At 63.1% G+C, this 44,071-nt stretch carries 37 protein-coding genes and 2 pseudogenes; 22 read left to right on the top strand and 17 right to left on the bottom strand.

Features of this window, described 5'->3' with window-relative positions; translation table 11 throughout:
* Positions 1–184: 184 nt before the first annotated feature.
* On the bottom strand, positions 185–937 hold the full coding sequence (locus tag ABIC78_RS20620) for a FadR/GntR family transcriptional regulator (RefSeq protein ID WP_022676253.1): 753 nt from the start codon (positions 935–937) through the stop codon (positions 185–187).
* Between the two features lie 428 nt (positions 938–1,365).
* On the opposite strand from ABIC78_RS20620, the gene ABIC78_RS20615 reads away from it, so the two are divergent.
* From ABIC78_RS20615 to ABIC78_RS20600, 4 genes are all read left to right on the top strand, one after another.
* Complete coding sequence (locus ABIC78_RS20615; protein WP_082209109.1) at positions 1,366–1,968, top strand: DUF3237 family protein; 603 nt, start codon at positions 1,366–1,368, stop codon at positions 1,966–1,968.
* A gap of 202 nt (positions 1,969–2,170) precedes the next feature.
* The gene (gene nov2 / locus ABIC78_RS20610; RefSeq protein ID WP_354491772.1) at positions 2,171–3,697 is read left to right on the top strand and encodes a lignostilbene-alpha,beta-dioxygenase NOV2; all 1,527 of its coding nucleotides are present in this window, start codon (positions 2,171–2,173) and stop codon (positions 3,695–3,697) included.
* A gap of 95 nt (positions 3,698–3,792) precedes the next feature.
* Positions 3,793–6,315, top strand: coding sequence for a TonB-dependent receptor (locus ABIC78_RS20605; protein WP_354491770.1), 2,523 nt, complete (start codon positions 3,793–3,795; stop codon positions 6,313–6,315).
* A 77-nt stretch (positions 6,316–6,392) separates the two neighbouring features.
* Positions 6,393–6,935 (top strand): nuclear transport factor 2 family protein, encoded by a 543-nt coding sequence (locus ABIC78_RS20600; RefSeq protein WP_354491768.1) that lies wholly within the window; start codon positions 6,393–6,395, stop codon positions 6,933–6,935.
* Between the two features lie 54 nt (positions 6,936–6,989).
* On the opposite strand, the gene ABIC78_RS20595 is transcribed toward ABIC78_RS20600, so the two are convergent.
* The 3 genes from ABIC78_RS20595 to ABIC78_RS20585 all read right to left on the bottom strand — a co-directional run bounded on the left by ABIC78_RS20595 (position 6,990) and on the right by ABIC78_RS20585 (position 10,624).
* The gene (locus tag ABIC78_RS20595; RefSeq protein WP_253941689.1) at positions 6,990–7,913 is read right to left on the bottom strand and encodes an alpha/beta hydrolase; all 924 of its coding nucleotides are present in this window, start codon (positions 7,911–7,913) and stop codon (positions 6,990–6,992) included.
* Positions 7,914–8,020: 107 nt separating this feature from the next.
* The gene (locus ABIC78_RS20590) at positions 8,021–9,625 is read right to left on the bottom strand and encodes a carboxylesterase/lipase family protein (RefSeq protein WP_354491766.1); all 1,605 of its coding nucleotides are present in this window, start codon (positions 9,623–9,625) and stop codon (positions 8,021–8,023) included.
* Positions 9,626–9,688: 63 nt separating this feature from the next.
* Positions 9,689–10,624, bottom strand: a complete 936-nt coding sequence (locus tag ABIC78_RS20585) for a poly(ethylene terephthalate) hydrolase family protein (protein WP_157088990.1) — start codon at positions 10,622–10,624, stop codon at positions 9,689–9,691.
* Between the two features lie 278 nt (positions 10,625–10,902).
* Between ABIC78_RS20585 and ABIC78_RS20580 the strand changes: the two genes are divergently transcribed.
* Complete coding sequence (locus ABIC78_RS20580; RefSeq protein ID WP_354491764.1) at positions 10,903–11,757, top strand: alpha/beta hydrolase; 855 nt, start codon at positions 10,903–10,905, stop codon at positions 11,755–11,757.
* A gap of 28 nt (positions 11,758–11,785) precedes the next feature.
* A complete protein-coding gene (locus tag ABIC78_RS20575) occupies positions 11,786–12,874 on the top strand; it encodes an alpha/beta hydrolase (protein ID WP_171798664.1) in 1,089 nt (362 codons plus the stop codon).
* A gap of 255 nt (positions 12,875–13,129) precedes the next feature.
* Here ABIC78_RS20575 and ABIC78_RS20570 read toward each other — a convergent pair whose 3' ends face one another.
* The 4 genes from ABIC78_RS20570 to ABIC78_RS20555 are packed head-to-tail and all read right to left on the bottom strand — an operon-like array spanning position 13,130 to position 18,727.
* On the bottom strand, positions 13,130–14,173 hold the full coding sequence (locus tag ABIC78_RS20570; RefSeq protein ID WP_107717674.1) for a Rieske 2Fe-2S domain-containing protein: 1,044 nt from the start codon (positions 14,171–14,173) through the stop codon (positions 13,130–13,132).
* Between the two features lie 17 nt (positions 14,174–14,190).
* Entirely contained in the window at positions 14,191–15,144 is a 954-nt protein-coding gene (locus ABIC78_RS20565) for a PDR/VanB family oxidoreductase (RefSeq protein WP_354491762.1), read from the bottom strand.
* Complete coding sequence (locus ABIC78_RS20560) at positions 15,141–16,214, bottom strand: Rieske 2Fe-2S domain-containing protein (RefSeq protein ID WP_022676241.1); 1,074 nt, start codon at positions 16,212–16,214, stop codon at positions 15,141–15,143. Before ABIC78_RS20560 ends, ABIC78_RS20565 begins: the two co-directional genes overlap by 4 nt.
* A 2-nt stretch (positions 16,215–16,216) precedes the next feature.
* The gene (locus ABIC78_RS20555; RefSeq protein ID WP_354491760.1) at positions 16,217–18,727 is read right to left on the bottom strand and encodes a TonB-dependent receptor; all 2,511 of its coding nucleotides are present in this window, start codon (positions 18,725–18,727) and stop codon (positions 16,217–16,219) included.
* A gap of 198 nt (positions 18,728–18,925) precedes the next feature.
* Between ABIC78_RS20555 and ABIC78_RS20550 the strand changes: the two genes are divergently transcribed.
* The gene (locus tag ABIC78_RS20550) at positions 18,926–20,728 is read left to right on the top strand and encodes a sigma 54-interacting transcriptional regulator (protein WP_354491758.1); all 1,803 of its coding nucleotides are present in this window, start codon (positions 18,926–18,928) and stop codon (positions 20,726–20,728) included.
* On the opposite strand, the gene ABIC78_RS20545 is transcribed toward ABIC78_RS20550, so the two are convergent.
* Positions 20,714–21,631, bottom strand: coding sequence for a LysR family transcriptional regulator (locus ABIC78_RS20545; protein WP_168352325.1), 918 nt, complete (start codon positions 21,629–21,631; stop codon positions 20,714–20,716). The two genes, ABIC78_RS20550 and ABIC78_RS20545, sit on opposite strands and share 15 nt — an antisense overlap.
* Before the next feature lie 109 nt (positions 21,632–21,740).
* On the opposite strand from ABIC78_RS20545, the gene ABIC78_RS20540 reads away from it, so the two are divergent.
* The 8 genes from ABIC78_RS20540 to ABIC78_RS20505 all read left to right on the top strand — a co-directional run bounded on the left by ABIC78_RS20540 (position 21,741) and on the right by ABIC78_RS20505 (position 28,254).
* Positions 21,741–22,898, top strand: coding sequence for a muconate/chloromuconate family cycloisomerase (locus ABIC78_RS20540; protein WP_354491756.1), 1,158 nt, complete (start codon positions 21,741–21,743; stop codon positions 22,896–22,898).
* A 5-nt stretch (positions 22,899–22,903) separates the two neighbouring features.
* A complete protein-coding gene (catC, locus tag ABIC78_RS20535; protein WP_169048538.1) occupies positions 22,904–23,194 on the top strand; it encodes a muconolactone Delta-isomerase in 291 nt (96 codons plus the stop codon).
* A 47-nt stretch (positions 23,195–23,241) separates the two neighbouring features.
* Entirely contained in the window at positions 23,242–24,153 is a 912-nt protein-coding gene (locus ABIC78_RS20530) for a dioxygenase family protein (RefSeq protein ID WP_309804942.1), read from the top strand.
* A gap of 53 nt (positions 24,154–24,206) precedes the next feature.
* Positions 24,207–24,914, top strand: a complete 708-nt coding sequence (locus tag ABIC78_RS20525) for a CoA transferase subunit A (RefSeq protein ID WP_354491754.1) — start codon at positions 24,207–24,209, stop codon at positions 24,912–24,914.
* Complete coding sequence (locus tag ABIC78_RS20520) at positions 24,914–25,606, top strand: 3-oxoacid CoA-transferase subunit B (protein ID WP_354491779.1); 693 nt, start codon at positions 24,914–24,916, stop codon at positions 25,604–25,606. The genes ABIC78_RS20525 and ABIC78_RS20520 overlap by 1 nt, the downstream gene beginning before the upstream one ends.
* Positions 25,594–26,364, top strand: coding sequence for an alpha/beta fold hydrolase (locus ABIC78_RS20515; protein WP_354491752.1), 771 nt, complete (start codon positions 25,594–25,596; stop codon positions 26,362–26,364). Before ABIC78_RS20520 ends, ABIC78_RS20515 begins: the two co-directional genes overlap by 13 nt.
* A gap of 6 nt (positions 26,365–26,370) precedes the next feature.
* Positions 26,371–27,573, top strand: a complete 1,203-nt coding sequence (gene pcaF, locus ABIC78_RS20510) for a 3-oxoadipyl-CoA thiolase (protein ID WP_354491750.1) — start codon at positions 26,371–26,373, stop codon at positions 27,571–27,573.
* A 417-nt stretch (positions 27,574–27,990) separates the two neighbouring features.
* Positions 27,991–28,254: a hypothetical protein gene (locus ABIC78_RS20505; protein ID WP_022676231.1), complete on the top strand. Its 264-nt coding sequence runs from the start codon at positions 27,991–27,993 to the stop codon at positions 28,252–28,254.
* A 183-nt stretch (positions 28,255–28,437) separates the two neighbouring features.
* Here the strand turns inward: ABIC78_RS20505 and ABIC78_RS20500 are convergent, their stop codons facing one another.
* The 6 genes from ABIC78_RS20500 to ABIC78_RS20475 form a co-directional block, all read right to left on the bottom strand.
* Positions 28,438–28,914, bottom strand: coding sequence for a MarR family winged helix-turn-helix transcriptional regulator (locus ABIC78_RS20500; protein WP_022676230.1), 477 nt, complete (start codon positions 28,912–28,914; stop codon positions 28,438–28,440).
* 150 nt (positions 28,915–29,064) lie between these two features.
* Entirely contained in the window at positions 29,065–30,390 is a 1,326-nt protein-coding gene (locus tag ABIC78_RS20495; RefSeq protein ID WP_354491747.1) for an MFS transporter, read from the bottom strand.
* The gene (locus ABIC78_RS20490; protein ID WP_022676228.1) at positions 30,390–32,093 is read right to left on the bottom strand and encodes a thiamine pyrophosphate-requiring protein; all 1,704 of its coding nucleotides are present in this window, start codon (positions 32,091–32,093) and stop codon (positions 30,390–30,392) included. The genes ABIC78_RS20495 and ABIC78_RS20490 overlap by 1 nt, the downstream gene beginning before the upstream one ends.
* Positions 32,093–32,995, bottom strand: coding sequence for a ketopantoate reductase family protein (locus tag ABIC78_RS20485; RefSeq protein ID WP_354491777.1), 903 nt, complete (start codon positions 32,993–32,995; stop codon positions 32,093–32,095). The genes ABIC78_RS20490 and ABIC78_RS20485 overlap by 1 nt, the downstream gene beginning before the upstream one ends.
* A gap of 34 nt (positions 32,996–33,029) precedes the next feature.
* Positions 33,030–33,947: a DUF8021 domain-containing protein gene (locus ABIC78_RS20480; protein WP_354491745.1), complete on the bottom strand. Its 918-nt coding sequence runs from the start codon at positions 33,945–33,947 to the stop codon at positions 33,030–33,032.
* Between the two features lie 57 nt (positions 33,948–34,004).
* A complete protein-coding gene (locus ABIC78_RS20475; RefSeq protein WP_354491775.1) occupies positions 34,005–36,806 on the bottom strand; it encodes a TonB-dependent receptor plug domain-containing protein in 2,802 nt (933 codons plus the stop codon).
* Between the two features lie 170 nt (positions 36,807–36,976).
* On the opposite strand from ABIC78_RS20475, the gene ABIC78_RS20470 reads away from it, so the two are divergent.
* The 3 genes from ABIC78_RS20470 (at position 36,977) to ABIC78_RS20460 (ending at position 40,814) form a co-directional block, all read left to right on the top strand.
* A complete protein-coding gene (locus ABIC78_RS20470) occupies positions 36,977–38,377 on the top strand; it encodes an aldehyde dehydrogenase (protein WP_354491743.1) in 1,401 nt (466 codons plus the stop codon).
* Between the two features lie 185 nt (positions 38,378–38,562).
* Entirely contained in the window at positions 38,563–39,483 is a 921-nt protein-coding gene (locus tag ABIC78_RS20465; RefSeq protein ID WP_022676223.1) for a LysR family transcriptional regulator, read from the top strand.
* Positions 39,484–39,623: 140 nt separating this feature from the next.
* Entirely contained in the window at positions 39,624–40,814 is a 1,191-nt protein-coding gene (locus ABIC78_RS20460) for an acyl-CoA dehydrogenase family protein (protein WP_354491740.1), read from the top strand.
* An 8-nt stretch (positions 40,815–40,822) separates the two neighbouring features.
* Here the strand turns inward: ABIC78_RS20460 and ABIC78_RS20455 are convergent, their stop codons facing one another.
* Entirely contained in the window at positions 40,823–41,074 is a 252-nt protein-coding gene (locus ABIC78_RS20455; protein WP_354491738.1) for a TolC family protein, read from the bottom strand.
* Positions 41,075–41,095: 21 nt separating this feature from the next.
* On the opposite strand from ABIC78_RS20455, the pseudogene ABIC78_RS21515 reads away from it, so the two are divergent.
* The 4 genes and pseudogenes from ABIC78_RS21515 to ABIC78_RS20430 form a co-directional block, all read left to right on the top strand.
* Positions 41,096–41,497 (top strand): annotated as a pseudogene (locus ABIC78_RS21515) (IS66 family transposase); the annotation flags it as partial.
* Positions 41,498–41,551: 54 nt separating this feature from the next.
* Positions 41,552–42,088 carry a UPF0149 family protein gene (locus tag ABIC78_RS20440; protein WP_354491736.1) on the top strand — a complete coding sequence of 179 codons (537 nt, stop codon included), beginning with the start codon at positions 41,552–41,554 and terminating at the stop codon, positions 42,086–42,088.
* A gap of 5 nt (positions 42,089–42,093) precedes the next feature.
* A complete protein-coding gene (locus ABIC78_RS20435; RefSeq protein WP_216642982.1) occupies positions 42,094–42,228 on the top strand; it encodes an SEC-C metal-binding domain-containing protein in 135 nt (44 codons plus the stop codon).
* Positions 42,229–42,859: 631 nt separating this feature from the next.
* Positions 42,860–43,000, top strand: a pseudogene (locus tag ABIC78_RS20430) (transposase); the annotation flags it as partial.
* Positions 43,001–43,625: 625 nt separating this feature from the next.
* Here the strand turns inward: ABIC78_RS20430 and ABIC78_RS20420 are convergent.
* On the bottom strand, positions 43,626–44,071 hold a 446-nt coding region (locus ABIC78_RS20420), incomplete at its 5' end, for an integrase core domain-containing protein (RefSeq protein WP_354491734.1).

Below are 44,071 nucleotides of genomic sequence, written 5' to 3'. Positions count from 1 at the left end.
AGCGACAACCTAAACAGGCACTGATCGACGCGCCGCGACAATCACATTCTCATCCTGATTGACGCGCAATCATCATCCAGTTTGTCGCGCTACAGAAATGCCAAATTCGAAAGGAATGTGAGCCAGGTCTACCTTTGAACGCCTAGGGACAACCTTGATTGTTACCGATTGGCTACCTTGAGGATTACATTGCGATATTCTGCCGCTCTGGAAAGTCTGCCTGGTTGGCGCGGATGAGCTTTTCCATCGCGATGCCGGCCTCGTCGACCATGCCCGCTGCAACGGCATCGAACAGTTCCCAATGCTCGGCAATCGTATCCCGTGGCTTAGAGCCGCTGTTGCCCTGGAATTCGGTGTACCACAGCACAAAAGTACCGAGGCTGTTGCCGAGGTTGACCAGCGGCGGATTACCCGTCGCCTGCACGATGATGCTGTAGAACCGGCGGTTTGCCGCCTGGCCTTCGTCGGTGGCGAGCGTATGGCGTTCCATCGTCTGGAGCGATTTGCGCATATCGGCGATATGGTCGAGCGTGCGGCGCATCGCGGCCAGGCGCGCCATCGCCGGCTCGATGATCAGGCGCATTTCGAACAGCCCATCCAGCACCGATTCGGAGGCGCCGCCTTCAAACATCCAGGCCATCACGTCGGGATCGAGCATGGCCCAACGCGTGATCGGCAAGACGATCGTTCCCGTGCGTTGGCGGGATTCCACCAAACCCTTGGCGGTGAGAATACGGATCGCCTCGCGATAAGCGCTGCGCGAGACGCTCAACTGCTCGCTCGATTCGATTTCAGTGCTGAGGATATCGCCGGGCTGGTGCCGGCCGGTGACGATCGCGACTCCCAAATCATGGGCTATGCTTTTGTGAAGGCTTGATTTTTTCTTTCGGCCGCCACCTTTCGCCGAAGGACTCGCAGGATGGGCTGCAGCAGTCATATCTTGTTCTTCCAATTTGCAGGGCAGATCATGGAGCCCGACAGCATCGCAATATCAGCAGGCGCGGGTTAGCGGAACCTCATCACGGACTGTCATTACCCTGACAATTCATGCTGCCCTCAACCGTGCAATGCATAGTCACCAAAAGTGCCCCGATGGCAAGCCGTTGAGCGGGCAATTCGATGATTTATAATGCACTGAATCAGAAGGAATTGCACGTTTAGCCTTGGCAGATATCAGGCGATGGCGTGCACCAATGTTCCTTGCAATCGATGTCATTTTATCGCTCGATTGGCTGATATCCGGGAAAAGCTAAATCGAATCGGCTTGAAAAAGCAGACATTATATGGTTAGTCCGCTGCAGCAGGCGCACGAATGCGTCACAATTGGAGCTGGAAATCGCCAGCCCAGGCCGGGAGAGACATCTGATGACCGCTGAAGTATCGCGCCGGAGCATGATTGCAGGCACAGTGGGCGTCGCGGGAATGCTGCCAACCCTGGCTAACGCCGCCACCGAAGTTGTCAAAACCCAGACGAGCGCGAACGGCTTCGTGATCCCGCCCGATGCGCGGCCGCCAAGTTTTGAATTTGCCTTTCAGATCCGGATCGAACTGGGCGAGCGGCTGCGCTATGGGCCGACGTACTGGGGCTTTGATCGTGGCTACGTCGGCGTTCTTGGGGGCACGGTGACGGGGCCGCGTTTTTCCGGAAAAGTCATTCCGCACAGCGGTGGCGATTGGCCGACCATCCGGCCCGACAACAGCGTGCGTTTTGATGCGCGCTACCTGCTCCAGGCAGATGACGGCACTATCGTTGCGCTTCACAACACCGGAATCCGCCACGCCGACAAGGCTGTGCTGGATCGCATGCAGCGGTACGAACACGTCGATCCGTCGGAGTATTACATGGGGCTGACGCCTCGCTTCGAAGCGCCCGAGGGGCCCCATGAATGGCTCAGCCAGACTATCTTCGTGGGCAAGGCGGATCGCGACAAATCGCACTCCATCTTCACCTATTGGGCACTGGTGTGACAGGGCATCGCGTTGGTGCCCGCTCGATGAGCCGTTCGGAAGCCTGACGCCCATTGGGTTGCTGTAAATTCAATTGTCCGGTTTTTTATAGATGTTCGGCGATTTGCCGATATCCAAATCTCAGAAAGACCGGGCAGGGCCGCCATTCTCGATATTTTCAAGCAACGGATGGCGGGCCGCAAGCCCGATCTAGGAGAGACACGTGCACGACGAACGCACCCTGCCGGTCAGCGAAAAGCCTTGGGTGGCCAGCGATCGCGACGCCTATCCCGATACTGTCCATTTTCGCGGCCTTAACACCCCGGTTGGCATCGAGGCCTCGGTGCCCGGCCTTACTGTGGAAGGGACGCTACCGTCCGGTTTGGAAGGATCGTTTTTCCGGGCCGTGCCAGACCCGGCCCATCCACCGATGTTTGCCGACGACAACATCCTGTCGGGCGATGGCATGATTTCCCGCTTTCGCTTCAGCAAAGGTGCGGTGGATTTCGACATCCGCTACGTCCAGACCGCGCGCTATCTGGCTGAGCAACACGCTGGCCAGGCCTTGTTTGGCGGCTATCGCAATCCGTTCACCGATCATCCCTCGGTGGCCGAAACCGATCGCACCGTCGCGAATACGACGCCGCTGTGGCACGCCGGGCACCTGTTCATGACCAAGGAGGATGGTCTCCCCTATGAGATCGATCCGGACACATTGGCCACCAAGGGGGCATGTGATTTCGACGGAGCCTTGCGTTCGCAAACCGTAACGGCGCACTCTCGCGTCGATCCCGAGACCGGCGAATTGTTCCTGTTCGGCTATGAAGCCGATGGCGCCTGCTCGCGCGACGTTTCCTATGCGGTGCTTGACCCGCGCGGGCACCTGATGCGCGAGCAGTGGTTCCAGCAGCCTTATCACGGCATGATCCATGATTTTGCCATCACGCGCAGCCGCGCGATCTTCCCGTTCTTCCCCACCACGACCGATCTCGACCGCTTGCGGGCAGGTGGGCCGAAATGGGCGCACGACCAGAACCTGGAATGCTGCGTGGGGATCATGGGCCGAGACGGCGACGTGGCGGGAATGCGGTGGTTCAAGGGTGCCAAGGGCGCTTCGGCCTTTCACATCATGAATGCCTTTGACGAGGGCGATGTGGTGCACCTGGATCTGTTCGTTTCGGAAACCAATGCGTTTGGCTTTATGCGCGAGGCGGGTGGTATCCATATCGATCAACGCGCCATTCGCGGGGGATTTGAACGCTGGACGTTCGACCTGGCTGGCGAGGGCGAACATTTCACGGTGACGCCGCTCGGGCCGCCCGGAGACATGCCGCGGATTCGCGATGCGGATTGCGGCCGCGACTACAAGACCGGCTGGTATCTCTCGATGAACCCGCAGGGTGGGCCGCCGCTGCCGGGTGGGCCAGTGGGCGCTGCCTTCAATTGCCTGATCCGCATCACGCTGCCGCATGGCGAGATCGACATGCTGGCGCTGCCGCCGGGCCATGCTGTCAGCGAGCCCGTTCACGTTCCGGCGACAGAGCCCAACGGCAGTGACTGGCTGCTGTGCATTGTCGACAAGGCCAATGGCGACGCGGGTTTTCAATCCGAACTGTGGGTGCTCGATGCCGATCGGCCCAGCCGCGGCCCGATCGCCAGGGTGCATGTGCCGCTTCCGTTGCGGGCGCAAGTTCATGGGTGCTGGGTTCCTGCCACTGTCCAAAGCCAAGCCAGTCAAATGACGCGATAACGACCATCGCGTTTTTGTGTCCAAAGATTCAATCGATTGCACGTTAACGGCAAACAAGGCGGCCAGAACCCGCCATTATTAGGAGGGGAGTTATCATGACCGATAGAATTAACGCTTCGACGTTGCGCAAGACCTGGCTGCTGAAGTCTGCGGCGCTTACCACATTTGCCACTGTGCTTGCTTTCCCGGGCAGCACTTGGGCCCAAACCGCGCAGAGCCCGGCTGAAGAACCGCAAGGCGCTGCGCAAAACACCGCCACCACCGAAGGGGCGATCGGCGAAATCGTCGTTACCGCGCAGTTCCGCGCGCAAAGCGTCCAGCGCACGCCGCTGGCGATCACGGCCCTTTCGGCCGAGACGATGTCGGCACAGGGCCTGACGAACGTGAGCGACATTGCGGCGCAGGCGCCCAACGTTGTCTTGCAGCCGGCGCAAGCGGGTGCTGGCCCGTCGGTGCAATCGTTTATCCGCGGCGTAGGCCAGGTCGATTCCAACCCGGCGGTGTCGCCCGGCGTGGGCACCTATATCGACGACGTCTATTACGGTTCGATCGCCGGGGCGAACTTCGATCTTGTCGACCTTGACCGCGTCGAGGTGTTGCGCGGGCCTCAGGGGACGCTGGCGGGGCAGAACTCCATCGGTGGTTCGGTCAAACTCTATTCCAAGAAGCCGACCGGTGATGGCAGCGGCTATGTTGCGCTGTCCTATGGCCGGTTCAACAATGTCCGGGTCAATGCTGCGGCGGATATCCCGCTGGTCCGCGATCGTCTGTTCATGCGCATCACCGGGGTTTCCGACAGCAAGGATGGCTATGTCACGCGCTATGACTTTGCCTGCACCCATCCCGGCACGGCGGTCCCCTCGTTCGGCTCTTCGGGCGATTGCAAGCTGGGCACGCTGGGCGGCAAGTCGGTAACGGCGGGCCGCGTACAGTTGCGTTGGGTTCCCAGCGACACGCTCGAGGTCAATCTGGCCGGCGACTACATCAACGACAATTCGGAAGGCACGCCGCAAACGCTGCTCTATGCGCAGAACCCGGGGCAAACGCCCAAAACGAGCATCAACGGCGTAAGCCTTGGCACCGCCAGCGGCGCATCACAGTTCATCAGCTATTCGCCCTATGGTGCCTATGCCACCGATCCGTACAGCAAGAGCGCCTATGTAAGCTATGCGACGTATTGCGATCCGTCGCCCAGCGACAAGACCGCGGCCTATTGCGTCCAGCCGCGTTCGGCCACGCATGGCGGTGGTGGTTCGCTCACCATCGACTACAAGATCGGCGATCATGTCTCGCTCAAGTCGATCACGGCCTATCGCCGTCAGCGCATGGACTATGTCGATGACAGCGACACCACCCCGATCGGCGGCGCGTTGCTGACCAATGCCTTGACCTATCGCGAATTTACCCAGGAACTCCGCCTCAATGCCGGCTTGTTCGACAACCGCGTCAACCTGACGCTGGGCGGGTTCTACATGAACGAGAAGACCAAGCTGGATTCGCGCATCGATATTCCGCCCTTCGATTTCCTGGGACGTGATCGCGTGCCCGCCACCACTTATGCTGCGTTCGGCAACATCGACTGGAAAGCGACCGACAAGCTGCAGCTGATCGGTGGCCTGCGCTATTCCAAGCAGGAAAAGACCTTCAACTTCGGGCGCCTCGGCGTGCCTGGGTCGGTCGCTGGCTTCCATCCCGATGGCCCGCCCTATTTCCCGTGCCCGCAGGCAGGCGGAACCGTGGTCAACGTTGCAGTCTGCCCGGTGAACGGCCTGTCGGGCACGTTCAAGGGAGACAACGTCGATTATCGCGTGGCCGCACAGTATCAGTGGACGCCGACGTTCATGACTTATGCTTCGGTCGCAACCGGCTTCAAGGGTGGCGGGGTCAATCCCCGGCCGTACAACCTCTATCAGGTTATCCCGTTCGATCCCGAACGGCTGACCTCGTATGAAATTGGCTTCAAGAGCGACCTGTTCGATCGCCGCCTGCGCGTCAACGCCAGCCTGTTCTACGGCAACTATACCAACCTGCAGCTGCCGGTCAGTTCTTGCCCGGCCAATCCGGCCTATCCGAACGTTCCGTTGGCCAGCTATGCCCAGCCATGCAGCGCCCTGCTCAACGCCGGCAAGGCCCGGACCCAGGGTGGTGAACTGGAAGTGACCGCCCGCCCGATCGACAAGCTCACGCTGCAAGGAACCCTCGGCTATCTCGACATCGGGTTCAAGTCGCTGCAGGCTGCGGCCATCAGCGCGGGGACGACGCTCAATTCGCAGTTCCCGCTGGCATCGAAATGGAAGGCTAGCGCAAGCGCCCAATATCGGATCGACACGGAATCTGCCGGAGCGATCACGCCGCGCCTCGACATGACGTACCAGTCGAGTTTCTATACCTCGATCCCCAACACCACCTTCAACAAGGTGCCGGGCTACACCCTGCTCAACGCCTCGCTCGCGTGGGAAGCGCCCGACGGCAAGTGGATGGTGATCGGTAACCTGATGAACCTTACCAACAAGCTGTACTACTATGCGCTGCTCGATGCGCGTGCCGTCAATGGCCTGGTGACCGGCTTCCCGGCCGCGCCGCGCCAATGGCGCATCACGGTCAAGCGCTCGTTCTGATCGATCGGATTGGGAGCTTCTCCATCTGGTAAAAGCTCCCGATCTCCTTTCCTGCATCTTCCTGTTTGGATACTCCGATGGCCCTGTCTTCCCTGCTCTTCCTGGCTGCGGCCGCCAGCGCGCCTGCCGCAGTGCCGCCTGGCGTTACGGTCACCCCGCCCGCCGCACCTGTGGTGGTCCTCGCGGCCAGGGATCAGCGGGCTCTGCTCGCCAGTGCCGATCGCAAGCTGGCGGCGAACAAACGCCTGGTGTTTGATATGTATCGGATCGTGCTGCAGGCCGGAGACACCGACCGTGCGCATGAATTCATCGCCACGGACTACATCCAGCATAATCCGAATGCCGCGCAGGGGCTCGCCGGGCTCATCGCCTATGTCAAGGCGACCCGGCCAGTGCGGCCGGTGCTCGATCATCTCGAAATCCCGATGATTCATATCATGGCAGAGGGCGATTATGTGACGATCGCATTCGCACGGCCAGAAACCGACGCGGCCGGGCAGCGCTATGTCACCACTTGGTTCGATCTGTTCCGCATTGCGCATGGCCGGATCGCCGAACACTGGGACCCGATGCTCCGCAGCGATCGCAAGATCGATCCCAACAAGCAGAAGCTGCCCTGAGCAGCGCATGCGGCATCGGGCGGAGCCAACCGCCCGATGCCGCCCACTTGGCGCTTAAAAGCCCTTGCGCTGCACAGTCCACGCCGGATCGACGCAGAGGCGGCACATCGGGCCCGTGAACGTTCGCCCAGCCGCTGCATTGCCATCGAGTTGCCAATCCAGCCAGTCGAGTGCCACCTGCGCAACGCGCCCGCCATATGGCTCGTCCATGCTGCCGCGATGGCCGAGCTGGATATTGACCATAGCCACCGGCACACGGCTGATCCGGCGGAAATCGTCCATCCCGTTATCGTAGGCAATGTCGCCCGGGCCGCCCATGATATAGAGGACCGGGGTATGCAGGCGCTCCAGCGCTTGCTTGGGTGTCGTCAGCCCGGGAATGAACGGCGTCCCATCCGGAAAAATGCCGCTGTTGTGGATGATGACGGCATGGACGCGCGGATCGGACGCGGCATCCAGCGCTTGTACGCCGCCACAACTGTGCCCGGAAACTGCAACGCGGCGCGGATCGATCCTTCCATAGAAATCACTTCCCGGCCGGGCGTTTTCGGCAAGAATCCAATCGAGGCCCTTGAGGATATCCGCCGGCATCGTCGCCACCGGACGCAGCGCGTGATCAGGCATGATCCCGCGAAGCGCAGCGGGTGCGTCTGGCCCGGTCAACGCGGTGCCGGGCGCAATGGCGACATAACCATGCGATGCAATTTCAAGCAGGTGGAGCCGCGCGCTGGCCGCATCGGCCGAGCATCCGCTGTTGCCCCACAGCAGGACGCCCAGCTTGCCACCATCCTTCGGAAGCGAGGCCGGGCGATAGACAAGGTGGTTGGGGAGCGTGGCGCGGTTTTCGACGATAGCGGGCATCGGGCCGGTACCCGGCAGGTCTGGCAACGCGAAATAGCCCGCATAGCGCGCCAGTTCGATCGGCGAGGGACCGCCGGCTGGCGCTGGTGGCGTCTGGGCACTGCTGGAGAGCGGCATGGCAGCCACGGCGCCGGCAATCAGTGCACGGGACCAACACCGGGATCGCTTTGTTTCGGTCATCGCTGTTGTCCTGCCTGATTGCCTTGCTGGCATTGATGCATTGCTCATGGGCGGATCCAGGGCCCGGGGGGCCTTGGCTCGAAGCGATCGAGTTGCTGCGAACCGAACGGCAGCATGGTTTCGCGATCGGCACGATACGGATCGGACAAGACGCGGATGGTCTTGCCGATCACCATTGTCGATCGCGTCGCAACGTCAAAACGCGGCCATGACGGCAGTTGCGGCCCATGGGGCACACCCGTGTGGGCAAAGCCTGCCCAGGTGCCCGACATCGTGTCGACCAGCCGCAGCGCCTCTGCCGATGGCGTGACATAGCGCCAGGCCGGCAGCGTGCCGAAGATGAACGGAACTTCGGCCACATGCGGGGTCACGTCATGAAATGCGCCGACAGTCATGGGATAGTCGAACGCGTAGAGGTAGGCGGGCGCTCCACCTTGCGCTGCCTTGTGCTCGGCAAGCAGAATCGCATCGAGCAGATAGCTGCGATCGGTGGTCAGCCGCGCGAACAAGCGGCCATTGTCGAGCGCGGGATAGCGCGCTCGATAGGTTTGAATAACCGCCTCGGCATGGCTGGACGGCAGAAATGGTTCCAGCTGCCGCCGCAACTCCGCTTCGCCAAGCGTGGCATAGGCAGGGTCGGCGCCAAGGAACAGCGCGGTTTCATCGCGCGCCGTTCCGACGATGAGTGGCACATGGGCACTGGGGGCCAGGCCGCCAGGATCGACGGGCTGCCGGGGCAGGACCACGCCATCCACATTGGGCCGGAACTGCCCCATGGCGTTGCGCACGGTGATGCCCGCTGCAGTGACCGTCGCCACGGGAATATCGGCAAGTTTGCTCACTTCACCGGCATTCAGCCCAAGCGTGTGCAACAGGCGATCGGCCCGCTCGAACGAAAGGTCGGCATCATCCATGCGCAGCGCTGGCCCGCTTTCCGATGCACAGCGATGGAACAGACCCGCCGCGCCCGGCACCGCCAGCATCACGCTGGCCTTGCGCCCTCCGCCCGATTGGCCGAAAATCATCACGCGGTCAGGATCGCCACCGAATGCCTCGGCATTGTGTCGCACCCATTGCAGGGCGAGGACGATGTCGAGCAGCCCGGCATTCCCCGAAGCGGCGTATTTCTCGCCCCCGGCGTGGGCGAGATTGAGATAGCCAAAGACATTCAGGCGATGGTTGATAGTCACGACGACAACGTCCTGCGTGCGGGCGAGGAACGCCCCATCGGTGAGCGGATCGAAGCCCATGCCGGCTTCCCATCCGCCGCCGTGCAGCCATACCATGACCGGCTTGCGCCCCTTGAGCGCGCCGGTCCACACGTTGAGCGACAGGCAGTCTTCCGAAGCCTCTGGGGTTGAGCCGTCATGGCCCTTTTGTGGGCAACGCGGGCCGATCTCAATGGCCGGGCGGATGCCGCTCCACGGTCGACGCAGGCGGGCAGGGAGGAACCGGGCCGCTCCTCCGGTTGGCTCGCCATAGGGAACGCCGAGGAAACGGTGCACCCCGTCAGCCAGCACGCCCGCAACCCGGCCAGCGGTCGTCCGCGCCACCGATGTTGCCGCCGCACCATGCGCAGGGCGATCAAACGCCATGAGCGCGGCACAGCCAAGCGTCGCGCCCATCGCGCTGCGGCGGTCAAACAGCATGGCGTATTTCCTTTCGCTTCGCCGGCTTGCCAGCTGGCGTATCGGCCGGGTCGCGCCCGATCATCATTTCAGGTTCTTGCGGGCGATATGCCAGCGGGTGTCGCGGCACAGCCCGCAATCCGGCCCCGAAAACAGCGATGCAGCGGCGCGATCACCCTTGAGGCGCCATTGCAGCCAGTTGACAACCACGCTGCCAAACGTGCCGCCGCCCGGCTCAAAGTAGGTTCCGCCATGGCCGACCCCGTCCGGATAGGCCCAGACCGCTGGAATGGAGGTGATGCGCTCGAAATCGTCACGGCTGTTTTCGTGCGCGCCATCTGACGCGTCACCGCCGATATAGAGCACCGAGCCGTGCAGCTTGGCCAGGCTCGCCTTGGTCACCGGCGCGCCGGGCAAGCCACCCGTGCCCTTGTTCCAGACCCCACTGTTCATGACCAGCGTGGTCTTGATCCGTGGATCGGCGGCGGCCGCGATAGCCTGGAGTCCTCCGCACGAGTGACCCATCACGGCCACGGCAGCGGTATTCACCTTGGCGAACAGCGCGCTTTTGCGATCGCGGTTCTGCGCTGTCGCCCAATCGAGCGCGTCGGTCAGCTGGGTATAGTTCGACAGGGCCGGGGCGGTCATGCTCACTGGCGGCGGGGGCATGCCCTCTTCCGAGCCACCCTCGATCGTGGCGGGCCCAATCCCACCGATCGAGATCACCAGATACCCGTGCGAGGCGATCTCGGTCAGAAACGTCCGGTAGCGGTTGCCATAGGCCATGCATCCGCCGTTGGCCCACAGCACGACCGGCAGCTTCGATTGAGTGGCGAGATGGGCCGGTGCGAATACCGTGTAGCCGGGAAACGATGCCGCCTGCTCCATCACGGCTGGAAAGCGGCCGCTACCGGCCGGCGCGCGCGCATCCACCCGCGCCAGGTCGGGCTGGGCCGGCGCTGCCGCCATGGACAGCACGGCGCAGATCGCCGCTATGCCAGTTGAATATTTCTGCATCATCAGGGATCCTCTCGTGGCCTCGTCAGCCTTGCCGAAACCATAGCGAGAATCTTGCTGCAATCAATTGCATTTTCTACCATTTGATATAAATGGACTGAGAATAAGCGAGAGAGGATGCAGCGATGGACGGAGGCAACCGGCGGGCAGCAGGGTGGACGCGCCGCGCAATACTGCCAGCGCTTGGCCTAGCCGCAGGGGCCTGTGCAACCGGCCCGGCGCTGGGGCAGGTACTGCCCAGGGGATTGCAACTGCCACCGCTCCCGGCGTCATGGAACAGCGTGGAACGCGTGCCGCTGTGGCCAGGGGCAGTGCCGGGCACGGGGTTCCAGGCGCAGCCTTTGCCCGCTGGCTTTCCCGACATCCTGATCCGCAATGTCGCGCGCCCCGAAATCCGGGTCTTTCCGCCACCAGCAGGCGTGCCATCCAACGGCCTTAGCCTGCTTCTCCTTCCCGGCGGGGCCTACAGCTGGGTGTCGATCCTCAACGAGGGCATCGAGGTTGCCGCGCGGTTCGGCGCGATGGGCTATACCACGTTTGTGCTGGTCTATCGCTTGCCGGGCGAGGGGTGGGAGCAGCGCGCAGACGTTCCGCTCGCCGATGCGCGCCGCGCCGTCCAAGTCATCCGCCTTGACGCAGCGCGCCGCCAGCTCAGGCCTGACGGCATCATGGCAGTGGGATTTTCGGCCGGTGGGCATCTCGCGGCATCACTCGCCACCGGCTATGGCAATCGGGTTTTTCCAGCGGTGGACGCGCTGGATGATTCCGATGCACGGCCTGCTGCCGTGGCGGCGATCTATCCGGTCATCAGCCTTTCCCCAGACCTCGGCCACCATGATTCGACCGCCAATCTGCTCGGCGCCAATCCGACGGCGGAGCAGATCGCGCGCCACTCCCCAGCCTTGCACGTGACCGCCGATACGCCGCCGATGTTCCTGGCGCATGCCCTGGATGACCCTGCGGTCAAACCGGAAAACACGCTGGTGATGATGCGTGCGATGACGGCAGCGCAGCGGCCTGTCGAGGTTCATATGTTCGAAAAGGGCGGCCACGCCTTTGGCGCGGGTCGGGCCAATCAACCCAATAAAGCCTGGCCGGATCTGTTCCATGCCTGGGCGCAGACGCAGCTTTCCTGAAAACCCGTTACACGATTGGAAATCGATCATGGCACTCGAGATCACGCGCCGGAATCTTGCGCAATGGGCCGGCAGTTTGGCCGTCAGTCAGTTGGTGCCTCCCATCGCCCGCGCTGCGGCCGGATCCGCAGCTGGCGGCGCGCTCACCCCGGGCGATGCGCTGCGCTATGTAAATCCAGCCTTGCGCCCGTCGGCTGAAATGGTTGCCCGCATGAGTGCCGAACACGGCACGCCCAACGACAGCACCCTGGCTGAACTGCGCCGTCCGCACCCTGAATTCATGCCCAAGCGACTGCCCGATGTTGCGGTGGAAGAGCGCCTGATCCCCGTTCCAGGTGGCGCGCCAGCGGTAAAGGTGTTTGTCATCAACGCCCGCGCCGGCAGCAAGCGACCCGCCATCGTGCACATGCATGGCGGCGGGTATATCGCCGGCACAGCCGCCTTCGAGGTGGGCAAGCACCAAGCAGTGGCCAAGGAACTCGATTGTGTCATTGTTACGGTGGATTATCGCCTTGCCCCCGAAACCCGTTTCACCGGTTCGGTCGAGGACAACTACGCGGCGCTGAAATGGGTGCATGACAATGCAGCCGCGCTCGGTGTCGATCCTAACCGCATCGCCATCATGGGTGAAAGTGCCGGCGGCGGCCATGCCGCGCGTCTGGCGATCACCGCGCGCGATCGCGGGGAGGTGCCCGTACTGTTGCAGGTGCTGATCTATCCGATGCTGGACGATCGCACCGGCAGCACTGTTATTCCGCCGTTCCCGCTCGGTTCGATTGGCTGGGATGCGCCCAGCAATCGCTATGGCTGGTCCTCGTTCTTGGGCATGCGGCCAGGCGGTGCAAACGTGCCGGCGGCAGGCGTTCCTGCTCGTGTCAAGGACCTGGGCGGACTGGCGCCGGCGTTCATTGGCGTTGGTGGCATCGACTTGTTCGTGTCTGAAGACGTTGCCTATGCGCGTCGGCTGATCGAGGCGAAGGTGCCATGCGAATTGCTGGTGATCCCTGGTGCCTATCACGGCTTTGATGTTGTCGCTGCCGATACGGCACCGGCACGCCAGTTCACCAAGGCCAAATTCGATGCCCTTCGCCGCGCGTTCGGCAATTCGGATGTTTAACGTGACGGGGGGTGGCGCTGTTCTCGCCGGCTCAATTGAGGTGGTGCCGGAAATCTGGACAGGGTGCCGGCCTAGTGGCGCAATCGCGCTTTTCTGCATGCTGGCCGATTATCTTGTGCCGCGAGCACGTGCACCAGATGAAAAGGCGGGCAGCCTGGCGCAAACCACGCTGCCCGCAGGACGTGAGGTTATCGCGCCGGCGCCCTGTTCGGCTTGAGGCTCCGGTGCGGCGTCCCCCAGGGTGTTCGCGTGGCGCTATGCCTCGGCGCGTTCGGCACGGATCATGCGATCGAGCATCTTGCGCACTTTCACCGGCGCGACGTCGTTGGACATCAGCACGGGGTTGAGCGAGAAGAACTCGGCATCGCCCATTTCCTGCTGCACTGCTTTAACCAGCGGGCCATCCTCGTCTTCAAAGGCGGCATGCATGCCAGCGATCTTGGCTGCGTTGTAATCTGCATCCTCCACCACGTGATTGCGCCGCGTGGCGAAGAAGTAGTGGGTGGAGAAGGCATCGGCGGGCGTGCAACTGTGCAGGTCATATTGGTCGAGCGCGTCGTCGAAGTGGTCGCTGTCCTGCACCGCGGCAACGGTAAGCTGAATGTTGGCCGGCGCGCTCCAGGTGATGTCGAAAAACTGCCTGGCCTCGTCTTCGGGACGCGGCAGGAACGGAGCGAAGATCATCATCGCCGGCTGTTGCGACCATTCCCAGCGCGCGCTCACGTTCTTTTCGGTTTCGCGCAGTTGCGGCACGATCGGCGACAGCTTGCCGCGCGTGGTGATGATCTCGCCATGGACGTGGTCGATGTGGCTAAGATCCATGACATTGTCGATGATCAGCTCGTAATTCACGGGCAGATGCATGTAGGTGTAGGCCACGGCATTTTCGTGCCCGATGTCGAGCGGGGAATAATCGGGCAGCAGGGTGAGATCGGGTTCGGATGCGTCCATCCAGATCCACAGGAAGCCGTGGCGTTCGACCAGGGCAAAGGTATCGACCTGCGCTGCCTTGGGAATATGGCCAGTGCCATGGGGATTGTGGGTGCATTGCCCCTGCGCGTTGAAGCGCAGCGCGTGGTAGGGGCAGGCCACCTCGTCGCCATGGCGCGTACCCATGCTGAGCGGGGCAAAGCGGTGCGGGCAGCGATCGTGCAGCGCCACTGCGGTGCCATCGGCCTGGCGATAGATCAGCACCGATTTGCCCAGCAGCTTGCGATGGAACAGTTGCGCGCCGTCCACCTCGGTGGACAGGGCGGCGATGTACCAGGCCTTCATGAGGAAATGATCACGGGTTTTCATGGCAAGACCTCTCCAATCTAGATTTCGATGACAAGGCGCGGCGTGCGCGCGCGCGAACAGCAGGGCGTGAAGCAGTCGTTGGCAGCCTGTTCGGCCGCGGACAGGTACATGTCGCGATGGTCAGGTACCCCGGCGAGCACAGTGGTGAGGCAGGTGCCGCAGATGCCCTGTTCGCAGGACAGCGGCACTTCGATCCCTGCCTCGGCCAGCGCGGTTGCCGCGCTTTGGCCAGAAGCAACGGGCACGATTTGCCCGGTTCCGGCGATCTCTATCTCGAAGGCATCGCCCGGATCCTGCACTTCCGGCGCGGAGAAATGCTCCACGTGCAGGCGCGCTTCGGGCCAACCGGCCGCCCGCGCCGCGCCGATCACAAAATCCATGAAGCCGGCCGGGCCGCAGGCATAAAGGTGGGCCTGCGGATCGGTCTCTGCCAGCACGCGCGCCATGTCCAACCGCGTCTGCGGCACGTCGTCGAAATGGTAATGCACGTGGTGGGGCGCGTGCGAGTGCGCGATGCGTTCGCGAAACGCGATGCGCGCGTGCGTTCTGGCGCAATAGTGCAGGGCATAGGGCGTGCCGCTGCGCGCCAGATGATCGGCCATGGCGATGATCGGGGTGATCCCGATGCCGCCGGCAAACAGCAGCGCGGGCTCTCCTGGCACCAGGGCAAAGAGATTGCGCGGTGCGCTGATATCCAGGACGTCGCCCACCTTGACCTCTTCGTGCACATGGCGCGAGCCGCCGCGCCCGGCGGTCTCGAGCAGGATGCCCAGTTCATAGACCGTTGTGTCGCCCACCTGGCCGCACAGCGAATATTGGCGGATCATGCCATTGGGCATTTTCAGGTCGATGTGCGCGCCCGGTTCGTATGGCGGCAGGCTGGCGCCGGGCAGCGGCGCGAGGACGAGGCCGACAATCCCCTCGGCTTCCTCGCGCCGCTCGGCGACCCGAACGGAAATCCATCCGTTCATGCAACGGTCTCCGCCACGTGGTCCGATGCTTCCTGCTCCAGCAGCTTGTCGAGCACCCACAGCATGCGGCCGGGGCCGGCATCGTGGACGATGTCGATTTGCGGGGCGTCGGGATATTGCAGTTGCCGCTCGCGCTGACCTTCCAGAATGCGCTTGTCTTCGAGAAAGGCATCGAGGTTGGTGGCATGCATCAGTTCGACAATGCCGGGAAACCAGGTGGCCTTGCTGGTGCCCCACGAGAAGTAATAGTCGATCGATCCATCGTCGCGCGGCGTGACCGCCTGGCTGGTAAACGTATCGAGCAGCAAGTCCCCGTTGCTCTCTCCCGACGTGGCATCGCCGGCAGACTTGATGCGGAAGCTCATGATGAAATTGCACGGCACGGTAAGCGTGACATGCACATCGATATCGAACCGTGCTGCCGGATCGAACAGGTGCTTGGCAAAGTTGGGCGCCGGTACGCCGCGCACGGTGTAGCGCGTCTCGATCCCGCGCGGCAGGTTCTTGTGCCGGGGGCGGATCAGGCTCCAGTCGTCAGACCCGCCAAAGGTTTCGCCATGCACCCAGGATACGTGGCTGAGATCGGCCAGGTTGGCGATTTCCTGCCGGTAATTGGTCTCGATGCGGATCGCGTTGGTCTTGAGCACCCAGTCGGGATCGGTCGGCCCCACCGCCTCGCAGATCAGCGCGGGGTCGGCCTTGGCGGGATCACCCAGCCAGACCCAAATCCAGCCGTCCTTTTCCACCGCCGCGAGCGTCGGCACATCAGCGCCAGGCGGGATCTTGTCCATGCCGGGCACCTGGCGGCAGCGGCCATCGGGGCCGAACAGCATGCCGTGGTACATGCAGCGCACGGCATCGCCTTCCTTGCGGCCAAGCGAGAGGGGGGCGGAACGGTGTGGACAGCGATCCTCCATCGCCACCAGCGCACCTTGCGGCGTGCGATAGAGCAGGATCGAGCGGCCCGCGATCTTGCGCACGACAAGATCGCGGCTGCCGAGCCCGACATCGGTGCCCCAGCCGGCGCAATACCAGCAGTTTTGCAGGAATGTTTCAGTCTTGGTTGGCATGGTCAGAACTCCACGCCCAGCCGGGCATACCACTCGGTGGGACGGTTGTAGGTGCCGAAGATGAGGCCGGCGGCCTGGAGATTGCCGCTGACGATGTAGCGATCGTTGGTCAGGTTGGTGCCGCCCACCGTGGCGCTCCAGCGCTTGTCCGGGGCCCGATAGGTGAGGCTGGCGCTGAGCGAGTCCACGCCCGGGCGCTGGAGCAGGAGCGTGCGCTCGGTATCGTTCCACAGGCTGCTGGTGCGGGTATAGTCGAGCAGCGCGACAACCGAGCCGCCGTTGCCCAGGCGATATTCATAGCGCGGGCTGATGTTGAACTTCCAGTTCGGGGCCTTGGGCAGCGGGGCGCCGACAAAGACGCCGGCCTGGAGCGTGTTGGGGGCCACCACGGCGCCGGGCAGCACGCTGGTATACTTGGCCTGGGTGTAGCCGATCGAGCTGTTGATAGTGAGGCCCGCGACCGGGGCGAGCACTGCCTCCACCTCGAAACCCTTGATGCGGGCATCGCCGGCGTTCTGGATGGTGGGCGAAATGCCAAGCTGGAAATTGAGCTGGATATCGGAATACCGTGTGGTGAACACGGCAGCGTTGATCTGCAGGTGGCGATCGAGCAGTTCGGACTTGATCCCGGCCTCGAACGTCTCGGCCTTTTCCGGGTTGAACGTGGGCGCGTAGTTGAGCGGCGCGGAAAGTCGCGTGGTCCAACCCCCGGTCTTGTAGCCCTTGGACCACGAACCGTAGACCATCACATCGCGTGATGGGTGCAACTGGATGCCCAGCTTGGGCGAGAAGTTGTTGAATTTCTGATGCTGGTCTTGCGAAACAAAGAAGCGCAGCGGCTGGTTGGGATCGGGGAACCCGAGCAGCGAGGAACAGGGATTGCCATAGGTCGTGCAGCCGCTGACCTTGTAGAAAAATCCGTTGAGGTCGCTCTGGCCGCCGTTGAAGGTCTTCTTCTCGTTGGTATAGCGCCCGCCGACGGTGACCGAGACAAGCGGTGAGATTTCATAATCGGCCTGCCCGAAGAAAGCATAGTTCTTGGTGTCGAGATAATTCGGGCCATCGATCTGGATCAGGCCTTGGTCGAACGTCACATAGTCGTTCATGTGGCTGCGTTCTTTGAAGTAATAGCCTCCCAGAACGAACTTGAGCTTGTTGTCGAGGGTCTGGCCAACCAGCTGCAACTCCTGGCTGAATTGCCAGTTCTTGAGGCCGAAAGAGAATTCCAGGATGTTGAGCGGCGAGCCATCGGCATCGAGGCCGGTTGCCCAGTCGAGATCACGATAACCCGTGATCGATTTCAGCGAGAGGCCATCGGCCAGTTCGTAATCGACGGTGGCGGAAAGCCCCCAGGCCTTCATCTTGGAAAAGTTGATGCCGGTGGCATAGCTGGTATCGATGCTGTTGGTAACGAAGCGGTCGTCATACGGTAGGCGGTTGTTGTTCGGATCGGCATCGACATTCACGCCGCCGATCCCGCCGAGCATCTGCCCCGGATTGAGCGGTGTGCCGCGCGAACCGCACAGCGCGCTCAGCCCTGCTGCGGCCAGCCCCGCCTGCGGGGTGTTGATGCAGGTGTTGTAGAGAAAGGCCAGCGTCGAAGGCATGCTGGATGTCGTCTTGATCAGCTTGTTGGCCGTGCCCTGCTGGTTCTGCCGCATGTAATCGCCCGAGACGCGGATGGTCAGGCGGTCTGTCGGACGCCACACCATCTTGCCGCGCAGCGACCATTCGCTTTGCCCGCCTTCCTGGGCGGAGCGATCGGTACCGTTGGCGCGGAAAGCGGATTCCGGATCGGTGGCGTAGGTCGCCGCGCCAGGATAGGGAATGCGGTTGAGATACCCATCGCGGTGGCGCGAGGCGCCGGTTATCGCGAAAGCCAGCGTGTCGGACACGGGCAAGTCGACACTCGCATTCATGTCGAGCCGATTGTAGCGGCCGGTGGTGATATCGCCGCGAAACGACGTGGTGTTGCCCGGATCGCGCGTGACGATCGAGATCGCGCCGCCGATCGTGTTGCGGCCAAATAGCGTACCCTGCGGCCCCTTGAGCACTTCGATGCGCTGCACATCGGGCAAATCGAGGTTGGCGCCCACGGTGCGGGCAAGATAGACGCCATCGAGATAGACGCCGACGCCTGGATCGAAGTTGGCGGCAAAGTCGCTTTGGCCGATGCCACGGACATAGGCTGACAAGACAGAGGACGAACCCGAGAAAGGCGAGCCGGCATCGAGCGTCACGTTGGGCGAGATGTTCGAAAGGCTCGACACATCAGCCACGGCGCGCTCTTTCAGCGCATTGCCGGCAAAGGCTGAAATGGCGATGGGCACGTCCTGCACGTTCTGCGCACGCTTCTGCGCGGTGACGACGATTTCAGCGATGCCGGTATCGGCGGCAGGAGCATTCTGCGCGGTGGCAGCCGGTTCGGTGCCGGCTGTGGTTTGGCCCATGGCGGGAGTTGCCAACGCCGCAGACAGCATGGCGGTCCCGGTGAGCAAGGCTGCTTTGATCATTTCTACCCCTCCGTAATGGCCCCCGTTGTTTCGGAGTGCCGTTGCGCAGAGTGTAAGAGCAGGGAATGTGCCAGTTTAAATAAGGGCATGAAATAATTGGGATGATGCGCGAGATCGTTCGTGTGGCATGAGAACTGTTGCGCAAAATTGGCCATTCATTATGCTGGAGTTGTATAAAAACAAACACAGGGGAGAGTGATGCCCAGCGAGCATCCTTCGCATCCGGCCTGGGCCGGAGAACGCGATGCCGCGCGCGATCTGGCGCGCAAACTGGTCGTGGCCGGTGAGCCATCGTTCGACGATCTGTGGAAGTCCTTCCACTACGATCCCGATCGGGCCGAGATCACGCTGAACGGCCAGCGCATGGTGCTGACCGACAACAATGCCCTGGGGATCATGCGGCGCGAGCTGGTGTCCTCTTTGGGTTACGACAAAGCGCGCGGGTTGGTGACGCGGATCGGCTACGGCATCGGTTCGGCCGATGCGCAACTGGCACTGGATCTGCGCAAGGAAGATGACATTTTCGCCGGCTTCGCGGTCGGGCCGCAGCTTCATGCGCTCAAGGGATCGGTCAAGGTCGAACCGCTGGTGTTCGAAGCGGATCGCAAGACCGGCCATTTCTACAGCGAATATCATTGGCACAATTCTGCCGAATGCCTGTCGCACCGGCAGGAGCTGGGCATCACGCCCTATCCCGGTGGCTGGCAGCAGGTGGGCTATGCTTCGGGCTATGCTTCGGCGTTTTTCGGGCGGGCGATGATCTTTCGAGAAGTGCAATGCGTCGCCATGGGGCACGATCGCTGCTTCCTCGTCGGCAAGGCGGCCGAGCAGTGGGAAAACGCCGACGAGGAAATGCGCTGGTTCCGCGCGGAAAACTACGCCCAGCGACAGGGCGAGGTGGCGGCGGGAAAGCTGCTACCCGATGAAGACCTGCGCATCGGTCAACGTTCCATCGTCGGCGCCTCCTCGGCGTTCAACCTGGCGCTTCACCTCGTGAACAAGGTGGCGAGAACCGATGCGCCGGTACTGTTCACCGGCGAAAGCGGCGTGGGCAAGGAGGTGTTCGCGCGCGAATTGCACAAGCGCAGCAACCGTGCCGATGGTCCGCTGGTGTCGGTCAACTGCGCCGCCATTCCCGAAACCCTGATCGAGGCGGAATTGTTCGGCGTGGACAAGGGGGCGTTCACCGGTGCTACGGCATCGCGCCCTGGTCGCTTCGAGCGGGCCGAAGGCGGAACCCTGTTTCTGGACGAAATCGGCACCTTGTCGTTCGCGGCTCAGGCCAAATTGCTGCGCGTGCTGCAAGAAGGCGAATACGATCGCGTGGGTGGCAGCCGGCCGCTGCGCACCAACGCCCGGCTTGTCGCTGCAACCAATGCGGATCTGCACCGGGATGTGGCAAACGGCACGTTCCGGTCAGACCTGCTGCACCGGATTTCCACCTTTCCGATCACGATCCAGCCGCTGCGCCGGCGCCGCGCCGATATCCCGCTGCTGGCCAACTATTTCCTGCGCAAGATGTGCGCCAAGCACGGGCGCACCCAGGTGGCGTTCGACGATGCGATCATTCGCCATTTCCTGGAATACGATTGGCCGGGCAACATTCGCGAGATGGAAAACCTGATCGAGCGGGCGGTGATCCTGGCCGACGATAACGAGCTGATCGGCATCCACCACCTCACGATGACGGCGCAATCGTTCGACGGCGGACACAGCGATGGCGGCGATGGCGACGGGCGAGCCGGTGAGCCATTTTCCGCCTATGTGATGGATCGCATTCGCCGCGGGGCGTCTGGCCTGCCCGAAGCGCCCGATGGGATCGATGCCCTGCTGCTCGATGCGCGCCTCACGCGGGACGAGGTGGTAGACCGCCTGATCGGCGCAACGCTCGTGGCCACCAGCAACAACGTCACCGAAACGGCGCGGCGCCTTGGCATGACGCGCTCGCAGGTCAACTATTGGTTGCGCGGGCAACGCGGGGCATCGTCACAGTTGGCCTGACAAAGGCGCATCATGGCCCCAATCGCGGTATTTGCGGCGCACAACCTCGGTCATGCTGGCAATATCGGGCGAAAGATCGCCCACGCGGTGGCTCATGATGATCGGCGATGTCGCAGGCTCGGCCAGTTCGCGAAAGGCAACGTCGTGGCTGCGCGCGCGGCGCACCGACTCCGGGACGATGGCCATGCCTTCCTCCGCCGCGACAAGGCCAATGGCGATCTGGAGTTCGCGCGCCTCGTGGACGATGCGTGGTTCGATCGCCTGGTCGCGGAACAGCGACAGAACTTGGTCGGCATAGCTTGGGCGCGGAGAGCGCGGATAGAGAATCTGCGGCTCGTTCGCCAGGTCGTGCAGCGAGATCGGCCCTTCACCGCGCGCCAGGGGATGGTCGACCGGGAAGGCGGCGATCAACCGCTCGTTGTGCAGAACGATGCGGCGGACGGCCGGATCGTCAAAGCGGATGCGACCAAAGCCTACGTCGATGCGCCCGTCCTTCAGCTGTGCGATCTGTTCGAGCGTCGTGCTTTCGACCATCACGATCTCGACATCTGGCGCGACCTTGCGGAACTCGCGGATCATTTCGGGCAGCCGGGCATAGATCGTGGAGGCGACAAACCCGATGACGAACCGCCGTCGGCGGCTGGTGGCGGCGGTCTTCACCATCGTGTCGACATCCTCCATCCGCGCCAGCAATTGCACAGCCTGAGCATGGAGCAGGCGACCAACCTCGGTAAGGCGCAGCGGCCGCATCGTGCGATCCAGCAAGGGCGCGCCGACATGGGCTTCGAGCTGTTGGATCGCGCGCGACAATGGCGGCTGGGCAATATGCAGCCGCTCGGCCGCGCGGCTGAAATTGCCTTCGTCGGCAACGATCACGAAATAGCGCAAGAGGCGCAGGTCCAGCATGGTTCATACCTATCAGGTATAGCGATTAGACCCAATAGATGTTGGATTGCCTCCGGCGCAAGGCTTATCGATCATTGAAATTATGCTGTTTGGGGCAATTTCTGCAATGGCAACGCTGAGTCGGGCTGATACCTTCATTGTCGATGTGCCGACGATCCGCCCGCATGTCCTGGCCATGGCGACAATGCATGCGCAATCGATGGTAATCGTGCGCCTGACCGACGCCGACGGCATCGAAGGCGTGGGTGAGGGCACGACGATCGGTGGTCTCAGCTATTGCCCGGAAAGCCCCGAAAGCATCAAGTCGGCGATAGACACCTATATCCTGCCCGTGCTGAAAACCTGCGATATCGCGCAGGTCGGCGCGACCATGGCCAAGGTTTCCGCCAGTGTGCGCGGCAACCATTTTGCCAAATGCGCAGTGGAATCCGCCTTGCTCGACATCGCAGGCAAACGCCTTGGCGTGCCGGTCTCGGCGCTGATTTCCGGGGGAGCGCGGCGCGATCGGCTGCCCGTGGCCTGGACCCTGGCGAGCGGCGATACCGGGCGCGACATTGCCGAGGGTGAGGAAATGCTCGATCGGCGCCGGCACCGCATCTTCAAGCTCAAGATCGGCAAGCGTGCGGTGCGCGATGACGTTGCCCACGTCGGTGCGATCTGCAAGGCGCTGGGCGATCGCGGCAGCATTCGCGTCGATGTGAACCAGAACTGGTCGGCAACGCAGGCCAGCCTGGGCATGGCGATGCTGCACGATGTGGGCTGCGATCTGGTCGAGCAACCGACTGCAGGCGATGACATCGCGGCGATGGCCCGCCTGACCGCGCAGCAGACGATCCCGCTGATGGCCGACGAAGCCTTGCACGGGCCGCGCAGCGCACTGCGCATCGCCTCGGCCGGCGCGGCCGATGTGCTTGCGCTCAAGATCGCCCAATCCGGGGGGCTGTTCGCTGCGGCCGAAGTTGCGGCAATCGCCGCGGCCGCAGGCATCGGTCTCTATGGCGGGACGATGCTCGAAGGCAGTATCGGTACGGCCGCCTCGGCCCATGTCTTTGCCACCATCCCGCATCTGGCCTGGGGAACCGAGTTGTTCGGCCCGCTGCTGCAGACCGAAGAGATTCTGCGCGAGCCGCTCGACTATCGCGACTTCTCGTTGGGCGTGCCCGACGGGCCAGGGCTTGGCATCGCTTTTGACGAGGGCAAGCTCGCCTTCTTCCGGCGCGACCGCGACGGGCCGCGTCTTCATCCCGTCAGTGCAGGAGCCTGAAACCCATGCTGTTCATGGTGGAAATGGACGTCAACATTCCGCTGGGCTTCGATGTTGATGAAGCGACGCGGATCAAGGCTGAGGAAAAAGCCTATTTCCAGCAGCTTCAGGCGGCAGGGACCTGGCGCCATATCTGGCGCAAGGTGGGGCTCTATTCGAACGTCTCGATCTTCGATGTGGAGAGCAATGCCGCGCTTCATGACACGCTGATGGCGCTGCCACTCTTTCCGTTCATGACCATCAAAGTGACCCCGCTGTGCCGGCATCCCTCGTCGCTCCACGACGACGATCGCTGAGCGCAGCGTACGAAAACCGGGCATAAAAGACATCCAGGAGAGTGAACATGGACACCAGCTTCGTCAAATCGCCAGAAGTCCAGAAGCTGCTCGATCGTGCGGCGGGCATCGAGGAAAGCGGTGGCAACCCGCGTCTCAAGGCTATCATGCGCGACCTTATCGAAAGCGCCATGACCGTGATCGTCAAGCATGACGTGTCGGAGAGCGAATTCTGGCTGGCGGTGAAGTATCTTGCCGAAGGTTCCGGCGAACTCGGGCTGATCGTACCGGGCATCGGGCTTGAGCATTTCATCGACCTGTTCCTGGATGCCAAGGACGCGCAAGCCGGGCGGGTTGGCGGCACACCGCGCACGATCGAAGGGCCGCTCTATGTGGCCGGTGCGCCGCTGGTGGAAGGCGATGCCGCGCTGACGGTCGATCCCGACGAAGGCGCCCACACTCTCTACATGAGCGGCGCGGTGACCGGCCCCGATGGCGAGCCGGTGGAGAATGCGATCGTGCATGTCTGGCACGCAAACAGCCAGGGGTGGTATTCGCACTTCGATCCAACCGGCGAACAGACCCCGTTCAACAACCGCCGGCGCATCAAGCTGGGCAAGGACGGGCGCTATGCGTTTCATTCCAAGCAGCCGAGCGGCTATTCGGTGCCGCCCGGTGGCGCAACGGACCAACTGATGCAGGCCTTGGGCCGGCATGGCAATCGCCCGGCGCACGTGCACTTCTTTATCGAGGCACCGGGCTATCGCACCTTGACCACCCAGATCAATTTCGGCGACGACCCCTTTGCAGCCGACGATTTTGCCTTTGGCACGCGCGAAGGCCTGCTGCCTGTGCCCAATCGCCAGGGTGATGCGGCGTATATCGCTTTCGATTTCCAGTTGCAGCGGGCGAGCGATGCCGAGGACGAAGGCTTTTCTGCCCGCGCGCGCGCTGCGGCCGAACCGGTGGACGCAGCATAAGGCACGGCCAGGGCGGATAAGGCGCATACTTCGGCTAAAGGTTTCGACACGACATGGACAAGATCTACGCCAATCCTGCCGCTGCGCTTGATGGCCTTCTGTTTGATGGCATGACAATCATGTCGGGCGGGTTTGGGCTTTCGGGCAACCCCGAGAGTCTGATCCCCGAAATCCGCCGAAGCGGGGTCAAGGGCCTGACGATCATTTCCAACAATGCCGGTGCCGATGGCTTTGGCCTGTGGATGCTGCTGGAAAGCCGGCAAGTGAAGAAAATGATCTCGTCCTATGTCGGCGAAAACAAGTTGTTCGAGAGCCAGTACCTGTCTGGCGAACTGGAACTGGAACTGAACCCGCAAGGGACGCTGGCCGAGCGGATCCGCGCCGGCGGCGCGGGCATTCCGGCCTTTTACACGAAAACCGGGGTCGGCACTGTCGTGGCCGAGGGGAAGCCGGTGGACGTGTTTGAAGGCGCCGAATATGTGCGAGAGACCTGGCTGCGGGCGGACCTCTCGATCATCAAAGCCTGGCGGGCGGACCACGCGGGCAATCTCATGTATCGCAAGACGGCGCGCAATTTTAACCCCAACATGGCGACGGCCGGCAAAGTGACCGTGGTGGAAGTGGAGGAAATCGTGCCTGAAGGGACGTTCGACCCCGATGGCATCCACACACCGGGCATCTACGTCGACAGGATCGTCCTCGCCACGATCAATGAGAAGCGCATCGAGAAGCTGACCACGCGTCAGCGGGAGAGTGCATGATGGCCTGGACCCGCGACGAGATGGCCGCCCGCGCCGCGCGCGAACTGCGCGACGGATATTACGTGAACCTGGGCATCGGCATTCCCACTCTGGTGGCCAATCATGTGCCGCCCGGTGTGAACGTAACGCTGCAGTCTGAAAACGGCATGCTGGGCATCGGACCTTTTCCCTATGACGGGGAAGCAGACCCTGACTTGATCAATGCCGGCAAGCAGACCGTTACCGCGCTCCCGACCAGCAGTTTCTTCTCTTCGGCAGACAGCTTTGCCATGATCCGGGGCGGCCACATCGACATGGCCGTGCTTGGCGCGATGGAGGTATCGGCCCAGGGCGATCTCGCCAACTGGACGATCCCAGGCAAGATGGTGAAAGGCATGGGCGGCGCGATGGACCTGGTTGCGGGGGTCAAGCGTGTGGTCGTGGTCATGGATCACGTTGCCAAGGACGGCAGCCCCAAGATCCTGCCTGCCTGCACATTGCCGCTCACCGGCAAGGCGGTGGTGGACCTCATCATCACCGATCTTGCTGTCCTGGCGGTCGATCGCGGCAAGGGCGGGCTTAACCTGATCGAATGCGCGCCCGGTGTAACCGAGGCGGAGGTGCTGGCCAAGACGGCAGCGCCCTTGGCGCTTTCCCTGACCGCGTCAGAGTACGCACCGATCGCATCAAAGGAAATGGCATGGCGTTCCTAGCGCGCCCTGGCGCCCGGCTATACATCAAGCACGACGGGCGCGACGAGGCGCCCGGACTCGTTCTGCTCAACAGCATCGGCACCGACATGGACCTGTGGGACGCCGTCCTGCCGCATTTGCGCGATCGCTTCGCGCTGCTGCGGATCGATACGCGCGGCCATGGCGCTTCGCTGGCCGATCCGGGGGACTACAGCCTGGCGCAATTGGCAGACGATGTGCTGGCCGCAGCCGACGCCGTTGGATTTGCGCGCTTTGCCGTGGCGGGTGTTTCGCTCGGCGGGATGGTCGCCATGGAACTGGTGCTGCGCGCGCCGGGCAGGGTAAGGGCCTTGCTGCCGATCTGCACTTCGGCAACGATGGACCGCGTCGCGTGGGACAACCGCGTTGCCACCGTGCGCGAGCAAGGCATGGCCGGAATCGTCGACCTGGCGATGGGGCGTTTCCTGTCCGATGCTGCCGATCCGGCCATCTATCAAGCGGTGCGGCGTCAACTGCTTGCCATGGACGCGCAAGGCTATGCCGGCTGTGCCTGTGCCATTCGCGACATGGCCCTGGCCGACCGGCTCCACGCCATCGCCTGTCCGACGCTGGTAGTGACCGGCACGCGCGACACCTCGACGCCGTTCGAGGGCCATGGCGAACACCTGGTTGCGCGCATTCCCGGCGCGCGCCATGTTGCGCTGGCAGCGGCGCACCTGGCTCCGCTAGAGGCGGCAGAGCCGCTGGCCGCGACCATCGCCGCCTTTCTGGAAAGCTGATACCGCATGCCCGATGCTTTCATCTGCGACGCCATCCGTACCCCGATCGGCAAGCTCAACGGATCGCTCGCCACCATCCGCGCCGACGACCTGGCGGCTGTGCCGCTCAAGGCGCTGATGGCGCGCAACCCGGGGGCAGACTGGGCGGCACTGGACGATGTGCTGCTTGGCTGTGCCAACCAGGCGGGCGAGGACAATCGCAACGTGGCCCGCATGGCCGTGCTGCTGGCGGGCATGCCTGAAACGGTGCCGGGGGTTACCGTAAACCGGCTGTGCAGTTCCGGTCTCAACGCGCTGGGCATGGCAGCCCAGGCGATCCGTGCAGGGGACGCGGATTTCCTTATCGCGGGTGGCGTCGAGAGTATGACTCGCTCGCCCTACGTCATGGGCAAGGCGCATAGCGCATTCGCGCGCGACCAGAAGATCGAGGACACCACGCTGGGCTGGCGCTTCATCAACCCCGCGATGAAGGCGGCCTATGGCGTGGATACCATGCCGCAGACGGCCGAGAACGTCGCCGAGCAATGGCAGATCAGCCGCGAGGACCAGGACCGCTTTGCCCTGGCCAGCCAGGAAAAGGCCCATCGCGCCACGGCCAGCGGGCGCTTTGCCGCCGAAATCGTGTCCGTGACGATCCCGCAGCGCAAAGGCGAGCCGATCCTGTTCGATGCAGACGAGCATCCGCGCGCCACGACGCTGGAAGCGCTCGCCGCTCTCAAGCCCGTTGTGAAGCCTGGCGGGACGGTGACGGCGGGCAATGCATCGGGCCTCAACGATGGCGCCGCAGCCATGCTCGTTGCGACAGAGGCAGCGGCTGCGGCGCATGGCCTGACACCGCGCGCCCGCGTCATCGGCATGGCCGCCGCCGGCATCGCGCCGCGCATCATGGGCGTCGGCCCGATCGAGGCGGCGCGCAAGGTGCTGGCCCGCCACGCGCTGCGGATCGACCAACTCGACGTGATCGAACTGAACGAAGCCTTTGCCAGCCAGGCGATCGCTACCTTGCGCGATCTTGGCATCGATCCGCTCGATCCACGCGTCAATCCCAACGGCGGGGCGATCGCGCTGGGTCACCCACTGGGCATGTCTGGTGCACGGATCGCGATGACCGCAGTGGAGGAACTGCACCGCAAGCAGGGCCGCTATGCCCTAGCGTTCCTGTGCATCGGCGTGGGGCAGGGGCTGGCGGTTCTGCTAGAGCGTGTCTGAGCGGAATACCGGCAAGCGCTGAAAAGTGCTAATGTGAAAAGAAAATCCACCCGCTTGATAAGCCGGTATATCCGCTTCTTGCCGATGCTCACGCATCGCTTCACCTCGGCGATCCGCAGAAGCCGGACATATTCCTCCGACGATCGCGTCATTTTGAACTCTTGCGATCGCGGCTTCGCGGGCGCGGACGAAGCCGCGATCGCTGTCCAGAAAGGCGGATATGGGTCTGTGGCGAGAACGGTCTGCGGTCGATCCTGCCCGGATCGAGCAGGGCCTTGTTACGGTCCTGGCCCATCACAAGGCTACCGAGGCAAGCTTCGCCAAAGGCTGGCCAGGCTTCTCCCCCGCCTTCTGCGAGCCGGGTCAGAAGCCAGACCACGTAAGGTCAGGACCTGGGGCAGGGGCTTCTGGAGCGCCATGAAGCTGGCGCCGGATTACTGGTCGGTGATCGCCGAGGACGAACGAACCGCCACGCTCGTTGCCCTGTTCACCGGCTTCATGGACATCGGCGAGCCGTGCGATGAACGCGACGACGCCAACACAATCCGCGATGAGCACGCAGCCCTCATACCCTGCGCCCTAGTTGGAATGCGCAAGCTCGCGCTCATGCGCGAGGACAAGAAACCCGCTCTCCGCGCCATGCAGACTGGCAAGACAGGTCGAAACGCGGCTGGGGCATGAAGTACAAGCGCTGCTGCGCGGCAGCCCGACGCCGCGTCAACGCCGCCTTCCGTTGGCGCTTACTATGAAACACCAGAAACATGCACTGCCCCGCCAAGTGAGAGCAAGCATTGCCAGGGCCGTTTGGCCCAATGCGGTGGTGCATAGCGTGCAACTCCGATCGACCCACGCAGCGCGATCTGGTCAGAGCCGGGCTGACAGTTCCTTGAGAAGCGCCAGGAACAGATCGCGATGCTCTGGCCCGATGATGCTGTCGATCCTGGCGTTGTGGGCCGCTGCCTTGAGTTCCAGCTCGGCGAGTTGGGCCTCGCCAGCCGCGCTCAGTTTGAGGCGGAAATTGCGGCGGTCGATCTCGTCGCGCTCGCGCTCGACCAGCCCTGCCTTGCCGAGTTCACGCAAGGACGCGGTCAGGGTGGATTTGTCGCGCCCGCTGGCCGCGCTCAGTTCGGTCTGGTTGATGCCGGGGTTGTCGTAAATGATCCGCAGCAGGGCATACCAGCCCGGCCAGATGCGGATTTCGCCAATGCTGCGGGAATAGGCGGCAAACGATGCCTCCTGCGCGCGGCGCAGATGATAGGCGATGACGTCGTCGAGCCCGCGCGTCCATTGCCTGTCTTCGGTAGCTACGGCCGCTTCACCGCGCCGCTTCTTACCGGCCATGGACCACCGCTGGCGTGACCCGCACAACGAGCGCCGAATCAACATGACAGCAACTACATCGCGGCATCAATGGTCCCAAATCCGGCAGACGGTCCGGATCGGTCGCACGGCTGGCACGGCGGAGTCAAGCTTGGCGGAAATGCCGAGCAATCACCGGGATGGCACATGGCGCACGATCAGGGCAATCGCTGCCAACACCACCACCATCACCCCTGCGATCGTCCAGTGAAAGCCGGCCATGCCGAGCGCGCCAACCACCACTGCCCCCAGCAACGCGCTGGAAATCGCGCCAAGCCGGCCAATCCCGGTTGCCATGCCCACGCCACGCGCGCGGGTTGGCGCCGGATAGATGTTCGACGCCAAGGCATAGAGGCTGGTCTGGACCCCGTTCACGCAGCCGCCCTCGATCGCGATGAGCGCGAATGTCGCGGCAAGCGGCAGGTGTACATTGGCCAGCAAGGCCAGGGTCGCAGCCGCGCCAACCGCCACCAGCGCCATCGCCGCCATCACCCAGCGCGAGCCGAAGCGGGCCATCAACGCGCCCCCCAGCAGGGCTGTGACAACCCCGCCCATGTTGAACGCCGCCAGACCTTCAGCGGCCTGCGCCACACTCAGACCGCTCTCTGCCAGCAGCGTGGGCAGCCAGTTGAACGCGGCATAGACGGACACGAGGGAAAAGAAGAACGCCGCCCACAACAGCATGCTGTCGGCGCGCAACGCCGGGGCCCAGACGGCCGACAGCGGCGCGGCAGCACCATGCGATCGGGCTGCGGCGCGTTCGGGCAAAACCGCATCGCCCAGGCCCATCCGGCGCAGGCTGCGCAAGACAACCGCGGGGCTCGCGTCGTTCGAGAGCAGGAACGTCACCGATTCCGGCACCGCCAGTATTAGCAGAAGTGCCAGCACCAAGGTGCAGGCGCCGGCCAGCACAAACAGCGCCGGCCAGCCCATCACGGGCAGGATCGCCGATGCCGCCATGCCGCCAACCACGCCGCCCAGCGGCACGCAGACGATCGAGAGGATGACCGCCAGGCTGCGATGGCGCGCCGGCGTAAATTCTGCGGCCAGCGCGGCAACAGTGGGGAAAGCCGCCCCCAGCCCGAGGCCGGCGGCAAATCGCAAGCCTGCCAGTTGCAGCGGCGTGTGGACAAAGCCGATCAGCAAGGTGCCCGCACCAAACAAGGTCGTGCTGGCCACCAGGGCAGCCTTGCGACCGAACCTGTCGCCCACAACGCCGCCGCTGATCGCCCCGATCAACATGCCAACCTGCGCAGCCGCCAGCGCGCTGCCCAGCGCCGCCTTGGGCAGGCCCCAATCCCTCATCAGGCTGGGCAAGGCAAAGCCCAAGGACTGGTTGTCAAACCCATCCAGCAGGATGGTGAGCGACACCAGCGCCAGCAGCAGCTTTTGCCGCCAGCCCCAGGGTCGGTCATCAATTACCCCCGCAACGGACGAAGGCGCCTCTCCCAACGCCATCAGCCCAGCCTCGCCTCGACGACCACCGCGCGGCGCTCGTTCTTCAACACGGCGAAAGCGTCGCCCAGCACGGTGGCAAGGTCGCTCTCGCGGTCCACGACGAAACTGGCCGCACCGCCCGATGCCGCTGCAATCGCGCCGTAATCAGGCGCTGGCGTAAAACTCAAATCAAGGTCGGCGGCCTTGCTGGCATGCCCATCGGGATGAACCGCAAGCGCTGAATGGCGCGGCGCATTCCAGCCGTCATTGTTCAGCACCACTTGCAGGAAAGGCGTGGCATAGCGGCGCGCAATCCAGTGCACGCTGGACGGCACGGTAAACATATAACAGCCATCGCCCGACACGGCGATCACCGTCGCTTCGGGATTGGCCAGCTTTGCCCCGATTGCCGCGCCGCCGTTCCAGCCCAGCGATCCGCCGCCGCTGGCAAACATGCTGCCGGCACGCACGGGGGCCAGATGATCGAACACCGGCTGATAATTGGTGATGCCCTCGTTCATCACGATGGTCTGGCCATCGAACTGCTCGCGCAGGGCCGCCATCAGGCGGGCGATCGTCAGCCCCTCGCCCGCGAACACTTCCTGCGCGACGCGGGCGCGACGCGCAGCACTGCGCGCGGCATAGTGCCCGGTCTTTTCGGCCAAGGCAGCAGCATCCGTGTCCAGTGCCGCTGCTGCATCGCCGATGGCCTGCAAGGCTTGCGCGGCATCAGCGCGGAAACTGCGGTGCGGCTCGATATACCATAGCGGCATCTGCTCCTTCAGCGGATCGATGTCGATGTGATAGATTTCGGCCGCTTCGGACGGGGTGTTCTTGATCGGAATCCACGGCACGTCGCAGTCTACCACCAGCACCAGATCGGCAGCGGCGAGATCGGGGTTCTGCTCGGGATTGTTCCAGTAGTTGCCAAGATAGAACGGGTTGTTGTGCGGCAGGTTGACGTAGCTGGGCACCGATTCCACCACGCCCGCACCCACCTGGGCACACAACGCCGCCAACACGTCAACCGCTGCCGGATTACGGCCGAGATAGGACGTGACGATCAACGGGCGCTTCGCCTTGACCAGCCGCTCGGCCAGAAAGCGCGCATCCTGCGCTGCCAGCGCGCAGGGCGTCACCGGCTGCCAGCGTGCCATGTCCACGCTTACCGGCTCGCACGGCGCCTCCAGCACTTCGCGTGGGGCCATCAGATAGACGGGGCCCTTGGGGTCAGACCTGGCAAATTGCATCGCGCGATGAACCAGTTGCTTGACGTTTGCGCCGGTGCGGATTTCGTTGTCATAGCGCATGTAGCCGCGCACCAGCCCGCGCTGGTCGTGGACATCCTGAATCCACTGGATGAACTCGTTGCGGCTGCCGAGCATTTCCCCGTCCTGGGTAAAGGGCGAAGAACCGGCGAAGATCAGCACCGGAATGCGCGCCTTGGCGGCATTGTGCACCGCGCCAGCCAGGGCCTGCGTCCCGCATTCGACGTGGATGATGACGGCCTGCGGCTGACCACTAATCTGGGTATGGCCATGGGCAATGGTCAAGGCCACCATCTCGTTCGGGCAGGTCACGATGGTCGGAACGGCCCGCCCGTTTGCGCGCGCTTCGGCGATCGCCTCTACCAGCCCCGGATGATCACTACCCAGATTGACGAACGCGTGCGTGATGCCTTGCTCGACAAGGGCTTCCAGAAAGGCAGTGGCGGTGGTGTACATCACGAACTCCGAACGATGTGGTCGATGCTGCGCAACAGCGCGGTGCAATGGGCAAGTGCGTGCGTCGTCACGCCGTGACGGTGGGCTGCGGCCAGCAAACCACCCTGAATGGCATCGACTTCGGTGGGGCGGCCGGCCTCCACATCCTGCAGCATGGACGGCTTGTGGGCGCGGTGATGGGTCATGGCAAAGGCAACGGCTTGGCGCACTCTCTCACCGTCGACCGCCACGTCGTTGGCCAGCGCGATGGTGATTCCTTCCGCCACCACCTGCAACGCGAGATCACGAGCGGGCGCGAAGTCACCGACCTCGCCCACTGTCATCCGCGTCAGGGCGCAGATACCATTGAGCGCGGCGTTGAAAATCACCTTTTCCCAAATCGCGACCTTGACCGAAGGCTCGGCGCTCGCGCCAAGGTCCGCCTCGGCCAATGCGGCGGCAACCTGGTGAATGGCGGGGGTATCCGCGCCTGTCAGGCTCCAGAACTTGACCATGCCATGGCCCGCCACGTGGATGCGCCCATGGCCGAGCAAATCGGCCGGCCAATTGGTAATACCCACCAGCACTCGATCAGCGCCGACAACGCCTGCAATCGCGACACCGTTGCCCAGGCCGTTCTGCAGCGTGAGCACCATGCCATCGGGGCGCAACGCGCCAGCGTTCTGTACCATGGCAGCGGCGGTATGCTGGGCCTTGGTGAACAGGATCAGCAGATCAGTCTCACCCTGCGCCACGCCGGGCAACGCCGCCGCGCAACGGGCGGGGATGTCGTTTTCCCAGACGCCATTGGCGGCAATGGCCGCGACCCGCGCGGGGTCTGTATCGACGAACACCACCTGATGGCCGGCCCGGGCCAAGCGCCCGCCAAACAGGGTGCCCATGGCGCCTGCCCCCACAACCATGATCTTCATGCCGGCGTCTTTCGGATAAGGGCCATCACCACCCGCTGCCCCACTGATAGGGCATGTCCTGGCGGATCACGTTGATCTCTTGGATCTTGCCGTCGGCGATCTTGAAAACCTCCTGGATCAGCGTGTCGTGCGGGCGGCTGAACAGCGGCACAACGGACTGCGGGCCGCCGGGAACGGCCCCGGTGATCGCGGCGCTGGCCTTGGGCTTTGACACCTCGATCACCATGGCGCCGACCACGATGCCGCGTTCCACATCGACGATGGGGAAGCGGCGCTCCTTGATCTTGTCCATGTAGGTGTAGTCGCTCATTACGTTGCAGGCCCAGGTGTTGCCCAGCGGGTTGAGCGAGGTCTGGTTGCCGTTTTCATAGCGCCGGCACCCCAGGGCAGACTGCACCCCAGCCCCATCGTGGCGCTGCAAACCCTCGAAATAGCTGTCGGCAATGGCGATCAGTTGCGCGCGGGTGGAACGGCTCTGTTCCGGCAGAATCTGATCGAAATAGGGGTTGGGCGCGGCAAGGCCCGGCACACCGCCAGCAGGCCGGTCGCCGATCACCTGCTCGATCTCGGTGATCTGGCGATTTTTCACCGCCAACCGCAGCCAATAGGCGCCGCGGCCGCCCGCCTCGGTCGCAACACCCAGCATGGCGACCTGCCCGGTGGAAGGATCGGCCAGGATCTGGCGATAGGTGATACCGTCCACCAGCTTCCAGAAATAGTCCGATTGGGCGGGCGATACCCGGCCGTTGACGGTTTCCCTGGCGCCGGCCGCGATGGGCTGGCCAGCGCGATCGTGCGTGGGAATGGCGTCGATATAGCTTTCCATCATCGCGATCAGGCAGGCCCGGTCACACGATGCGGCAGGCGCGGCCTGCAGGGGGGCCACTGTGGTCAGCGCCATCGCGCCGGCCAGCGCGAGACTGGCGATTGAAATCTTGGTCATGGTCGAATCTCCCCATGCGAAAAAGGCTGGCGCCACAAAGGGCGCCAGCCAACAGGGTCAAAACTTGAAGCGAATGCCGGCGGTCATATAGAGCCCGATGACATCATAGAACTGCGACAGGGTGGAAGACGGGGCAATGCCAAAGGTGGTGGCACCCAGCGGCGGGGCCTTGTCAAACAGGTTGTTGGCCGAGGCAAACACATCGACCCCCTCCAGCTTGCCGCCCAGGTGATAGGTGACATTGAGGTCGGTATACCACACCGCGCCGATGTGGTTGTTGGCCACGAACGAAGGCGTATAGGTGCTGTCGATCGCATGGCTGCCGATCAGCCGTTCTTGCACCAGCACATTCAGCCGGCCAAGGTCGATATCGGCACTGGCCGTGCCCTGAAAGGGCGTTTGGCTGGCGCGATCGATCGGCGCGGAACCCGGCGTCGTGGTTTGTAGCTTGGTGACGTAGGACGCCAGCGCCCGCAGCGAAACCCGGCTCGGCTGGCCGAACACCGTGCCGATGCCAAAGCCATAGTTCATTTCGACATCGAAGCCGCGCGTCTTCAACGTGGCAAGGTTGAGATTGGGCGTGGAGATCACCGAGATGGCGCCGCCATTGCGTGTGATCAGCGCACACAGGGCCGCATTGCCCGCGGCGCACTCATCCACCGTCTGCTGGTTACTGAGGCGGGTGATCGCGCCATTGATGCTGATGTCGTAATAATCGACCGATGCGCTGAAACCGCGCCAGAAGCTGGGGGTGAGCACCGCACCGATCGTGATGGTGTTCGATTTTTCCGGCTTCAGGTTGGGGTTCCCGGGCAACTGGATCGTCGCCGTCGCCGAGGCATTGGCATTCTGGCGATCGATTACCGTGGCAATCGTCTGCGCCTGAGACAGGTAAAGTTCGCCGAGGTTGGGCGCGCGAATATCGTGCGAGACCGTGGCACGCAGGCGCAGATCGCTTGACGGCGCATAGACCAGGCCCGCCTTGTAGGTCCACACCGTGCCGGCGTTGGAATAGTGCGTGACGCGGGCAGCGCCGTTCAGTTCCAGTGACTTGGCAAAGGGCTTGTCGGCCAGGAGCGGAATCTGTGCTTCGGCAAAGGCTTCGTCCACCAGATAGCTGGCATTGACCGGCGAGGAGTTACCCAGGAAATAGCCGCCCTGGGTGCCCAGCAGGCTGCCGGGAAACCCTTGCGCGCCATTGCCGGTCTGGGTGATGGTGGCCAGCGAGGGCACCACTTGCTTCAGGCCTTCGCGGCGGTGTTCGGCGCCCACGGCCACCTGCACCTTGCCGGCGGGCAGTTCCAGCGGCGACCCACGCAGCGTGGCCGCCAGTACATCCTGCGTGACAGTCTGGTTGGCATAGGCATTGCCGGCAATATACTGGCGCGCCGCGGCCGACGGGGTGCCGGCGCCAAACAGGTTGATGGGCACGCAGCCATTGCCAGGATTGCTGAGCGTCGAGCGGCAGACGATCTGATTGGTGGCCGGGTTCACCACCGCATCAACCGCGTTGTAGAGATTGGCTGTGATGATGCCGTTGGCGGCGGTAAAGTTGCCCTGCGTGCGGCCATGCTGGAAATAGGCGTCCCAGTTCCAGTTGGCACCGATGCGGCCCCGCGCGCCAATGACGCCGCGCACCACCTCGGTTTCGACCTGCTTTTGGTAGACCCCAAGGTCAATGTTGTAGCGGCCCATCTTGAAGCTGCTGCCAGGCGCCATTTGCGAGGCGATGCTGGCCGGCAGATAGGCATTGTCGGCAAAGATCGTGTAAGCCGTGCCGTTCACGCCATAGCTGTTGGCACCGGCATTGTTGGTGATGTAGGTATGGGCATAGTTGCCCTCGGCGAACACTTCGATGCTGTCCTTGTCGCCATAGGCAACGTGGACAAAGCCCACCTTGGCATCCAGCGGCGTTTCCAGCGTGCCGGTTCCAACCGGACTGGCGCCATCCCCGCCCGACATCGAACCCGACGTGCGGTTCGTGCCAAAGGTGAACGGCGCGGTTGCCCCGTTCGGCAGGAACTGCGTTCCCGCCAGCGGGCCCGACACGATCAGACCGCCTGTGGTGGCATAGGGAAACACCACGTTGTTGGCCACGATCAGCGTGGGGTTGGTGGGCGATGCCGGATTGGCTGGCGACACATTGGGGTTGTTGACCAGGAAGCTGCCAAGACGCTGCCACGCGCGGTTCTTGCCGCCGATGTTGTAGCCTTGGGCGCCAGTGTCCTTGGTGTAATCAAAGCTTGCAACGACGCGCAGCTTGCCATCCAGGAACGACGTGCCGCCGGCGAGCGAGAGACGGGTGGTCTTGCTGTCCCCGTAACGGCTGATGCCTTGCGAGGCGAGGCCCTTAAGCCCGGTAAAGCGATCGTCGAGGATGAAGTTGGTAACGCCCGCGATGGCGTCAGAACCATAGGCCGCCGACGCCCCACCGGTCACGACTTCCACGCGCTTCATCAGCAACTGCGGGAACAGGTTGATGTCGACCGCGCCGGCATCTTGCGTCGACACGAAGCGGCGGCCATCGAGCAGCACGAGATTGCGGTTGGTGCCCAGGCCGCGCAGGTTGAGGTAGCTGTGCCCGGCGTTGGCTGCCGCACCACCCGCCGTCCGCGAGTTGGACCCGTTGAAGCTGGGCAGTGACAGCACGCCTTCGGCCAGGCCACGCGGCGAGGCATCCTGCAGGCGGTCGGCCGACATCACGGTAACAGGGGTTGGCTGGGCATTGCCATTGCTGGCAACGCGCGACCCGGTCACGACAATCTCCTGCGCCACGGCCGCATCCTTGGCCGCCTGATCCGGCACCTGGTCTGCCGCTTGTGCCTGCGCCGACGCGGTCCACAGTCCCGCTACGATCATCGCGGTCACGCTCGCCGATATCCGTGCATCCATCCCTGCAAGTCTCATTTTTGCTCTCCTCCAGGCCGTCGATTCGTTCACGGCCTTGGCGCGCTGATACAGCATTTTAGTTTGACGACAAACTAATTATGCCCCAAGCTGTCAGCCGGAAAGTTTGAGGAGAGGATCTGGTGACCTTTACCCGTTTGAACCCGATCACCGGCGAAGTGGCATCAACGGCGCGCGCGATGACAGCAGCCGACGTGCCCGCAATTGCTGCGGCCGCAGCGGCCGCACAGCCCGCGTGGGCCGCGATGGGCCCCAATGCGCGGCGCACGGTTTTGATGCAGGCAGCAGATGCCCTGGTGGCGCGCAAGGATGATTTCATCGCCGCGATGATGGCCGAGATCGGGGCAACCGCTGGCTGGGCGGGCTTCAACCACATGCTGGGTGCCAGCATGATCCGCGAGGCAGCGGCCCTCACTACGCAAATTGCGGGCGAGGTTATTCCCAGCGACAAACCGGGTTGCCTGGCGATGGCGCTCAAGGAGCCGGTCGGGGTCATCCTCGGCATCGCCCCCTGGAATGCCCCGATCATTCTGGGCGTGCGCGCGATTGCCGTGCCGCTGGCCTGCGGCAATGGTGTGATCCTCAAGGCGTCGGAACAATGCCCCCGCACCCACACGCTGATCATCGAAAGTTTTGCCGCTGCCGGCTTTCCGGAAGGGTTGGTGCAAGTCGTCACCAACCGACCCGAGGATGCTGCCGATGTCGTTGGCGGGCTGATCGACGCGCCACAGGTCAAGCGCATCAACTTCACCGGCAGTACGGCGGTGGGCCGCATCATCGCCAAACGTGCGGCTGAAAACCTCAAGCCGTGCCTGCTCGAACTCGGCGGCAAGGCGCCATTCGTCGTCTGCGCCGACGCCGACCTTGACGAGGCGGTCAAGGCCGCCGCGTTCGGCGCCTATTTCAACCAGGGCCAGATCTGCATGAGCACCGAGCGGATTATCGTAGTCGATGCCGTGGCCGATCAATTCGCCGCGAAATTCGCTGCCAAGGTCAAGAGTTTGACCGCTGGCGATCCACGTGGGGGCAAGACTCCATTGGGCGCCGTGGTCGATGCCAAGACGGTCGCCCATTGCCTCTCCCTGGTCGAAGATGCCGTCGCAAAAGGCGCGAACCTTCTCGTCAGCGGCGAGACGAGCCAGAACGTCATCATGCCCGCCCATCTGGTGGACAACGTGACCACCGACATGAAGCTGTTCCGCGACGAGAGCTTCGGCCCGGTCGTCGGCATCATCCGCGCCCGCGACGAAGACCACGCGATCGAGCTGGCCAACGACACCGACTACGGCCTTTCCGCAGCGATCTTCACCCGCGACGCGGCCAAGGGCCTGATGCTGGCCAAGCGCATCAAATCAGGCATCTGCCACATCAATGGCCCCACCGTGCACGACGAGGCGCAAATGCCGTTCGGCGGGGTAGGCGACAGCGGCTATGGCCGCTTCGGCGGGCGCCAGGGCATCGACAGCTTCACCGAAACCCGCTGGATTACGGTGGAAACCCTGCCCGGCCATTATCCGATCTGAGCGGAACCAGCGCGCCGATGCAGATAATGCTCGGCATTGGCGGGCCTAGCTCCCGAGCCGGGTAGCCGCGCCGGGCCATATGGCGGCCGTCGTTCCTCTGCCGGGCATCGCCCATCTTTGGGTTGCAAAAGCATGTAGTGTTCCGGTTTAGATGCACGCATCCGCGTAGCTGGGAGAGTGGCGCGATGCGTTTTGACAAACTGGATCTCAATTTGCTGGTCACGCTCGATGCGCTGATCGAATTGAAGAGCGTTTCCAGCACGGCGGAGCACCTGAACCTGACCCAATCGGCGGTCAGTGGGGCGCTCAAGCGGCTGCGTGAATATTTCAACGACGAGCTTCTGGCGAGAGACGGCCGCAGCATGGTACTGACCGGCAAGGCCCAGCAGCTTGCCCCTGCCATTCGCGCGATTCTGCTACAGGTGCGATCCACCATTACCAACCCATCCGAATTCGACCCGGCCACCGCGGTTCGGTGTTTCACGCTGGGGTGCTCGGACTATGTGGCGATGATCGTTGGCCACGACCTTGCGCTGCAGGTTCAAAACGAGGCGCCGGGGATCAGTTTCAAGTTCCTTCCCCCTGATATTAGTGCGCTGGAGATGTTCGAGCGAGGCGACATCGATCTTCTGATCGTTGCCGAAAGTTTCGCCAGGCCGGAACACCCGCGGCGCGTGCTGTTCGAGGATGACGCGCGGGCTGTCTGTTGGGCCGGAAATCCGACGATTGGCGATCGCATCACGCTCGACCAGTTCCTCGACATGGGCCATGTCTGTGCCGAATTCAGGGGCGTTTCGCACCCATCCGTGTATGAAAAGCAGTTGGCGGAAATGGGTATCCATCGCCGCATCGAGGTGTCGGTCGCCTCGTTCGCCATGGTGCCTTTTGCACTGGTCGGCAGCAGGCACATGGGTGTGATGCACCGCCGCCAAGCCGAACGGTTTGCATGCATGTTGCCTTTGAAGGTTCTGCCTTTGCCCCTCGCGCTCAAGCCCGTGGTCGAAATTGCGCAATGGCATCGTCACCGGACATCCGATCCTGGCCTCGAATGGCTGCTGTCCCGGCTCGAAAGGGTGTTGCACATGATGGATGACCATGCGGCATGAAGGCTGGCGCCATGCCGGCATCTATCATTTTACGTGATGTATCCGTACACGCCTTACGATTTTCCTGAAGTCTGGCTTCCTGACAAAACGCGGCCCGCAACGCGCGATGAAGCGCGGTGCCACCGTTCAGGAGAGCCCCCATGAATCACGCCCTGCTCATGCCGCCACCAGATTCACATGGCGTCGCGACCGATGGCTTTGGCGCACGGATAGAGCAGATACTGCCGCAGATCGCCGCTGCAGCTGCACAAGGCGATGAGCGCATTTCGCTTCATCCCGACAGCATCGCTGCCTTGACCCAAGCAGGTGTCTTCCGCGCTCTCGTGCCGGCAATGTATGGTGGCGACGAGGTCGATTTCATCGAATTCCTCGCCGGCGTGCGGCGCCTCGCTGCGGTGTGCCCTGCTTCTGGCTGGATAGCTGGTGTGGTTGGCACGCATTCGCACGGGATTTCCTATTACGGCAAACAGGCGCAGGATGACATCTGGGCCGATGGGCCCGACACCCGCATCTGCTCGTCGTTCGCGCCGGTAGTCACCGCGCAGCCGACCGAGGGCGGCTATCTGCTTACCGGCGCATGGGACTTTTCCAGCGGTTGCGACCATGCTGCCTGGGCCCAGCTTGGATTTCGCGTCGAGGGCATGCCGGGCGTGTCATACCTTGGCCTGATCCCGCGCACCGATTTCAATATCGTAGACAACTGGGACACGGTTGGCATGCGTGGCACCGGCAGCAAGCGGGTGGAAGTGCGCAACGTGTTCGTGCCGCAGCATCGCTGCTGGGGGCCAGGCATGTTCGCGCCGCCAGCAGAACCCGGTCTGCACGACCATTGGCTCTTCCGGATGCCATTTCTGGCCACTGCGGCCAACTTCGGCGCCGTACTGCTCGGTGCTGCGGATGGCGCCCTGGCTGCCTACCGCGAAAGTGTGCAGAAACGCATTCGCCCGCATACCGGCAAGCTGCGGATGGACAATCCCCTGTCATTCATCCGGCTTGCTGAAAGCCATATGGAAATCCGCGCTGCCAGTGCGCTGGTCATCGCGCACTGGCAAGGCATTGTCGATCACGCCAAGGCGGGAACCCGTCCGGCGATGGACGAGGTCTTGCGCTCGCGTGGCGACGAAGCATTTGCCGGGCGCATGATCATGAACGCGGTTGACCGCCTGCTCGCCGCCGCTGGCGGAAGCGCGACATTCAAGTCGCGACCATTGCAGCGCTATTGGCGGGACATCCATACTGCCGGCAATCACATGTTTTTCGATCTCGAAAATCGCCTGGTCATCGTCGGGCGCCATCTGGTCGGCCTTGAGCCGGACCCCGACCTACTGTGATTGATGCGTTAACTCTCCCCCAGCAGGCTGGCGCTGTCCATCAGGCTGGCGGCGAGTTCGGCACGGGCAGCGGCGTGGCGGTATTGGGCGTCGATCTGGCGCAATTGCGCGTCGGCGGCGGCTTCCTCGCGCAGGTTGACCCGCAGGAAATTGCTAGCGCCCAGGGCAAAGCGGCGGCGTTCGGCCTCGGCCATGCGGCGGGCCAGGCCTGCCTCGTCGCCGGCCAGCGTGGCCAGGCGCTCGGCCCCGCTGACCTGCACACGCAGGCTGCAAGAACGGCGGTGATCTGCTGTTCAGCGAGGCGCAGGCGATGCGTGAGCGCGTCGGCATCGGCCTCTGCCTCGGCCAGGCGGCCCCGCGCGGCGCGCTGTTCCAGCGGCATCGACAGGCGCACCCCGAACATCACCTCGCCCGGCACGCGCGTGGGGCTGCCGCTGCCGAAATCCTTGGCCGCTTCCACCCGCAGGTCGAGCCGGGGGAGCAGATCGTTGCCGGCCAGGTCATCGCGCAACCGCGCCTTACCCAACCCAGACTTGCGTCGCCTGCGAAGCTGGCTGGAGACCATGGAGCAGGGGCTGTCGTCCGACAGCGCTCTGGCCAAGGCATGCCGCTATCCGCTGAATCGTCGGTGGGCTGCCATGATCCGCTACTGCGATGACGGCCTGCTCGAGATCAGCAACAATTGTGATCGAGCGGATCGGGAGCCATCCGATCAACCGGATCGACGAACTCCTGCCATGGCGCTGGCACGCGGCTCGCGATACTGCCCTGGCGGCATGACTACCGCAACACCGCACCCCGCCATCCCACTGCCGCTGGTCCGCGACCCCGGCCTCCTGCCGCCGCTCGAAATGGACGGCTACCTCACCGGCGTGCTGGTCACGCCGCACCTGGAAACCGCGCAGTGGGTCATGGGTCTGTGGCGAGAACGGTCTGCGGTCGATCCTGCCCGGATCGAGCAGGGCCTTGTTACAGTCCTGGCCCATCGCAAGGCTATCGAGGCAAGCTTCGCCAAAGGCTGGCCAGGCTTCTCCCCCGCCTTCTGCGAGCCGGGTCAGAAGCCAGACCACGGTAAGGTCAGGACCTGGGTCAGGGGCTTCTGGAGCGCCATGAAGCTGGCGCCGGATTACTGGTCGGCGATCGCCGAGGACGAACGAACCGCCACGTTCGTTGCCCTGTTCACCGGCTTCATGGACATCGGCGAGCCGTTCGATGAACGCGACGACGCCAACACAATCCGTGATGAGCACGCCGCCTCATACCCCGCGCCCTAGTTGGAATGCGCAAGCTCGCGCTCATGCGCGAGGACAAGGAACCCGCCTTCCACGCCATGCAGACTGGCAAGACAGGTCGAAACGAGCCCTGCCCATGCGGCTCGGGCATGAAGTACAAGCGCTGCTGCGCCGCGGCCTGACGCCGCGTCAACGCCGCCTTCCGTCGGCGCTTACGGACGCGGTGCGGGCGACGCATCTTCATCTTCTCGGCAGGAATGTTCCACACGCTGCGATCGAAATCCAACTCTGCCCATTCGGCTTGTCGAAGTTCACCGGGGCGCACAAAGAGACGTGCTGACAGCTTCAAAGCGAGCAGCGTGATGGCATGGCCGGAAGAACCTTCGATCGCGCGCATGAAATCTCCGGCCCGATCCCCGGTGGTAATTGCAGCAAGGTGCTTGGTGACTGGGCGCGCGCAGGCACGGGAGAGCAACGATGAAACGCGCGGACACGACCGCAATCGCGATGCGGATCATCATCGACCGGCCCGTCCCGGGGACGGAATATAATTAAAATCATTAAGCAATTGATAAAATGTATTTAAAATGGAAAATTGTTCCTTACCTTCATTCTTTTCCCACAAATTTCCCACATAGTCGAGCCGCTTGGTAGGGGTGTTTGAGGGCGGATTTGGTTCCTGCTGTGGAGGGATTGCAGGCTAACTAGCACTACTTTGGCAGAAGAGTGATTTTTGGGATTCCAATTCGGGAACACGGTGATTCATGGGTAGCCAGCTTTTGACGAGGCTTGTGATAGAAGCGGGTTTGGCGGAACAAGACGCGGCGTCGGATGTGCCCGGCTTACATCGCGGGCTTGATCGGGCCGGGTGACAGCAAGAGTGTTCAACCCATGGCAGCCCGTGACGGGGATGTCAGCTATGACCGGCTGCATCACATTGTCGGCAGCGGCGTCTAGGACAAGCTTCGCTTGAGGTGACGCGCGACAGCTAGTCCTCCCGATCAGGCATCCGAGGTCTAGTTCATGGATGGCCTGCCCGAAGCCGAACTGCATCTTGAGACAGCGGGAGGGTTTGAAGACCGAGCGACAGTCATGGACGTATCGGTTCTCGGAATGGACCTGAGCATGCACAGCTGCAGCGTGGTTTGTCTGGATGCAACTGGGAAGGCCGTTGTCCGCCGGCGAATGCGGTGAGAGACGCTCGTTGCATACGCAAGTGCTCTAGCGTCCTGCATCGTGGCAATGGAGGCCTGCTGCGGTATGCATCACATGGGCCGTGCCCTTGCACGGCGAGGCCATGCCATTCTCTTGATATCGCTCGAGTATGTTCGACGTTTTCTTACGGCTCACCAGAATGACGACCGCGATGCCGAATTCACCGAAGCAGCGAGGGCGGAAGCGAGCACGCGGCTCCTGCTGACCATACTCGGCACGGAGCGCTCAATTCAAGCGCGCTGGTGGTCGCAGTCGGCGATTGACGTGCTCCCCTGATTGTTACCAGTCAGAGGTAGAGTCCGGCCCCCTTCATGATCCGACACCGTTCTCTGGACCACCCGGGGCTAGAGTTTCCCAGCCATGGTCACGGTGACGGGCTGGGTACGTCACCGGGATGCATCAGCGTGATCGGGGGCTTGTTGCCGATGGCGCCATGCGGCCGATCCTCGTTGTAGTATCTGCGCCACTCCTCCAACTTTTCGCGGGCGTCTGCAAGCGTCAGGAACCAGTGGGTGTTCAAACACTCCGCCCGGAAGCGTCCATTGAAAGCCTCGATGAAGGCGTTGTCTGTCGGCTTGCCCGGCCGCGAGAAGTCCAGGGTCACGCCGTTGGTGTAGGCCCACAAGTCCAAGTCTCGGCTGATGAACTCGGAGCCCTGGTCAACCCGGATCGTCCTTGGATAGCCAACCACGGCGCAGGTCGCCTCGAGGGTTTGAACTACGTCCTCACCGCGGTAGCTGAAGCGTGGATCGAGCACCGGCGAGAACCGCGAGAACGTGTCCACCACGGTCAGGACGCGAATCTTCCGAC

Source organism: Novosphingobium sp. 1529, assembly GCF_040544855.1.
Classification (GTDB): domain Bacteria; phylum Pseudomonadota; class Alphaproteobacteria; order Sphingomonadales; family Sphingomonadaceae; genus Novosphingobium; species Novosphingobium capsulatum.
This window is presented reverse-complemented; position numbering and strand designations above follow the sequence as displayed.

What these genes read in the sequence shown, in the direction of transcription:
- ABIC78_RS20620 (WP_022676253.1), bottom strand. Translation starts at nt 937, where the DNA reads ATGACTGCTGCAGCCCATCCTGCGAGTCCTTCGGCGAAAGGTGGCGGC.
- ABIC78_RS20615 (WP_082209109.1), top strand. Translation starts at nt 1,366, where the DNA reads ATGACCGCTGAAGTATCGCGCCGGAGCATGATTGCAGGCACAGTGGGC.
- ABIC78_RS20605 (WP_354491770.1), top strand. Translation starts at nt 3,793, where the DNA reads ATGACCGATAGAATTAACGCTTCGACGTTGCGCAAGACCTGGCTGCTG.
- ABIC78_RS20600 (WP_354491768.1), top strand. Translation starts at nt 6,393, where the DNA reads ATGGCCCTGTCTTCCCTGCTCTTCCTGGCTGCGGCCGCCAGCGCGCCT.
- ABIC78_RS20595 (WP_253941689.1), bottom strand. Translation starts at nt 7,913, where the DNA reads ATGCCGCTCTCCAGCAGTGCCCAGACGCCACCAGCGCCAGCCGGCGGT.
- ABIC78_RS20590 (WP_354491766.1), bottom strand. Translation starts at nt 9,625, where the DNA reads ATGCTGTTTGACCGCCGCAGCGCGATGGGCGCGACGCTTGGCTGTGCC.
- ABIC78_RS20585 (WP_157088990.1), bottom strand. Translation starts at nt 10,624, where the DNA reads ATGATGCAGAAATATTCAACTGGCATAGCGGCGATCTGCGCCGTGCTG.
- ABIC78_RS20575 (WP_171798664.1), top strand. Translation starts at nt 11,786, where the DNA reads ATGGCACTCGAGATCACGCGCCGGAATCTTGCGCAATGGGCCGGCAGT.
- ABIC78_RS20570 (WP_107717674.1), bottom strand. Translation starts at nt 14,173, where the DNA reads ATGAAAACCCGTGATCATTTCCTCATGAAGGCCTGGTACATCGCCGCC.
- ABIC78_RS20565 (WP_354491762.1), bottom strand. Translation starts at nt 15,144, where the DNA reads ATGAACGGATGGATTTCCGTTCGGGTCGCCGAGCGGCGCGAGGAAGCC.
- ABIC78_RS20560 (WP_022676241.1), bottom strand. Translation starts at nt 16,214, where the DNA reads ATGCCAACCAAGACTGAAACATTCCTGCAAAACTGCTGGTATTGCGCC.
- ABIC78_RS20555 (WP_354491760.1), bottom strand. Translation starts at nt 18,727, where the DNA reads ATGATCAAAGCAGCCTTGCTCACCGGGACCGCCATGCTGTCTGCGGCG.
- ABIC78_RS20550 (WP_354491758.1), top strand. Translation starts at nt 18,926, where the DNA reads ATGCCCAGCGAGCATCCTTCGCATCCGGCCTGGGCCGGAGAACGCGAT.
- ABIC78_RS20540 (WP_354491756.1), top strand. Translation starts at nt 21,741, where the DNA reads ATGGCAACGCTGAGTCGGGCTGATACCTTCATTGTCGATGTGCCGACG.
- catC (WP_169048538.1), top strand. Translation starts at nt 22,904, where the DNA reads ATGCTGTTCATGGTGGAAATGGACGTCAACATTCCGCTGGGCTTCGAT.
- ABIC78_RS20530 (WP_309804942.1), top strand. Translation starts at nt 23,242, where the DNA reads ATGGACACCAGCTTCGTCAAATCGCCAGAAGTCCAGAAGCTGCTCGAT.
- ABIC78_RS20525 (WP_354491754.1), top strand. Translation starts at nt 24,207, where the DNA reads ATGGACAAGATCTACGCCAATCCTGCCGCTGCGCTTGATGGCCTTCTG.
- ABIC78_RS20520 (WP_354491779.1), top strand. Translation starts at nt 24,914, where the DNA reads ATGGCCTGGACCCGCGACGAGATGGCCGCCCGCGCCGCGCGCGAACTG.
- ABIC78_RS20515 (WP_354491752.1), top strand. Translation starts at nt 25,594, where the DNA reads ATGGCGTTCCTAGCGCGCCCTGGCGCCCGGCTATACATCAAGCACGAC.
- pcaF (WP_354491750.1), top strand. Translation starts at nt 26,371, where the DNA reads ATGCCCGATGCTTTCATCTGCGACGCCATCCGTACCCCGATCGGCAAG.
- ABIC78_RS20505 (WP_022676231.1), top strand. Translation starts at nt 27,991, where the DNA reads ATGAAGCTGGCGCCGGATTACTGGTCGGTGATCGCCGAGGACGAACGA.
- ABIC78_RS20500 (WP_022676230.1), bottom strand. Translation starts at nt 28,914, where the DNA reads ATGGCCGGTAAGAAGCGGCGCGGTGAAGCGGCCGTAGCTACCGAAGAC.
- ABIC78_RS20495 (WP_354491747.1), bottom strand. Translation starts at nt 30,390, where the DNA reads ATGGCGTTGGGAGAGGCGCCTTCGTCCGTTGCGGGGGTAATTGATGAC.
- ABIC78_RS20490 (WP_022676228.1), bottom strand. Translation starts at nt 32,093, where the DNA reads ATGTACACCACCGCCACTGCCTTTCTGGAAGCCCTTGTCGAGCAAGGC.
- ABIC78_RS20485 (WP_354491777.1), bottom strand. Translation starts at nt 32,995, where the DNA reads ATGGTTGTGGGGGCAGGCGCCATGGGCACCCTGTTTGGCGGGCGCTTG.
- ABIC78_RS20480 (WP_354491745.1), bottom strand. Translation starts at nt 33,947, where the DNA reads ATGACCAAGATTTCAATCGCCAGTCTCGCGCTGGCCGGCGCGATGGCG.
- ABIC78_RS20475 (WP_354491775.1), bottom strand. Translation starts at nt 36,806, where the DNA reads ATGATCGTAGCGGGACTGTGGACCGCGTCGGCGCAGGCACAAGCGGCA.
- ABIC78_RS20465 (WP_022676223.1), top strand. Translation starts at nt 38,563, where the DNA reads ATGCGTTTTGACAAACTGGATCTCAATTTGCTGGTCACGCTCGATGCG.
- ABIC78_RS20460 (WP_354491740.1), top strand. Translation starts at nt 39,624, where the DNA reads ATGAATCACGCCCTGCTCATGCCGCCACCAGATTCACATGGCGTCGCG.
- ABIC78_RS20440 (WP_354491736.1), top strand. Translation starts at nt 41,552, where the DNA reads ATGGCGCTGGCACGCGGCTCGCGATACTGCCCTGGCGGCATGACTACC.
- ABIC78_RS20435 (WP_216642982.1), top strand. Translation starts at nt 42,094, where the DNA reads ATGCGCAAGCTCGCGCTCATGCGCGAGGACAAGGAACCCGCCTTCCAC.